The sequence below is a fragment of the Phyllobacterium myrsinacearum genome, from assembly GCF_014138285.1.
GTDB lineage: Bacteria > Pseudomonadota > Alphaproteobacteria > Rhizobiales > Rhizobiaceae > Phyllobacterium > Phyllobacterium myrsinacearum_A.
On sequence record NZ_JACGXN010000007.1, the window covers coordinates 57672 to 113393 of the forward strand.

60 protein-coding genes and 1 tRNA gene (2 of these 61 running past the window's edge) are annotated in these 55722 nt (G+C 57.1%); 34 read left to right on the top strand and 27 right to left on the bottom strand.

Features of this window, described 5'->3' with window-relative positions; genetic code table 11:
* From gatA to FHW16_RS19275, 8 genes are all read left to right on the top strand, one after another.
* On the top strand, window positions 1-581 hold the 3' portion of the coding sequence (gene gatA, locus FHW16_RS19240) for an Asp-tRNA(Asn)/Glu-tRNA(Gln) amidotransferase subunit GatA (RefSeq protein WP_182550908.1). It extends 901 nt beyond the left edge of the window; 581 of the gene's 1482 nt are visible here — the last part of the coding sequence; its start codon lies off the left edge, out of view; it ends in the stop codon at window positions 579-581.
* Window positions 572-1051, top strand: coding sequence for a GNAT family N-acetyltransferase (locus FHW16_RS19245; protein ID WP_182550909.1), 480 nt, complete (start codon window positions 572-574; stop codon window positions 1049-1051). Before gatA ends, FHW16_RS19245 begins: the two co-directional genes overlap by 10 nt.
* 9 nt (window positions 1052-1060) lie before the next feature.
* Window positions 1061-1855, top strand: a complete 795-nt coding sequence (locus FHW16_RS19250; protein WP_182550910.1) for a YdcF family protein — start codon at window positions 1061-1063, stop codon at window positions 1853-1855.
* Window positions 1855-3033, top strand: coding sequence for an NAD(P)/FAD-dependent oxidoreductase (locus tag FHW16_RS19255; RefSeq protein WP_182551102.1), 1179 nt, complete (start codon window positions 1855-1857; stop codon window positions 3031-3033). Before FHW16_RS19250 ends, FHW16_RS19255 begins: the two co-directional genes overlap by 1 nt.
* Window positions 3034-3305: 272 nt before the next feature.
* On the top strand, window positions 3306-4052 hold the full coding sequence (locus tag FHW16_RS19260; RefSeq protein WP_246711858.1) for a GNAT family N-acetyltransferase: 747 nt from the start codon (window positions 3306-3308) through the stop codon (window positions 4050-4052).
* Window positions 4053-4130: 78 nt separating this feature from the next.
* The gene (locus tag FHW16_RS19265; protein WP_182550911.1) at window positions 4131-4496 is read left to right on the top strand and encodes a GFA family protein; all 366 of its coding nucleotides are present in this window, start codon (window positions 4131-4133) and stop codon (window positions 4494-4496) included.
* A 103-nt stretch (window positions 4497-4599) separates the two neighbouring features.
* Complete coding sequence (locus FHW16_RS19270; RefSeq protein WP_182550912.1) at window positions 4600-4779, top strand: hypothetical protein; 180 nt, start codon at window positions 4600-4602, stop codon at window positions 4777-4779.
* A 639-nt stretch (window positions 4780-5418) separates the two neighbouring features.
* Complete coding sequence (locus FHW16_RS19275) at window positions 5419-5556, top strand: hypothetical protein (protein WP_182550913.1); 138 nt, start codon at window positions 5419-5421, stop codon at window positions 5554-5556.
* Window positions 5557-5586: 30 nt separating this feature from the next.
* Here FHW16_RS19275 and FHW16_RS19280 read toward each other — a convergent pair whose 3' ends face one another.
* Window positions 5587-7119 (bottom strand): acyl-CoA carboxylase subunit beta, encoded by a 1533-nt coding sequence (locus FHW16_RS19280; RefSeq protein WP_182550914.1) that lies wholly within the window; start codon window positions 7117-7119, stop codon window positions 5587-5589.
* A 194-nt stretch (window positions 7120-7313) separates the two neighbouring features.
* Between FHW16_RS19280 and FHW16_RS19285 the strand changes: the two genes are divergently transcribed.
* A complete protein-coding gene (locus tag FHW16_RS19285; protein WP_182550915.1) occupies window positions 7314-8396 on the top strand; it encodes a YjgN family protein in 1083 nt (360 codons plus the stop codon).
* A gap of 1 nt (window position 8397) precedes the next feature.
* A complete protein-coding gene (locus FHW16_RS19290) occupies window positions 8398-9459 on the top strand; it encodes a M48 family metallopeptidase (RefSeq protein ID WP_182550916.1) in 1062 nt (353 codons plus the stop codon).
* A gap of 253 nt (window positions 9460-9712) precedes the next feature.
* Here FHW16_RS19290 and FHW16_RS19295 read toward each other — a convergent pair whose 3' ends face one another.
* Both FHW16_RS19295 and FHW16_RS19300 read right to left on the bottom strand, forming a co-directional pair.
* On the bottom strand, window positions 9713-9877 hold the full coding sequence (locus tag FHW16_RS19295; protein ID WP_348643913.1) for a helix-turn-helix domain-containing protein: 165 nt from the start codon (window positions 9875-9877) through the stop codon (window positions 9713-9715).
* Between the two features lie 6 nt (window positions 9878-9883).
* Window positions 9884-10120 carry a helix-turn-helix domain-containing protein gene (locus FHW16_RS19300; protein ID WP_182550917.1) on the bottom strand — a complete coding sequence of 79 codons (237 nt, stop codon included), beginning with the start codon at window positions 10118-10120 and terminating at the stop codon, window positions 9884-9886.
* Between the two features lie 138 nt (window positions 10121-10258).
* Between FHW16_RS19300 and FHW16_RS19305 the strand changes: the two genes are divergently transcribed.
* Entirely contained in the window at window positions 10259-10462 is a 204-nt protein-coding gene (locus FHW16_RS19305; RefSeq protein WP_182550918.1) for a hypothetical protein, read from the top strand.
* Window positions 10463-10484: 22 nt separating this feature from the next.
* On the opposite strand, the gene FHW16_RS19310 is transcribed toward FHW16_RS19305, so the two are convergent.
* From FHW16_RS19310 to FHW16_RS19320, 3 genes are all read right to left on the bottom strand, one after another.
* Window positions 10485-10799 (bottom strand): BrnA antitoxin family protein, encoded by a 315-nt coding sequence (locus FHW16_RS19310; RefSeq protein ID WP_182550919.1) that lies wholly within the window; start codon window positions 10797-10799, stop codon window positions 10485-10487.
* The gene (locus tag FHW16_RS19315) at window positions 10799-11044 is read right to left on the bottom strand and encodes a BrnT family toxin (protein WP_182550920.1); all 246 of its coding nucleotides are present in this window, start codon (window positions 11042-11044) and stop codon (window positions 10799-10801) included. The genes FHW16_RS19310 and FHW16_RS19315 overlap by 1 nt, the downstream gene beginning before the upstream one ends.
* A 185-nt stretch (window positions 11045-11229) precedes the next feature.
* Window positions 11230-11670 (bottom strand): VOC family protein, encoded by a 441-nt coding sequence (locus FHW16_RS19320; protein ID WP_182550921.1) that lies wholly within the window; start codon window positions 11668-11670, stop codon window positions 11230-11232.
* A 332-nt stretch (window positions 11671-12002) separates the two neighbouring features.
* Here FHW16_RS19320 and FHW16_RS19325 point away from each other — a divergent pair, with 332 nt between their 5' ends.
* From FHW16_RS19325 to FHW16_RS19345, 5 genes are all read left to right on the top strand, one after another.
* Window positions 12003-12584 carry a cold-shock protein gene (locus tag FHW16_RS19325; RefSeq protein ID WP_182550922.1) on the top strand — a complete coding sequence of 194 codons (582 nt, stop codon included), beginning with the start codon at window positions 12003-12005 and terminating at the stop codon, window positions 12582-12584.
* Between the two features lie 43 nt (window positions 12585-12627).
* Window positions 12628-13107, top strand: a complete 480-nt coding sequence (locus FHW16_RS19330) for a DUF192 domain-containing protein (protein ID WP_210278203.1) — start codon at window positions 12628-12630, stop codon at window positions 13105-13107.
* A gap of 10 nt (window positions 13108-13117) precedes the next feature.
* Entirely contained in the window at window positions 13118-13873 is a 756-nt protein-coding gene (locus tag FHW16_RS19335) for an alpha/beta fold hydrolase (protein ID WP_182550923.1), read from the top strand.
* Between the two features lie 322 nt (window positions 13874-14195).
* On the top strand, window positions 14196-15020 hold the full coding sequence (cysE, locus tag FHW16_RS19340; RefSeq protein WP_182550924.1) for a serine O-acetyltransferase: 825 nt from the start codon (window positions 14196-14198) through the stop codon (window positions 15018-15020).
* Window positions 15021-15126: 106 nt separating this feature from the next.
* A complete protein-coding gene (locus FHW16_RS19345) occupies window positions 15127-15333 on the top strand; it encodes a DUF3126 family protein (RefSeq protein WP_182550925.1) in 207 nt (68 codons plus the stop codon).
* A gap of 43 nt (window positions 15334-15376) precedes the next feature.
* Here FHW16_RS19345 and FHW16_RS19350 read toward each other — a convergent pair whose 3' ends face one another.
* The gene (locus FHW16_RS19350; protein WP_182550926.1) at window positions 15377-16102 is read right to left on the bottom strand and encodes a hypothetical protein; all 726 of its coding nucleotides are present in this window, start codon (window positions 16100-16102) and stop codon (window positions 15377-15379) included.
* A 151-nt stretch (window positions 16103-16253) separates the two neighbouring features.
* Here FHW16_RS19350 and FHW16_RS19355 point away from each other — a divergent pair, with 151 nt between their 5' ends.
* Entirely contained in the window at window positions 16254-16781 is a 528-nt protein-coding gene (locus FHW16_RS19355; RefSeq protein WP_182550927.1) for a gamma carbonic anhydrase family protein, read from the top strand.
* Window positions 16782-16848: 67 nt separating this feature from the next.
* Here FHW16_RS19355 and FHW16_RS19360 read toward each other — a convergent pair whose 3' ends face one another.
* The 3 genes from FHW16_RS19360 to FHW16_RS19370 all read right to left on the bottom strand — a co-directional run bounded on the left by FHW16_RS19360 (window position 16849) and on the right by FHW16_RS19370 (window position 19097).
* Window positions 16849-17457, bottom strand: a complete 609-nt coding sequence (locus FHW16_RS19360) for a transglutaminase-like cysteine peptidase (protein ID WP_182550928.1) — start codon at window positions 17455-17457, stop codon at window positions 16849-16851.
* Between the two features lie 298 nt (window positions 17458-17755).
* Entirely contained in the window at window positions 17756-18364 is a 609-nt protein-coding gene (locus tag FHW16_RS19365; protein WP_182550929.1) for a PilZ domain-containing protein, read from the bottom strand.
* 103 nt (window positions 18365-18467) lie between these two features.
* Window positions 18468-19097, bottom strand: a complete 630-nt coding sequence (locus FHW16_RS19370; protein ID WP_182550930.1) for a PAS domain-containing protein — start codon at window positions 19095-19097, stop codon at window positions 18468-18470.
* A gap of 449 nt (window positions 19098-19546) precedes the next feature.
* On the opposite strand from FHW16_RS19370, the gene FHW16_RS19375 reads away from it, so the two are divergent.
* Both FHW16_RS19375 and FHW16_RS19380 read left to right on the top strand, forming a co-directional pair.
* Window positions 19547-20248: a rhomboid family intramembrane serine protease gene (locus FHW16_RS19375; protein WP_246711859.1), complete on the top strand. Its 702-nt coding sequence runs from the start codon at window positions 19547-19549 to the stop codon at window positions 20246-20248.
* Window positions 20249-20376: 128 nt separating this feature from the next.
* A complete protein-coding gene (locus FHW16_RS19380) occupies window positions 20377-20808 on the top strand; it encodes a CBS domain-containing protein (RefSeq protein WP_182550932.1) in 432 nt (143 codons plus the stop codon).
* 38 nt (window positions 20809-20846) lie between these two features.
* On the opposite strand, the gene FHW16_RS19385 is transcribed toward FHW16_RS19380, so the two are convergent.
* The 3 genes from FHW16_RS19385 to folE form a co-directional block, all read right to left on the bottom strand.
* Entirely contained in the window at window positions 20847-21821 is a 975-nt protein-coding gene (locus FHW16_RS19385; protein ID WP_182550933.1) for a patatin family protein, read from the bottom strand.
* Window positions 21822-21929: 108 nt separating this feature from the next.
* Window positions 21930-22349, bottom strand: coding sequence for a phosphoribosyl-AMP cyclohydrolase (hisI, locus tag FHW16_RS19390; protein ID WP_182550934.1), 420 nt, complete (start codon window positions 22347-22349; stop codon window positions 21930-21932).
* Between the two features lie 26 nt (window positions 22350-22375).
* Entirely contained in the window at window positions 22376-23002 is a 627-nt protein-coding gene (gene folE / locus FHW16_RS19395; RefSeq protein ID WP_182550935.1) for a GTP cyclohydrolase I FolE, read from the bottom strand.
* A 274-nt stretch (window positions 23003-23276) separates the two neighbouring features.
* On the opposite strand from folE, the gene FHW16_RS19400 reads away from it, so the two are divergent.
* The 4 genes from FHW16_RS19400 to FHW16_RS19415 all read left to right on the top strand — a co-directional run bounded on the left by FHW16_RS19400 (window position 23277) and on the right by FHW16_RS19415 (window position 27279).
* Window positions 23277-23723, top strand: coding sequence for an iron-sulfur cluster assembly scaffold protein (locus FHW16_RS19400; RefSeq protein ID WP_182550936.1), 447 nt, complete (start codon window positions 23277-23279; stop codon window positions 23721-23723).
* Between the two features lie 7 nt (window positions 23724-23730).
* Window positions 23731-24090: a membrane protein insertion efficiency factor YidD gene (gene yidD, locus FHW16_RS19405; RefSeq protein WP_182550937.1), complete on the top strand. Its 360-nt coding sequence runs from the start codon at window positions 23731-23733 to the stop codon at window positions 24088-24090.
* Window positions 24091-24368: 278 nt separating this feature from the next.
* Entirely contained in the window at window positions 24369-26351 is a 1983-nt protein-coding gene (gene thrS / locus FHW16_RS19410; RefSeq protein WP_182550938.1) for a threonine--tRNA ligase, read from the top strand.
* 106 nt (window positions 26352-26457) lie between these two features.
* Window positions 26458-27279 (top strand): 1-acyl-sn-glycerol-3-phosphate acyltransferase, encoded by an 822-nt coding sequence (locus FHW16_RS19415; protein WP_182550939.1) that lies wholly within the window; start codon window positions 26458-26460, stop codon window positions 27277-27279.
* Window positions 27280-27305: 26 nt separating this feature from the next.
* Here FHW16_RS19415 and FHW16_RS19420 read toward each other — a convergent pair whose 3' ends face one another.
* Complete coding sequence (locus tag FHW16_RS19420) at window positions 27306-28304, bottom strand: hypothetical protein (RefSeq protein WP_182551106.1); 999 nt, start codon at window positions 28302-28304, stop codon at window positions 27306-27308.
* A gap of 166 nt (window positions 28305-28470) precedes the next feature.
* On the opposite strand from FHW16_RS19420, the gene FHW16_RS19425 reads away from it, so the two are divergent.
* Window positions 28471-29052 (top strand): nitroreductase family protein, encoded by a 582-nt coding sequence (locus FHW16_RS19425; protein WP_182550940.1) that lies wholly within the window; start codon window positions 28471-28473, stop codon window positions 29050-29052.
* 6 nt (window positions 29053-29058) lie between these two features.
* Complete coding sequence (locus FHW16_RS19430) at window positions 29059-29664, top strand: flavin reductase family protein (RefSeq protein WP_182550941.1); 606 nt, start codon at window positions 29059-29061, stop codon at window positions 29662-29664.
* A 248-nt stretch (window positions 29665-29912) separates the two neighbouring features.
* On the opposite strand, the gene FHW16_RS19435 is transcribed toward FHW16_RS19430, so the two are convergent.
* Both FHW16_RS19435 and FHW16_RS19440 read right to left on the bottom strand, forming a co-directional pair.
* Window positions 29913-30782, bottom strand: a complete 870-nt coding sequence (locus FHW16_RS19435; protein ID WP_182550942.1) for an HpcH/HpaI aldolase/citrate lyase family protein — start codon at window positions 30780-30782, stop codon at window positions 29913-29915.
* A complete protein-coding gene (locus FHW16_RS19440) occupies window positions 30782-31237 on the bottom strand; it encodes a MaoC family dehydratase (protein ID WP_182550943.1) in 456 nt (151 codons plus the stop codon). The genes FHW16_RS19435 and FHW16_RS19440 overlap by 1 nt, the downstream gene beginning before the upstream one ends.
* 183 nt (window positions 31238-31420) lie before the next feature.
* Between FHW16_RS19440 and FHW16_RS19445 the strand changes: the two genes are divergently transcribed.
* The 5 genes from FHW16_RS19445 to lpdA all read left to right on the top strand — a co-directional run bounded on the left by FHW16_RS19445 (window position 31421) and on the right by lpdA (window position 37822).
* Window positions 31421-32569, top strand: a complete 1149-nt coding sequence (locus FHW16_RS19445) for a DUF2336 domain-containing protein (protein ID WP_182550944.1) — start codon at window positions 31421-31423, stop codon at window positions 32567-32569.
* A 290-nt stretch (window positions 32570-32859) separates the two neighbouring features.
* Window positions 32860-34107 (top strand): 3-methyl-2-oxobutanoate dehydrogenase (2-methylpropanoyl-transferring) subunit alpha, encoded by a 1248-nt coding sequence (locus FHW16_RS19450; protein ID WP_182550945.1) that lies wholly within the window; start codon window positions 32860-32862, stop codon window positions 34105-34107.
* 3 nt (window positions 34108-34110) lie between these two features.
* A complete protein-coding gene (locus FHW16_RS19455; RefSeq protein ID WP_182550946.1) occupies window positions 34111-35124 on the top strand; it encodes an alpha-ketoacid dehydrogenase subunit beta in 1014 nt (337 codons plus the stop codon).
* Window positions 35125-35133: 9 nt separating this feature from the next.
* Window positions 35134-36420, top strand: coding sequence for a dihydrolipoamide acetyltransferase family protein (locus tag FHW16_RS19460; RefSeq protein ID WP_182550947.1), 1287 nt, complete (start codon window positions 35134-35136; stop codon window positions 36418-36420).
* A 4-nt stretch (window positions 36421-36424) separates the two neighbouring features.
* Window positions 36425-37822: a dihydrolipoyl dehydrogenase gene (lpdA, locus tag FHW16_RS19465; RefSeq protein WP_182550948.1), complete on the top strand. Its 1398-nt coding sequence runs from the start codon at window positions 36425-36427 to the stop codon at window positions 37820-37822.
* Between the two features lie 734 nt (window positions 37823-38556).
* Here lpdA and parE read toward each other — a convergent pair.
* Window positions 38557-40662: a DNA topoisomerase IV subunit B gene (gene parE, locus FHW16_RS19470; RefSeq protein WP_182550949.1), complete on the bottom strand. Its 2106-nt coding sequence runs from the start codon at window positions 40660-40662 to the stop codon at window positions 38557-38559.
* Between the two features lie 131 nt (window positions 40663-40793).
* Entirely contained in the window at window positions 40794-41174 is a 381-nt protein-coding gene (locus FHW16_RS19475; RefSeq protein WP_182550950.1) for a helix-turn-helix domain-containing protein, read from the bottom strand.
* 373 nt (window positions 41175-41547) lie between these two features.
* Here FHW16_RS19475 and FHW16_RS19480 point away from each other — a divergent pair, with 373 nt between their 5' ends.
* Window positions 41548-42474, top strand: coding sequence for a DMT family transporter (locus FHW16_RS19480; RefSeq protein WP_182550951.1), 927 nt, complete (start codon window positions 41548-41550; stop codon window positions 42472-42474).
* A gap of 79 nt (window positions 42475-42553) precedes the next feature.
* Entirely contained in the window at window positions 42554-44566 is a 2013-nt protein-coding gene (locus FHW16_RS19485) for an acetyl-CoA carboxylase biotin carboxylase subunit (protein WP_182550952.1), read from the top strand.
* A gap of 137 nt (window positions 44567-44703) precedes the next feature.
* Here FHW16_RS19485 and lipB read toward each other — a convergent pair whose 3' ends face one another.
* Window positions 44704-45420, bottom strand: a complete 717-nt coding sequence (gene lipB / locus FHW16_RS19490) for a lipoyl(octanoyl) transferase LipB (RefSeq protein ID WP_182550953.1) — start codon at window positions 45418-45420, stop codon at window positions 44704-44706.
* 433 nt (window positions 45421-45853) lie between these two features.
* On the opposite strand from lipB, the gene FHW16_RS19495 reads away from it, so the two are divergent.
* Window positions 45854-45938, top strand: a tRNA-Leu gene (locus FHW16_RS19495).
* Window positions 45939-46163: 225 nt separating this feature from the next.
* Here FHW16_RS19495 and FHW16_RS19500 read toward each other — a convergent pair.
* The 3 genes from FHW16_RS19500 to FHW16_RS19510 all read right to left on the bottom strand — a co-directional run bounded on the left by FHW16_RS19500 (window position 46164) and on the right by FHW16_RS19510 (window position 48433).
* A complete protein-coding gene (locus tag FHW16_RS19500; protein WP_182550954.1) occupies window positions 46164-46910 on the bottom strand; it encodes an ABC transporter ATP-binding protein in 747 nt (248 codons plus the stop codon).
* A gap of 45 nt (window positions 46911-46955) precedes the next feature.
* Complete coding sequence (locus FHW16_RS19505) at window positions 46956-47774, bottom strand: ABC transporter permease (RefSeq protein WP_246711860.1); 819 nt, start codon at window positions 47772-47774, stop codon at window positions 46956-46958.
* A 194-nt stretch (window positions 47775-47968) separates the two neighbouring features.
* Window positions 47969-48433, bottom strand: a complete 465-nt coding sequence (locus FHW16_RS19510; RefSeq protein WP_182550955.1) for a GNAT family N-acetyltransferase — start codon at window positions 48431-48433, stop codon at window positions 47969-47971.
* 298 nt (window positions 48434-48731) lie between these two features.
* On the opposite strand from FHW16_RS19510, the gene FHW16_RS19515 reads away from it, so the two are divergent.
* Entirely contained in the window at window positions 48732-50777 is a 2046-nt protein-coding gene (locus tag FHW16_RS19515; protein WP_182550956.1) for an NADH:flavin oxidoreductase, read from the top strand.
* Window positions 50778-51092: 315 nt separating this feature from the next.
* Here the strand turns inward: FHW16_RS19515 and FHW16_RS19520 are convergent, their stop codons facing one another.
* The 5 genes from FHW16_RS19520 to FHW16_RS19540 form a co-directional block, all read right to left on the bottom strand.
* Complete coding sequence (locus FHW16_RS19520) at window positions 51093-52094, bottom strand: ABC transporter substrate-binding protein (protein ID WP_182550957.1); 1002 nt, start codon at window positions 52092-52094, stop codon at window positions 51093-51095.
* Window positions 52095-52287: 193 nt separating this feature from the next.
* Complete coding sequence (locus FHW16_RS19525; RefSeq protein ID WP_182550958.1) at window positions 52288-53670, bottom strand: FAD-binding oxidoreductase; 1383 nt, start codon at window positions 53668-53670, stop codon at window positions 52288-52290.
* A complete protein-coding gene (locus FHW16_RS19530; protein WP_182550959.1) occupies window positions 53667-54479 on the bottom strand; it encodes an ABC transporter permease in 813 nt (270 codons plus the stop codon). The genes FHW16_RS19525 and FHW16_RS19530 overlap by 4 nt, the downstream gene beginning before the upstream one ends.
* A gap of 3 nt (window positions 54480-54482) precedes the next feature.
* On the bottom strand, window positions 54483-55313 hold the full coding sequence (locus FHW16_RS19535; RefSeq protein ID WP_182550960.1) for an ABC transporter permease: 831 nt from the start codon (window positions 55311-55313) through the stop codon (window positions 54483-54485).
* A 71-nt stretch (window positions 55314-55384) separates the two neighbouring features.
* On the bottom strand, window positions 55385-55722 hold the final stretch of the coding sequence (locus tag FHW16_RS19540; RefSeq protein ID WP_182550961.1) for an ABC transporter substrate-binding protein. Its footprint extends 778 nt past the window's final position; only the last 338 of its 1116 coding nucleotides appear in the window; its start codon lies off the right edge, out of view — the gene reads right to left on this strand; it ends in the stop codon at window positions 55385-55387.

A 55722-nucleotide genomic window follows, 5' to 3' on the forward strand; every position in this document is an offset into this window, starting at 1 on the left:
ATATCTCCTTGCCGCACACGAAATACGCACTGCCAGCCTATTACATCGTGGCTCCGGCGGAGGCATCGTCGAACCTTGCCCGGTATGATGGCGTCCGTTACGGCCTGCGCGTTCCGGGCAAAGATATCGTTGATATGTATGAAAAGACCCGCGCCAGCGGCTTTGGTGATGAAGTGAAGCGCCGCATCATGATCGGCACCTATGTGCTGTCGGCCGGTTACTACGATGCTTATTATCTGCAGGCGCAGAAGGTTCGCACCCTCATCAAGAAGGATTTCGAGGATGTGTTCCACGCAGGCATCGACGCGATCCTGACCCCGGCAACACCATCCGCCGCTTTCGGTATTGCTGATCAGGACATGGCGGCCGATCCGGTCAAGATGTACCTGAATGACATCTTCACGGTCACCGTCAACATGGCGGGCTTGCCGGGTATTGCCGTTCCAGCCGGACTGGACAGCCGCGGTCTGCCGCTCGGCCTGCAGTTGATCGGCCGTCCGTTCGACGAGGAAACCCTGTTCCAGACCGCCTATGTCATCGAACAGGCCGCAGGCAAGTTCAACGCGCCGAAATGGTGGTAGTCAGACCCGCCACGCAAGCCGACATCGCGGCGCTGGCCGCGGTGGGGATGCGTGCATGGGCATCGAATATCTTCTCCTTTGAACCGGAGCTGCCCGGCATGCGTGCGCATGTCGAGCGTGCCTATCAGGCATTTGCCGAAGAGCATTTTGCCCGCGTGCTCGTGGCCGAGGTCGATGGCACGATCCTCGGCTGGGGCGCGCGTGACAAGGGTGACGACTACATCTCGGATATGTGGGTCGATCCGCTCTATCAGGGGCAGGGCATTGGTTTGCTCCTGCTCAAGGCCCTGAAAGCCGACATTGCGGCAGCGGGATATACAACAGCCCGCCTTGAATCGCACGCCCGTAACGCGGGTGCCGTGCGTTTGTACCAGCGTGAAGGGTTTGAGATCGTGCACCAGAGCCTCGAATGGTCAGAAAGCCTTGAGCGAAAGATCGAGAAGGTCAAAATGCTGGCGAATCTGGCGTAGGGACAGTCAATGTTTTTCTTTATTTCCAAGATCTTCTGGTTTGTTGCTCAACCATTGAATTTTTCCATCCTGCTGATAGCCATCGCGTTCTTTGCGATCTGGTTATCGTGGAAACGCATTGCCATGGCTGCATCTGCCAGCGCATTTCTCATCCTCGGTCTGGCGGCATGGAGTTCGCTCGGCGCGCTTCTCCTGCATCCGCTTGAAGACCGGTTCCAGCGACCGTCACCGGCACCTTCGCATGTGGATGGCATTATCGTCCTCGGCGGCGGCTTCGAAGGTGGAGTCAATCTTGTGCGCGGCGGCTATGAACTCAATGCCAGCGGTGATCGTTTTGTCGAAACGGCGGTACTTGCACGGCGTTATCCCGATGCAAAAATCGTGGTGACAGGCGGCGGTGGCACGCTGGTTCTGGAGGGCGAAGGCGATGCCGCCACGGCGCCGCGCCTGCTTACGGCGCTGGGCGTGTCCGCCGACCGGCTCGTTCTGGAGAATGAATCGCGCAATACCTACGAGAATGCCCAGTTCACGAAAAAACTGCTCGATGTCAAACCGGGCGAGACGTGGCTGCTCGTCACATCCGCGTTCCACATGCCCAGATCGGTTGGCTTGTTCCGCAAGGCAGGCTTCAATGTTGTGCCATGGCCCGCCGATTACCGCACGTCAGGCATTGAATATGCCGGGCCTGCACAGGACAATCCACTGGATTCCCTACAAAATCTCACCATTGTGGTGAAGGAGTGGGTGGGGCTGTTCGCCTATTGGGCCACCGGCCGTACCGATGAATTGTTACCAGCGCCATGATGAAACAGGTCGACGTTCTCATCATCGGCGCCGGCGCTGCGGGTATGATGTGTGCCGTGGAGGCGGGCAAGCGCGGCCGCTCGGTTCTTATCGTCGACCATGCCAGGGCACCCGGCGACAAGATCCGCATTTCTGGTGGCGGACGGTGCAATTTCACCAATTTGCACGCTGCACCGCAGAATTATATCAGCAGGAACCCGCATTTCTGTATTTCCGCGCTGCGCCGCTACACCCAGCGCAATTTCATCGCACTCGTTGATCGCTATGGCATCGCCTGGCACGAAAAGACGCTGGGCCAGCTGTTCTGCGACGGTTCGGCCAGGCAGATTATCGATCTCCTGGTGACGGAAATGAAGCAGGCCGGCGCCGAACTGCGCCTCCAGACAGTTGTCGAATCCATTGAAGCTTCGACGGACGGTTACGTCGTCTCGCTTTCCAGCGAGCGCGTGCGCTGTACCTCTCTGGTGGTGGCGTGTGGCGGCAAATCCATTCCCAAGATGGGTGCGACGGGTTTTGGCTATGACATCGCAAAACAGTTTGGTCTGGCGCTGACCGAAACCCGCCCGGCGCTGGTACCGCTGACCTTCGATGACAATACACTCGCACCGCTGCAGCCACTGTCCGGTATTTCAGTCGATGCGGTGGTCAGCCATGGTAAAACAAAATTTGCCGAAGCCATGCTGTTCACCCATCGTGGTCTGAGTGGTCCGTCGATCCTGCAGATATCATCCTACTGGCGCGAGGGCGACACGATCAGCGTCGCCATGCTGCCGGGAACCAAGGTGTTCGAAGCATTGCGCGCCGCCCGTGCGCGCAATGGACGTCAGGCCCTGCAGACAGCCCTTTCGGAGCTTTTGCCGAAGCGGCTGGCACAGTTGATTGCTGAGAACAGCGGAATCCAGAACCATCTTGCCGATGTTTCCGACAAGCAATTGCTCGCCGTCGAAAGAGCCATCAACGAATGGCAGGTGAAGCCCGCCGGGTCCGAAGGCTACCGGACGGCGGAAGTCACGCTCGGCGGGGTCGATACAGATGGTCTCGATCAGAAAACCATGGAAGCAAAATCCGTCAAAGGTCTCTATTTCATCGGAGAAGTTGTCGACGTGACCGGCTGGCTTGGCGGGTACAATTTTCAGTGGGCATGGTCCTCGGGTTGGGTTGCAGGACAGGCGGTCTGAGGTTGGCTGTTTGCTGGCAAACGTCCCACGGTGTCGTCGGATATTTGTTCGCATTCGCATTATGCGTGGTTCGACAGGCTCACCATGAGGGAGACGGAGGACTGCGGGGAGTCCAGTTCTGCAATCTCTGTGACTAGTGTTGCAGCCACCAATCTGCCTCATAGTGAGCTTGCCGAACCACGGAATCATGGTGAGCGAACCACGCTTGATGTCTTTGCAGGCTGCGAGGCAGTTTGAATTGATCATTTTCCATCAACCCGGGAGCATACAGTTTGAGTGATGATCTGAATTGGCATGTCGAGGAAGCCTGTTTCAATGCCTGGCCGTCGCCACGTGAGGTTCTGCATGGCGGTTGGCTGATGCGTTTTTCCGGCGGAAGCATCCGCCGCACCAACTCGGTCAATCCCCTGCGCGGACCACGCGCTGAGCCGGCGGGCGTTATCGAGGCAGCGGAAAAGCTCTACACGTCGCTGAGCCGAGATTCCATCTTCCGGGTGCCAACCATTGCCGCTGAAATGGAGGCTCTGCTGGTTGAGCGCGGTTATGACTTCGAGGGCGGCAGCACAGTGCTCCATTGCGATCTGCGTAGCCGTAAACCTGCCAAAAACGCAGCTGCCGAACTCTCCCGCGAGATGACGCCGGGATGGTCGCGCGAATGCAAACGGATCGCCGAATGGTCTGATGCGGATCATTCGGTCTTCACGGACATGGTTGCGTCGATTGTCGTGCCAAAAGCATTCACGTCGATCACCGTGGATGGCAAGATTGTCGCCAAGGCCTATGGTGCCATCAGCAATGGCCTGCTCGTGCTGGAATCTGTTGCCACTGATCCGGACTACCGCAAGCGCGGCTACGGCCAGCGGGCGGTGGGAACGCTGCTTGATTGGGCAAAGGAGGAGGGCGCCGTGGCAGCATGCCTGCAGGTCATTACTGACAATGTACCCGCCCGTGCTCTCTATGTCTCCCTTGGATTCACCCGGGAACTCCATAGCTACCATTATCGCAGGAAACCGTACTGAATGAAGCCTCCTGACATCAGGTTGTCAGGAGACGTCAGGTATGAATACTGACATTGCGATATCAAGAGGGGGGACACGATGGGTATCCTGGCAAGCTGCCACTGCGGCGCAATCAAGTTTGAAGTGAGTGGAGCTCCACCGTTGGCTACCGTCTGCACCTGCACTTTCTGTGCGAAGCGTGGTGCCATATGGGGCTATTACACACCCGATCAAGTCAAGCTGACGGTCAAGCCGGAAGCAGACGCAGTCTATGACCGCAACGGTTTCAACAAGCATCATCACTGCAATGTCTGCGGCTGCGGAACCTATTCCCGGATACCGTCCTGGACAGACTACAAGCCGGATTTCGACAACCCGCGGATTTCGGTCAATATCCGGCTCTTCGATGATTTCGACATTGCCGCGGTGCCTGTGGAAACCATAGACGGCAAGAATCTCTGGTAAAGCTGTTAATCGAATTGCGTGTCTCGGTGAATCCTGCTTCCTTGACTACAGCAATGGGTTTGTACAACCCGTTGTTGCAGTCAAACTGGGAGGTAAGACAGCCATGTGGATCAAGCTGACCGACGTTAACGGCGATCTCATCACACTCAACTTTGCACATGTTGTCTCGTTCAACCCTTACGGGACGGGAACACACATCGTAACCGTAACCGCCGGTTTGACGTTCTTCGTCAAGGAAACGATTGACGAGATACAGAAGAAGGTCGGCGTTCAGGGCGTCTGAGTCATCACATAACAATCCCGATTTATCATTGAGTTCTCCTGCGCCGGAACGGCCGCAGGACGGAGGGTTGCTGTGCTCTTTTCTGCTCGGGATGTTTGCAGGAATAGTGTGCGTGGTTCGCCCTTCGACAAGCTCAGGAAGCTCACCATGAGGGAGAGTGGTTCTAAGGCTAATGAAAGAGATGGTAGCTGTTAGGCTATTCAGAAACATTGGGGCGATTAATTCGCAGAACCTGACTCCCTGCAATCCTCACTCCCCCTCATGGTGAGCTTCCTGAGCTTGTCGAAGGGCGAACCACGAACCGCCTGATCCCCATTGCACGGTACATCCCGTTAACCATATCCAAGCCCAATTCTAGCAAACGGGTGGCTTTTACTGGTGTTTCAAAGTGTAATATTTGCGTGATATTTACGGGCGGGGAACCTTTTTGCGATTTGTTAGTTTTATTCAAACGAGAGTCAAAATCGGATACAAATAGTGATTTGTTAAATCGGTTGAATTTTCTTAATGTCACAATGCATCCGAAATACAGACGCATGCTGAAACAGGATTATTCTCTTATGAGAGTAGTTTTAACTAGAGGTGTGATCAATGCTAACAATAAATAAAGAAACAGCGTCGCCATCTGAAGCACGTGTTATGAAATTGCCCAAAGTTGCAGTGAAGTCGGGCGCAACAATTGCAAAGGCCGCCGCCAAGCTGGCAGAGCCATGCGACAAGCGCACCATTTCGCAGATACTTCGCGAATCCAGTGGCGGCTTCAGCTTCCGTCGCTAACGTCCAATAAATACGACCGCATATCCCGCCTTAAAGCGGGATATTGTCATGTTTCTTCCAGGGATTTTCGAGATCTTTGTTGCGCAGCATGCGCAGTGCCCGTGAGACCCGCTTGCGCGTGGAATGGGGCATGATCACTTCATCGATATAACCACGCTCGGCAGCGACGAACGGCGACAGGAAACGGTCTTCATACCGTTTCGTGTGGGCTGCGATCTTCTCCGCATCGCCGATATCCTTGCGATAGATGATTTCCACCGCACCCTTGGCTCCCATCACCGCGATCTGCGCCGACGGCCACGCATAGTTGATATCCCCGCGCAAATGTTTGGACGCCATCACGTCATAGGCGCCGCCATAGGCCTTGCGGGTGATGATGGTAATCTTCGGCACGGTCGCTTCCGCATAGGCGAACAGCAGCTTGGCGCCGTGTTTGATCAGGCCGCCATATTCCTGCGCCGTTCCGGGAAGGAAACCCGGGACATCGACAAATGTGACAATGGGAATGCTGAAACAATCGCAGAAGCGGACAAAGCGTGCTGCCTTCCGCGAGGCATCGCTGTCCAGAACCCCGGCAAGAACCATCGGCTGGTTGCCGACGATACCGACGGTGCGGCCCTCGACCCGGCCAAAGCCCACGACGATGTTCTTGGCAAAGTTCTCCTGAATCTCGAAAAAGTCCGCCTCATCGACGGTTTTGCGGATCAGTTCCTTGATGTCGTAGGGCTTGTTGGCATTGTCGGGTACCAGCCGGTCGAGCGAGTGGTCAGGCTCCTCCGTGCTCTGGAAACATTCGACTTCGGGGATTTCAGCCGTGTTTGAGGCCGGGAGAAAGTCAATCAGACGGCGCATCTGCAGCAATGCAGCCACGTCATTGTCATAGGCACCATCGGCAATCGATGACTTGGTTGTGTGGATCGACGCGCCGCCCAGCTGTTCCGCTGTTACCGTTTCGTTGGTCACAGTCTTCACCACATCCGGCCCGGTGACGAACATGTAGGATGTATCGCGCACCATGAAGATGAAATCGGTCATGGCGGGGGAATAGACGTCACCACCGGCACACGGCCCCATAATGACGGAGATCTGGGGGATGACACCCGACGCCAGCACATTGCGCTGGAAAATCTCCGCATAGCCGCCGAGCGCCGCCACGCCTTCCTGAATGCGCGCGCCGCCCGCGTCGTAAAGCCCGATGACGGGTGCGCGGTTGCGCAGGGCCATGTCCTGGATTTTCTGCACCTTTTCCGCATGCGCTTCGGACAGGGAGCCGCCGAACACGGTAAAATCCTTGGCGAAGACAAAAACCGTCCGGCCGTTGATCGTGCCCCAGCCGGTCACAACGCCATCACCGGCAAACTTGGTGTCTTCCATGCCGAAATCGGTGGAGCGGTGTTCGACGAACATATCGAATTCTTCAAAAGAGCCTTCGTCGAGGAAAATATCGATGCGTTCACGCGCGGTGAGCTTGCCGCGTTTGTGCTGCGCCTCGATCCGCGTCTTGCCGCCGCCCTCCCGCGCAATGGTTCTGCGGCGTTCCAGCTCGATCAGCACATCCTTCATGGCATCCTCCTCATTCCCGGGGCCCGAGGCACCGATAGTTCTGATATCAGGACAAACGGGCACGTGAAAGCGGTTTGTCTGAACTATCAAGAGCCCGTCCTTGCGAAATTTCAGCGGAATTATTGCTATCCCGCCTCAAGTCGGGCTAAGCCAGTTTCGGAAGTCCTGTTGGATACAACTGTTTCGGGGGAAACATGGAAGGCTCACCACAAGCTCATTTCGGCCGTCCGGCTGAATATACCGGACATCGTTTTTCTTTTTCCGGCAATGCGAAAGAATATTTCGGCATCTGGATCGTCAATGTACTGCTGACGATTGTCACCCTTGGTATTTATTCTGCGTGGGCCAAGGTGCGGCGCAACCGCTATTTCTATGGCAATACTGCATTGGCTGATGGCCGGTTTGATTATCATGCCCGGCCGAAGCAGATTCTGATCGGCCGTATCCTCGTTGTCGGTTACCTCATTGTTTACAATATCCTGCTCAACTTTGCGCCGATCGTTGGCCTGGTTCTGGCACTGCTTTTTCTTATCGCCATCCCGTGGCTGATTGCCCGCGGTCTGCGCTTCAGTGCCCGCGTGACCAGCTATCGCAATGTGCGCTTTGATTTCGTCGGCGGTTACTGGGGCGCGGTCAGGGCATTTTTCCTGAGCAGCATCGTTGCCGGTCTGTCGCTGGGTATTCTGGCACCCTTCGCCAGCCGCTGGACATTGCGTTATACGTTGGGAAATCTGCGTTATGGCGGCAAGGTGTTTTCGCCGGACCCGACGATCGGCTCGCTTTATCGTGTCTGGATCTTACCTGCCGTCCTCACGGTTGTGGGACTGGTTCTTTTCGGCATATTGATTGCCGGCGCATCCGCCGGACTGGAGACAATGAAGGAAGAAGCTTCAACGGGCGAAGTTGCATTCATCCTTGTCCTGTACCTCCTGTTCGTGCCGATTCTGCTGATTTATGCGGTCACGGGGCTGCTCTACTCCGCTGGCGTGCGCAATGCCGGTTTTAGCGCCACGACATTCGATGACAGGCACTATCTCTATTCAGATATGCCGCGATGGGGCTATGCCTGGGTGGTGATTTCCAACCTGGTTGTCACTGTTCTGACCCTTGGACTGATGCGGCCGTGGGCTGCCGTCAGACTGGCCCGCTATCACGCGGTCTACACAGCTATTGTGTTCGATGGTGATGTCGGTGAAATATTCTCCGATATCAAGGACAGCGGTTCGGCTGTCGGTTCGGAATTCATGGATATCGAGGGTATCGATTTTGGTTTCTGACATGGGGAATCTGACGACAGGCCTCTGGCACCGCGAGGGATCGAGCGCGGGGCGAGGGGCCAGTCTGATTTTCGCCGATGATGCCGTTTCGGTGGTTGCTGCGGATGGAACCGTTTTGTCCGCAGCGGCTTTTGACAAGATTGATATCAGTGATCGTGTCGGGTCGATTCCACGGCGCCTGACCTATCCCGACAGGACCAGTTTCGAAACGATGGACAACGACGCCATCGATGCGCTGGTTGCCTCGCAAAAGGGCAGCCGCGCGGGATGGGTGCACCGCGCGGAACGGGTTCACCCGCGGCTGCTGCTTTTTGTGCTTCTCACTTTTTTGTTCGCCTTTTCAATCTATCGCTACGCCGTGCCCGCTTTGGTGGAGGTGGCCGTTCTGGTAACGCCGCCCGTTGTGCCGAAGCTCATGTCGCAAGGTACGCTGCAGACCCTTGATACAACGACCTTCTCCCCCAGCACCTTGTCCGGCGCTGACAAAGCCAAGCTGCATGACGGCTTTGAGAAAGTGGCGGCCAAGTCCGAACGCGGGGCAGGCGGCTTCGACCTGCAATTCCGGTCGGGCGGATTGATCGGACCCAATGCGTTCGCGCTGCCTGATGGTACTGTCATCATCACGGACGAACTGGTGAAGCTTGCCGATGGCGATACGGAAATGCTTCTGGGTGTACTTGCCCATGAGATCGGCCATGTGGAACTGAAACACAGCCTGCGCCAGATTTACCGCGCTGCGGGTGTCACCGGGTTGATCATGCTGATCGGCGGCGATATCGGTGACAGCACGCACGATATTCTCGTGCAGGGCGGCGGATTGCTGGCTCTGTCCTATTCTCGCGCCTATGAAAACGCCGCTGACCGGCATAGCGTCGAATTGATGCAGAAGGCCGGTTATGATCCCGCTGCCATTGCACGCTTCTTCGCGCTGGTGGAGGACAAGATGAATGATCACAGCCCGACCAGCATGCTTGAAACCCATCCCGGCACACCCGAGCGGCGAACAGCCGTGCTCGACTATGCCCAGGAATTGAAGGTCAAGGCTGCCGCTCTGCCGAACTAGGTACCCCGCTGCATATCTATAGTACGTGGTTCGACAAGCTCACCATGAGGGAGAATGGTGCTGCAAAGCTAATCGGAACCATTGCAGAATACAGCTCTCTGCAATCCTCGCTCTCCCTCATGGTGAGCTTGTCGAACCACGCACAGTGGTTATGCAAGTAGTATTGTCGAAGGGGGAACCACGGACCAAGCATCACATGATGCCGGATAAAATTTCAGAACATCTCTTCGACAACCACATTGTTCTTGATCATTTAGCCGGTTGAATGGGCGTTGATCTGCGATCTGCCGGTTTCGAAATTGCGGACCGTGGACAGGCCCACCTTTGCAGCCTTTGCGAGGTCCTCTTGGGACATGTTGGTAAGAGCACGTGCGGCCCTGCACTGATCGGCAGTTATAGGGTTTTTCTCATGGGGTATTGACCGTCAGTCCTTCCGCAGCCGCACGCCAGGTTGCCCGTGGTTGAGAAACTCAATACCTGCATCTTCAAGGACACGCATGACCGCGTGTATCTTGTCGAGGCCGCTTGTGAGCATGGCGGGGCCCTTCTTCTCCATAGCGCTTATCGTATTGATGTTGAGGCCTGCGTTCTTTGCGAGGGTTGTCTGGTCCATATCCACAAGCGCGCGTGCCGCGCGAAGCTGGTTTCCCGTCGTCAGCAATGTATTCTCCCAATACTATTTTACTAGTAATAATTCATAGTTTGTTGTTGACTGAAATGCAGGTGCAAGCATAATTTATCACTACCAAATTATAGTGCCCAGTCTGTGAAGAGTCATCAATTCCATCGAGACTTCGTTATGTCCAGCCAATTGTCCCATCTCGTGAATGCCTCCAATCTCCTGACCGAGATCAAAAACCTTGTTGAAGTATTGTGCATGGCTGCGTCCGATATCAACGATGAGCGGCAGCAATGCGCGATTCAATGTATCTGCGATATTGCCGATGACCGGATTGCCACGATCAATGCTGTGTTGGACGCCGCGCGTAACGAACCGGCTTGATATCGCCAGCCTGTCGGGCCGACTATTTCACCTTGGCCTGTTTCAGGACCTCGTTGATGCGGCTTTGCCAGCCTTTCCCTGTCGCCTTGAATTTTGCCAGAACATCCGGGTCAAGCCGCAGCGTGACGGGCATCTTGGTGACCTCAAGATGCGGGCGGCCGCGCGCGGCAATCTCCTTGTCGATTTCACGGGCGATTTCAGGGAAAACCTCGCGAAACGGGCGCATCTGCCGCATTTCTTCATCGGTCAGCTCGGGATTGTCGACGGCATCCCAATCTTCCCTTGTATATCCGCGGCCCGGTTGGAACGCTTTCTGTATGTCGCGTTTGATAGCCATCAGACCAGCTTTCTTTCATCTTTCCGGGCGGGCCGCATTGATATGACCGAAAGTGCCTCCGTTCCGAGGGAGACGAAAATCACCACTATTGTTCCGTCAGCCAAGCGTCCGACAGCTTTCGAACGACCCTGATTGACCGGCATTGTAACCGCGTGGACGAAAAACTCGGAATACAAATCGGCAAAGTCGAGGCCATGTTTCTCGATATTGGCAAGCCGCTTCGGTTCATCCCAGACAATCCGCATTTAATGTACGTACAATAAATGCGTTGTGCAAGGTATTCGTAGTTGTACGGAGGGCGATGGGGGAGTTTGCCATCCCCCAATGACGAGCTTCCTGAGTTTGCCGAACGGCGAACCGATCACCCTCTCTCGGCAACCATCAGTCATCGCCACTCCCAACGAGCGGCGATGACTTCGGATCTATGGAACTACCAGCTGCCGGTGTTCGGCATCGAGAGCCAGGGCTCCTGCGGCGGCAGAGCCGGACCCTTCTGAATGAGTTCGATGGAGATGCCATCGGGCGAGCGGATAAAGGCCATGTTACCGTCGCGGGGCGGGCGGTTGATGATAACACCCCTATCCTGCAACTTCTGACAAGTCTCGTAGATGTTTTCGACGGCGTAGGCGAGGTGGCCGAAATTGCGTCCGCCCGTATATGTTTCCGGATCCCAGTTGAACGTCAGTTCAAGTTCCGGCGCCCGTTCGGCAACCGCACGGCCCTTGTCATCAGGCGCGGCAAGAAAGATCAGCGTAAAACGGCCCTTTTCGTTTTCCGTACGCCGAATTTCCTCAAGGCCGAATTTGTTGCAGTAAAAATCCAGCGATTCATCGACATCGCGGACACGGACCATTGTGTGAAGATAGCGCATCGTTTTCCCTTGGTGTGTTTGTCTGTGCGTAAAAGTGGCAGCAACCATCCGATTGCCGGGACAATCATGTGATTACCTCGGGCAATCATGCCGTTGCCTCAGGGCAATTATGCAGTTGCCCTAGGCTGAACACCTACAAGTTTTTGGTAACATTATTTTCATGACGCCACAAATTGACAGGCTTGCAACGGGTGGTTGAGCGAGCAATCATAAGATTTGCACCTGTTTTTCAACAAAAACAGTCAGATGATACTTGCCCTCATCCATCGGACAGGTGTTATTCTGAATCAAGAGAATCAGTGTTTGGTTTCAGGAGAGGAGGGGCTCGCTTCATGTCAGACAGACCAGTATCAGCCCAGCATTCCCCCGATGATGAACAATTAGCCGACGGCCTTGATCTGATCGAGGTATCGGGCGCCATCAAATGGTTCGATGTCGCCAAAGGATATGGCTTTGTTGTTCCTGACAACGCTGATCTGCCCGACATTCTTTTGCATGTGACCTGCCTGCGCCGCGATGGTTTCCAGACCGCGCTCGAAGGCTCCCGTGTCGTCTGCGAAGTCAAGCAGGGTGAGCGCGGCATGCAGTGCTTCCGCGTCGTTTCCATGGACAGCTCCACCGCCATTCACCCGACCGAACTACCGCCGGTGCGCACCCATGTCACCGTCACGCCCTCTAGCGGGCTCGAGCGCGTTCTGGTCAAATGGTTCAACCGGACCAAGGGCTTCGGTTTCCTGACCCGCGGTGAAGGTACTGAAGATATTTTCATCCATATGGAAACCCTGCGCCGCTTCGGCCTGACCGAGCTGCGTCCGGGGCAGGTCGTGCTGATCCGTTTCGGCAATGGCGACAAGGGCCTGATGGCCTCAGAGGTTCATCCCGATATCGGCACGCAACTGCCGGCATCCCATTAAAGCCGTTCCCATGAATGCGTTGATCAGATTATGCCGGTCTCTGATGATCGGCTTTTTTGCACTTGCATTGGCGACAGTCGCCGCGCATGCCGCCGATCAACAGCCTATGCATCTGCCCATCGATGCGACCCCGCTGGTCATCAACACCAGCAAGGGCGATGTTCCTTTCCAGGTTGAAGTGGCCGATACGGACGAGGAGCGGGAGCGAGGGCTGATGTTCCGCACCGATCTCAGGGACAACAGCGCGATGCTGTTTGTCTTCGAAGACAGCCGTCTGGTCACCATGTGGATGGAAAACACGCCATCGGCGCTCGATATGATCTTCCTCGATGAAAACGGCCGCGTATCGGCCATTCGCGAAAATGCCGTTCCGTTTTCCCGTGCGACAATTTCCTCCGGCGGTCCCGCGCGGTTTGTTATAGAAGTGAAGGCAGGCACGGCCCGGCGTCTGGGCGTTGCGGTCGGCGACAAGGTGCATCACCCCGCCATTGCGGCAGTCTGCGGCACGTGCACCAAAAAGTAGGTTCGGACTGATGAAGTTTTTTGAGAATGATGGATTGAAGCTCGCCTATATCGACGAAGGCGAAGGCGAACCGATCCTGCTGATCCACGGCTTTGCCTCATCGCATTTCTACAATTGGGTCCAGCCCGGCTGGGTACCGACCCTGACGGCAGCGGGCTACCGGACAATTGCCATCGACAATCGCGGCCATGGCCAGTCGGACAAGCCGCACGAGAGATCGCTCTATACGCCGACCCTGATGGCGGGTGATGCCGCCGCTTTGCTCAAGCACCTCGGTATCGCAAAAGCCCATGTGATGGGCTATTCCATGGGCGCGCGGATCACCGCTTTTCTGGCGCTGGAACATCCTGAACTGGTGCATGACGTGATTTTCGGCGGCCTTGGCATCGGCATGGTGGAAGGCGCCGGTGACTGGAATCCGATCGCCGAGGCATTGCTGGCGGAAGACGCCGAGACGGTGACGCATCCGCGCGGCAAAATGTTCCGCATGTTCGCCGACAAGACGAAGAGCGACAAGATCGCTCTCGCAGCCTGTGTCATCACGTCCAAGGAAGAAATCAGCGAAGCCAATATGGCGAGGATCACCCAGCCCGCACTGGTTGCGGTGGGAACGAGGGACGATATTGGCGGCAGCCCGCACCGGCTGGCTGCCCTGATGCCGCACGGCGAATCCATCGACATCCCGAACCGTGACCACATGCTGGCTGTCGGTGACAAGGTGTTCAAGGAAGCCGTCGTTGCATTCCTCAAAGCGCACCCGCTCTAAGACTATCCGCGTAAACTGCAGTGAGATGCGTGGTGCATGGTTCGACAAGCTCACCATGAGGGAGATGGTAGGTCATCATGAGGGATAGGGCTCACCATGAGGGAGAGCGAGGATCGCAGGCAGTTCTATTCTGTGAAAACGTTCAGACTGCAATATTTCCGATTGGCTTTGCCGCGCCAATGCTCCTCATGGTGAGCTTGTCGAACCACGCACTATAACCGCGACATTGTTTCAACCCGGTGAATTTGAGGTGTCAGAAAATCATTTTTGCCGTATGCTGGTGGTTAGAGCAAGAACATAGACTGATTGCCTGGAGTAGGACATGTCCGCAAGCAACCCGATGAAAATGACCGGATCGGTTAAGCAGATGGATCCGATCTGGCTGTCCATCCGGGCCGAAGCCGAAGAGACCATCCGTCAGGAACCGCTTCTTGCGACGTTCCTGTACACCACGATTCTCAACCACCAGTCGCTGGAGCAGGCGGTCATCCACCGCATTTCGCAGCGGCTCGATCATCCGGATGTTGAATCGGAACTGCTGCGCCAGACCTTTACGACGATGATGGAAGCGACACCGTCCTGGTCACAGATCCTGCGCGTCGACATTCAGGCTGTTTATGACCGCGATCCCGCCTGCACCCGGTTCATCGAGCCGATCCTCTATTTCAAGGGTTTCCAGGCGATCCAGACGCACCGGCTCGCACACTGGCTTTGGAACGAGGGTCGCAAAGACTTTGCCCTCTATCTGCAGAGCCGCTCGTCCTCCGTATTCCAGACCGACATTCATCCCGCCGTGCCCATGGGGCAGGGTGTGTTTTTTGATCATGCCACGGGCATCGTTGTCGGCATGACCGCGGTGATCGAGGATAATGTCTCGATCCTTCAGGGTGTCACGCTGGGCGGCACCGGCAAGGAAACCGGCGATCGCCATCCCAAAATTCGCCACGGCGTGCTCATCGGCGCCGGTGCCAATATTCTTGGCAATATCGAAATCGGCCATTGCTCGAAGGTTGCATCCGGTTCCGTGGTGCTCAAGCCTGTCCCGCAGAACGTCACCGTCGCCGGAGTTCCCGCCCGCGTCGTTGGCGAAACCGGCTGTGCCGAACCATCCCGTGCCATGGACCAGCTCATCACCAATTTCGACTGAAACCGAGCGGTTCAGTGAGTAAAACGAACACGCCGGCCCTTTACAGGGCCGGTTGCTGCATGCCACAAGCCCGCTTCCAGATTATCCATTCGACAGGAGAAACCGCGTGAAACCCGAAGAACTGAAAAAACTCGACAGCTACTTCAAGCGCACATTCGGAAACACGGAACTCACGGTGAAGGCCCGTCCCCGCAAGGACGATTCGGCCGAACTCTATCTTGGCGATGAATTTCTCGGCCTGATCTACAAGGATGAAGACGAGGGCGAGCTGTCCTACAACTTCTCCATGGCAATCCTCGACATGGATCTCTGACAGTAGATTGCTGTTGCAAGTGGAAGTGACGCCTTGTGAGGCGTTACTTCGGTGTTCTGAGATGGCCTTGTGCGAAGGTCCGGACCTTCTGGTCCAACTCCTCCCAGCGTGCGAGAAACTCGCGCGGAAAACGGTAGGTCAACTGCAAATCCTCACCGATGAAAATATCCCGCTGGCAGGATGCGAGATTGGTTCTCGATGTTTCTTCATCAAGGCAGCGCGCGACGAAGAAATCACGACCTTTGGTCTCAGGTGAAACAGCCAGCTGCTCGCTCACAAAACCGGTGTTTGCACGAAAATTCTGAATGGTGAGCCCGGATGGGCCTTTGATCCCGGGGCCATCGGTCAGTGTGCTGTAGATCGGCCCATAGCGGCCCGACATGTCGCGGGAGGTGGCGCGCGGTTCAAACGTCAGGAACAGCAGCGTTTTCGTCTGGCCAGCCCCGTTAAAGTCCTTGATGAAACCCGCCTGATAGCCCTGCATATCGGGCCAGTGCAGATAGAGATCGACCCTTTGGGCGATCCCGTCACGCCGCTGGGCTCTGAAGCGGATGGCATTGGCAGGCAAGGACAGGACATTGTTGCCAATGACGATCTCGTGCAGCGTTGTTTCTTCCGTGTGCCCGCCCAGTGATATCGTATGACCGAAGTAGCGGCCTGCAAATCCGAGTGCCGTAGTAATAATGGCCAAGGCCACGATCCCATAGAAAATGCGTTGCAGAAACGGACTGCCGGTTATCGATTCCACCCGCTGTGCAGACGTCTGCATCAATCTTCCGGTCCTGTTGCCCCGAGTCCATCAAGATATAACCGGAGAGTGCTGATTTATGGTTAATCACACGTGAAGGTTGTGCTCTGATTTGCATCGCCAAGCGGGAAGCGGCTCGCTAAGCTCCCGATACAGAATCTCAGGAGAAATCATGCCCATATTCACGCTCGATGGCCACGCGCCTGAATTTGAACACCGCCCGTCAAACTGGATCGCACCCGATGCAACCTTGATTGGCAAAGTTTTTATCGGCGAGAATGCCAGTATCTGGTTCGGATGCATTTTGCGCGGCGACAACGAGCTTATCCACATCAGCCGCAACACCAATGTGCAGGAGCACACGGTGATGCATACGGATATGGGCTATCCCCTGACGATTGGTGAAGGCTGCACCATTGGCCATCGTGCCATGCTGCATGGCTGCACCATAGGCGAGAATACGCTGATCGGCATCGGCGCCATTATTCTCAACGGTGCAAGGATCGGCAGAAATTCGCTGGTGGGTGCTGGAGCGCTGGTAACCGAACGCAAGGAATTTCCCGACAATTCCCTGATCGTCGGATCACCGGCGAAAGTGGTTCGAATACTGGATGACGCCGCCATTGCGCAATTGCGGCTTTCCGCTGCCCATTATGTCGAGAATGGCCAGCGCTACATGCGCGGGATGGAGATTGCCTGATCCTCGTTAAACGACAAAGCCAGCTCCGCTGCCGGAACTGGCTTCATATTAGGATCCGAGGAGCGGGTTACTGCCCGATACTGCCGACAAGCACCTGGCGGTCATCGGTGATAGAAACCCATGCACCTGTATTGTGCGTCGACTGGCGCTTCAAGTAGTCGTAGCTCGTTTCATTCCACGGCTTGATGCGTGGTTCGAGATTATCAAGGATATAGTCACCACGGTCCGTGCGTACCGTCAGGACGGCGTGGCCTTCGCCATTCAGCTGCCGGACAACGGTAATCAGCAGGGAACTGACCGGCAGACCGCGCTCGATCAGCATCTTGCGCTTGAGCAGGACATAATCCTCGCAGTCGCCGACCGTGGTTGGATAGGACCAGACTTCGGCCTTGCCCCAGATCTGCATATCGGTTTCCGGCTTTATATCCGTGTTCACCGTGGCGTTGACCTGCACCATCTGTGCCCAGACCTTCTGCGTCAGGGATACGGGCGTATCACTGATGCTTCTGATGCGGCATTCGTCCTGATAGGTCTGGCAGAAATCGTAATGACCGATCGGCTGCGATGTACGCCCGCCGGTCTGCATCACTGTTGCAGCGGTTACTGCTGGTCCAGCCTGTACAGCGATGCTCATGAACAGAAGGGCTGTGCCCGCTAGAATTATTCTTTTTATCATACCGTCGTCTCCCCGGTTGAGATGACAATGGCAGAGAGATGTTGATCGGTTGGTAATGTGACTCAGTAAATCTGACAAAATTGAGTAGTACAAAATAAACTATTGGACGTATGCAATGTATTATTGAATATTACCATTTTATTTAAAGTAAGTTTTCACTCAAATAAATGAAGTATGTTGCAGTTAAGGATTGGTTGTTCTCAGTAGAATGTTATTTATAATGAATTAATGCCATGCTGGCGGCAAGCGCGGCCAGAGAATGCATTTGGTAACCAATAAAAGAGATAGCGAGGACCTGTTAGTTCTGGAGCGCGATTTCGATCGTTTCACGGCTCTGGACCGCTGCAAACTCGATGGCGATCCCTTCCTCGAAGTGACGCACAACACGGCCGCGCATCGAACCGAGGATGACCTGGCTGTTCAGGGCAGGGCGCATGCGGATTTCGACGGCGGCGCCGGATATCGACAGATCAATGATGCGGCAGGGATATTCCCGGCCGTCGGACATGCCCAGCATGGAAATCGGATTGCTTGGCGCAATACGCTGGTGCCGGCGGTCTTCGGGCATATCCAGTTCGTGCTTGTTGGCCAGCCACGTCAGCTGCGCGGCAATCTTGTTCTTCTTGCGGTCCGATGCAATGAGTGCGAGCAGGAATCCGCCACTGACCAGCCGCTCCACATTGCCTTCGACCCGGCCGATGTGATCGATATACGCAATGACACGTTCGCCGGTGTTGGCTATGACATCCGTTGCGAAAAGGGCATCGCCCGGTGACATCTCATCGATCTGGCAGACATGCTCGGTTCGGTCTTCCAGCATGAAGCGGCCGTAGAGCTCCACTTTCACGCGATGAAACTTTCCCATGGCGCCGCCAGTCGCAGTTGAATCGTCACGGTTAAGGAGCATGAAATGTATCCGAAGGCTGAAAATGGATTTCGATCGATCCAGATTAGAACACAAGTCTTAACGGCGCCGTAACAGAAGCAGGAATTGATCAGAATTTGCTAACCTAATCGATAGTCTTTCCGCCATCGAAAACCATGAGGTGCCTGACCCGGCGGCTGCTGCCCGGTGCCAGCTGCGGGCCATTGGCGCCCGTCATCCTGTGCTCTTCCAGCGCAGGATTGCCGATGGAGGCAGCGCCTGGCTTCAGCGGGTCCACCATGGCAATTGAACGGAGGCTGTTTTCGATGATCGCATCGGACTCCAGCCAGAATGGTTTGCCTGCTGCGGTGATCATTCCGAGGAGATGCCGTTCGTTGACCTCATTGGCCAGCGGCAGCAGAATGAGATTGAAAAGCATTTTACGGCCGCGGCTGCTTTTGCCTTCATAGGTGGACTGGACAACGGTTTTGCTTGTCAGGCTGCTCGATACGATCCGCGCAATGACCGGCTTGTCCTTGGCCTGCCAGATCGAGGTGAATGTCTGGCCTTTCAATTCCCGCCCATAGATCGAGCAGATGCGCGTTCCCGCCAGCCGGAATCGTGCTTCGGACAATCCGCTGGCGCGCAGGATGAATGTGTCGGAAAGGCGCGAGCGGATGAGAGCAGGCGATATTTCCCGCCGTTCCGGCGCCGCCCGGGTTCCGCGCAGATCATTCCAATAGGCGAAGATCTCGCTCGTTGCATCATGCCGCATATGGTGCTTCCGGTTGGTGTTGCAGGTCTGTATGGTACGTGGTTCGACAAGCTCACCATGAGGGAGAGTGAGGATTGCAGGGAGTTAAATTCTGCAATGTTTCCGGTTGGCCTTGCAGCACCACTCTCCCTCATGGTGAGCTTGTCGAACCACGAACCACGTTCCATCCAACAGCAATGAATTTGCGAATGTCAGTCACATTGGCACCCGCAGCCGGGAAGCGCCATTGTTGAAGCACCTGCGTCCACCGCAAGGGTCAGTTAAGGTTAACAAATGGTAATGATTGAGCGGGTGCCTGCTCTGTGCGACAAGGCTGGCGAGTAGAGTTCTATGTTGACGTATCCAGCCTGAGGCCGTTCAAAACCATTGAACGGCCTTATTTTTGTTTGGAGAGTTTGCTGCTAAGCACAGCTTCCAATGAATCAGCTGCAGGAAGAATGACTGAGCCTATGAGCACTCCTGATCAACCACCGGCACGCGAACCGGTTTTCAACATTCCCGGCGTCATCCTTGCCATATTTGCGCTGTGCGGCGCTGTGTTTCTGGTTGAAACCTATGTGTTGACCGATGCGCAGGACAGCAACTTCGTGCTGGATTATGCCTTCATTCCCGCACGCTTTTCTCAGTTTGGCGGTTTCTATTCGCCGGCGGCATGGCTCACCACCATCACCTATTCCTTCATGCATGGCAGTTTCACCCATATTGCCGTGAACATGGTCTGGCTTGCCGCCTTCGGCTCGCCGCTTGCTGCCCGCATCGGGCCACTGCGCACGTCACTCTTCTGGGTTGTCACGGCGATTGCCGCCGTCATGATGCATTTTGCGATTTATCCGGCGAGCCCGATCCCTCTGGTCGGCGCTTCGGGTGCGATATCGGGCATGATGGGAGCCGCTGCGCGTTTCGGCTTCCGCCGTTCGACCCAGCGCAACTCGGCTGCGTTCACCGGGCCGATCCTGCCGATTGCCGTTGCCTTGCGGACGCGTACCGTTCTCGTCTTTGTCGCCGTCTGGTTCATCACCAACATTGCAACCGGTCTTTTTGCTGTCGTACCGGGTGAAGGCGCGGCAACAATTGCGTGGGAAGCCCATATCGGCGGCTTCCTCATCGGTTTTTTTGGCATTGCCCTGTTTGATCGCGATAACCGGCGCTGAGCTGTTGGTATAATTGCAAAGCTGTTGCTTTGGGTGCAACATACGCGCACCATGACGCATTGGTCGCAGGGATGAGGAGGATCCCCGCGATCAGGAATTCGTTGGGCTAATGTGCAAGGAGGACGTACATGACAGTCAAAATGATACTGGAACGCAAAGGCTACGACGTTTTTAGCGCCGCGCCCGAGACGACCCTTGCCGATGCGGTCGCTGCACTTGCAAAGCATAAGATCGGCGCGATTGTTATTGTCGATGACAAGAGAGCCATCAAGGGTATTCTGTCTGAACGCGACGTTGTTCGGGCCATTGCTGCCGATGGTGCCGACGCACTCTGGCGTCCGATCTCCGAAATTATGACCATCAAGGTGAACGTCTGTTCGGAAAAGCATACGGTCAATCAGGTCATGGAGATCATGACACGTGGCCGGTTCCGCCATCTGCCCGTCGAGAAGGATGGCCGTTTGTATGGTATCGTATCGATCGGCGACGTGGTGAAGCTTCGTATCGAGGAAGTCGAGCGCGAGTCCCAGGAAATTCGCAGCTATATCGCAACCGCCTGAAGCGGTTGCGCCGGGTCAGCAGTGTGAAACAACCGGGCCTAAAAGACGATCTTTTGCATGCGCTCAAGTTCGCCGAGCCGGGCCATGGTTTCCTCATAGCCGAGTTTGATCGCCTCGTCGGCACGATGAAACTCGGCAAGACCCACATGGCCGATTTTCGGCAGCAGAGCGATATCAGGCGGGTCGCCCGCCATGCGCGCACGGGAAATCCGGTCCTGGATGATGTTGAACGATTCCATCATCACACCTGTAATGCCCAGCCGCGTGGCCCGGGCTGCGCGGAAATGCGCGACTGCACCCTCGCTTTCAGCGTCGGGAGCGCTGGGCGCTCCTGCTGAATGCTTGATCACGGCAGCCCGTCCGAACTGATCGTAGTGCAGGTTAACCGCGACAACCAGCGGCTGCTCGTAGGAGCGGCAGACGGCGACCGGTACCGGATTGACCAGTGCGCCGTCCACCAGGATGCGGCCGTTGCATTCAACCGGCTCGAACACGCCGGGCAGGGCATAGGAAGCCCGCATGGCGGTGATGAGATTGCCGCGTGTCAGCCAGATTTCGTGGCCAGTGTTGATTTCCGTGCAGACGGCAATGAAGGGCTTCGGCAGATCTTCAATGGAAAGCTCCGACAGATGGTCGCGCAGGCGCTTGTCAAGTTTCATGCCGCCGAACAGGCCGCTGCCGCCGAAACGCAGATCGAGCAGGGAGAAAATACCGCGCTTGGTGAGGCTACGCGCGAATTCTTCCAGCTGGTCAAGTTTGCCGCCGAGATAGCAGCCGCCGACCAGCGCGCCGATGGATGTGCCCGCGATCATGGAAATCTCGATACCAGCTTCGTCGAGCGCCCGCAGGACGCCGATATGTGCCCAGCCGCGCGCTGCGCCGCCGCCGAGCGCCAGCGCAATGGGAGCCTTCTTTTCAACATGTGGGGACGGGGTCTTCACCGGTGTTTCAGGACCGTTTGTAACGCCAATCGGTTCTGCCGCACGTAACCGTCGCGATGCCCATTCGAGCATGGCTTGCACTCCTAACGTCGTATTCGCACATTATCCCCTCACTGTGGTATCGAAAGGATGAATATTGCGGAATTATGGCCGCTTAGCCAACCAACAAAAATGGGGACGTTACGCCTCAGGTATCATAAGCAACTGAGTTGTCCCGTTTTCAGTGGTGACCTGACGGTAGAAACATGATCTGCGTCCGGTGTGGCAGGTCGGGCCGTTTCCAGCCACGGTCACCTTCAGCCAAAGAGCATCCTGATCGCAATCGGTGCGCATTTCCACGACCGTTTGCAGATTTCCTGATGTTTCGCCCTTTTTCCAAAGCGATTGACGCGAGCGGGACCAGTAATGGGCAATGCCGGTTTCCAGCGTCAGGCGCAGTGCGTCCGCATTCATGTGCGCAACCATCAGGAGATGGCCATCCCGCGCGTCGGTGACGACGGTGGTCACAAGACCGGCGGCGTCGAAGCGCGGTGCGAACACCGCGCCTTCTTCATTTTCAAGTTTATTGTCGAGGGATGACGAAAAAGAACCGCTACGCATGAATGCCAATTCTGGAAAAGACGGGTCTAGCGACCCTTGAGAAGGGTCATGAAGCGAACCTGCTCGTTGACGTCACTCTTGAAAGCACCGGTGAAGGTCGTCGTCGTGGTCGTCGAGCCGGAGACGCGGATACCGCGCATCGCCATGCACATATGCTCAGCCTCGATCATGACGGCAACGCCGCGTGGGCGCAATGAACCCTGGATCGCATTGGCGATCTGTGCCGTCATGCTCTCCTGTGTCTGCAGGCGGTGCGCATAGATATGAACCACGCGGGCGATCTTGGACAGACCAACCACCTTCTCGCCATCGGGCAGATAGGCAACATGCGCCTTGCCGATGATCGGAACCATGTGATGCTCGCAATGCGAGAAGAACGGAATGTCCTTGATGAACACGATGTCGTCATATCCGGCGACTTCTTCAAACGTGCGCCCCAGGACTTCCTCAGGGTTTTCGTCATAACCCGAGAACAGTTCCTTATAGGCCTTGACCACACGCTGAGGTGTGTCCAGCAATCCTTCGCGGTCTGGATTGTCACCGGCCCAAAGCAAAAGCGTACGCACCGCTGCTTCCGCTTCTTCCTGTGTCGGACGTCGTAGATTGTTCTGATTGACAGTCGTTGACTGCAAACTTTTAATTACCGCATCCATCGCGATCTCCCGTAGTCGCCCTCATAGGAGCGACGAGTTAAACGGCAATACACGATAATCGTTCCGAAACGAATACGCGGTGTATTGAAGCCGGTTTGGCCCTGAGGCTTTCACCCGGGCGATCACAAGTATCATTGACGCAGAATTTACGCCATGGCGCTTTGTGCTTGCCCGCTCACATACTATATAGAGAGTGAATTCAGGATTCATAGAGCCAAAGCGCCAGACACTTGTCCGATTGCGCTTCGTCTCGGTTCAGGTACGGAAGTCCGTTATGATCAACGACGTCTACAATACGCGTATTCTGGAATTTGCCGGGAATATTCAACGCCTTGGCCGTCTGGATAATCCGGATGCGACCGCGAAGGCTCATTCGAAGTTATGCGGCTCGACGGTTGTCGTCGATCTCAAGGTGAAGGACGGCGTGGTGACGGATTTCGCCCACGACGTCAAAGCCTGCGCGCTCGGGCAGGCGTCCTCGTCGATCATGGCGCGGCATGTGATCGGGGCCACCAGTCAGGAATTGCGCGCGGCTCGTGATGCCATGTTCAAGATGCTCAAGGAAAACGGAGCGCCGCCGGAAGGCCGCTTTGAAGAGCTGAAGTTTCTTGAACCCGTGCGCGACTACAAGGCCCGCCACAACTCCACGATGCTGACATTCGAAGCGGTGGTGGATTGCCTCGATCAGATCGAGAAGAAAAACGCCGAAGCTGCCGCCTGAACCGCCGATGTGCGATCACCCGGCCGATAATCAATTACCCCGGAGAAAACGCTATTCCCGCAACTGGAGCGGGCCGTGGCGCAAGACGCCGGGGCGGCTGTTCGGAACGGGCTTCGTCCGGCTGTACCAGCTAACCCTTTCCGGTTTCATCGGCAATTCCTGCCGGCATCTGCCGACCTGTTCCGAGTACGCTTATGAATCCATCGCCCGTTATGGCCTGTGGACCGGCGGGTGGATGGGCCTGTTCCGGTTTGTCCGCTGTGGGCCGGGCGGCACCCATGGTCACGACCCTGTGCCGACCAGCCTGGATCAGCGTTTTGTCTGGTACATGCCATGGCGGTATTGGGGGGTGAGCAAACCACGGTAAATCACGTTTCTTGGCATGGGGAAGAGGCTGCAGCTTCCACACGAGTCCGTGGTTCGACTTGTCGAACGGACTCACGGTGAGCTTCCTGAGCCCGCCGAAGGGTGAACCACGCACAACCGATATGCCACGAGCCAAACACTTGCAGCGGTCAAAATCTGCTTTTCATCGGCCCCCACTTTACGCCGGGCAAAACTGCGCATAAAAGTCCGCTCGCCGGAGCCGTTCCGGTCATGAAACACCACCCGCGATTGTTGGCGGGACTGGATAGGAGCAATCTGATGTCACAGACAGTTTCCAAAACTGTATCCATGCAATTCCCCGATGGCTCGAAGCGCGAATACGATGCTGCCATTTCAGGCGCGGAACTTGCGGAATCAATCTCGAAATCCCTTGCCAAGAAGGCCGTCGCCTATGCGGTCGATGGCATCGTGCGTGATCTCTCGGACCCGCTGCAGGATTCCGGCAAGATTGAAATCCTGACCCGCGACGATCCGCGTGCGCTTGAGCTGATCCGGCACGATTGTGCCCACGTTCTGGCTGAAGCCGTGCAGGAGCTGTTTCCGGGCACCCAGGTCACCATCGGTCCGGTGATCGAGAACGGTTTCTATTACGATTTTGCCAAGAACGAGCCTTTCACGCCCGATGACCTGCCTGTCATCGAGAAGAAAATGCGCGAGATCATCGCCCGCAACAAGCCGTTCACCAAGGAAATCTGGTCACGCGAAAAGGCCCGCAAGGTTTTTGCCGACAAGGGCGAGACCTACAAGGTCGAACTGGTCGATGCCATTCCCGAAAACCAGGACCTGAAGATCTATGCGCAGGGCGACTGGTACGATCTGTGCCGCGGACCGCACATGGCTTCGACAGGGCAGGTCGGCAATGCCTTCAAGCTGATGAAGGTGGCCGGTGCCTACTGGCGCGGCGACAGCAACAATCCGATGCTCAGCCGCATCTACGGCACGGCCTTTGCGACCGATGGCGAGCTGCAATCCTACCTGCATGTGCTGGAAGAGGCGGAAAAGCGCGATCACCGCAAGCTCGGCCGTGAAATGGACCTGTTCCATTTCCAGGAAGAAGGCCCCGGTGTGGTTTTCTGGCACGCAAAAGGCTGGCGCATGTTCCAGACACTGGTGAGCTACATGCGCCGCCGTCTCGAAGGCGTCTATCAGGAAGTCAACGCGCCGCAAGTGCTCGACAAGTCCCTGTGGGAGACGTCGGGTCACTGGGGCTGGTATCGCGACAACATGTTCAAGGTGACGGTCGCCGGTGATGAAACCGACGACGAGCGCGTCTTCGCGCTCAAGCCAATGAACTGTCCGGGCCATGTGCAGATCTTCAAGCATGGGTTGAAGTCCTACCGTGATCTACCTGTTCGGCTTGCAGAATTCGGCAATGTGCACCGCTATGAACCATCGGGGGCACTGCATGGCCTGATGCGGGTTCGCGGCTTCACGCAGGACGACGCGCATGTGTTCTGCACCGATGAACAGATGGCGGCCGAATGCCTGCGCATCAATGACCTGATCCTGTCTGTCTACAAGGATTTCGGCTTTGATGAGATCACCATCAAGCTTTCGACGCGTCCGGAAAAGCGTGTTGGTTCCGATGCGTTGTGGGATCGTGCCGAAGAAGTCATGATGGGCGTTCTCGAGCAGATCCAGCAGCAGTCGAACGACATCAAGACCGGTATCCTGCCGGGCGAGGGTGCTTTCTACGGCCCCAAGTTCGAATATACCCTGAAAGATGCCATCGGCCGCGAATGGCAATGCGGTACGACCCAGGTCGACTTCAATCTTCCGGAACGGTTCGGTGCCTTCTACATCGACTCGACCTCGGAGAAGAAGCAGCCTGTCATGATCCATCGCGCCATCTGCGGCTCGATGGAGCGGTTCCTTGGCATTCTGATCGAAAATTTTGCCGGTCATCTGCCTCTTTGGTTTGCGCCGGTACAGGTTGTGGTTGCAACCATTACGACCGAGGCCGACGAGTACGGCAAACAGGTCGCCAAGGAACTGAAAGCCGCGGGTCTTCAGGTCATCACCGATTTCCGCAACGAGAAGATCAACTACAAGGTGCGCGAACATTCCTTGCAGAAAGTACCGGTCATTCTCGTCTGCGGCATGCGTGAGGCGGAAGAACGGACAGTCAATATGCGCCGCCTTGGTTCACAGAACCAGGTTTCGCTCAGCCTTGATGATGCGCTCAGGCAGCTTCGCGAGGAAGCCACGCCGCCGGATCTGCGGCGCGCGGCCGCGGAATAATCCCGCATTGCTTTGTGACAGCGTGGTGACTTTCATCACGCTGTCATGAAGTTGCGCAAATAATCAGCCGCTTAATGAGTTTACGACCTATTGCCGGGATGCGAACGTGCAGTTCAGAGAACTCTCCTATGCCAACGATACCCAGTCACGCGTGACGCAATGGCTGATCCGGTCCATTGAAGGTCTGTCCGGCCGCGACCACTATGTCCGGCTGTACAATGCCTGGCGCACGGACATCGTTCCGGCGGGAATCGATGTGTTCTGCCGCATGATGGATCTGATCAACATCCGGCTCGATGTTGAGGATCAGTGGCCACCGCAGCACTTGCCGGATACGCCGCTGGTAATCGTTGCCAATCATCCCTTCGGCATCGGCGATGGTATTGCCGCGCTGGCACTGGCGGAACAGCTGGGCCGGCCGTTCCGCGTTCTCATCAACAATGATCTGATGAAGGTGCCTGAGATCTGGCCCTATGCGCTGCCGGTCTGTTTTGACGAGACCAAGGAAGCCGTCGCCATGAACATGGCCACCCGCCATGAAGCGGTGCGTCTGCTGAAAGAGGGCGTGACCATCGTTGTCTTTCCGGCGGGCGGAGTTGCCACGGCGCCCAAAGGCTTTGGCCGCGCGGAGGATCTTCCATGGAAGATTTTTCCGGCCAAACTCGTGCAGCAGGCCAAGGCGTCGGTCATTCCGGTTTATTTCGGCGGGCAGAACGGCCGGTTTTTCCATCTCGCCAGCAAGTTTTCAATGACGCTGCGCATTTCATTGCTCATCCGCGAGTTTCGCAAGCTGTCCGGCAAGGCCATCAATGTGCGCATCGGCCGGACAATGGACTGGTCGGAACTTGCTCCGCTGGTCGACCGCAAGAATCTTCTGGATTATATGTATGGCGCTGTGTTTTCGCTCGCTCCGCTCAAATCCCGCTGAGTGCCAGTCCAGCGGCCTGCTGGGTGTCAATCCAGCGGTTCATCACCGCCAGCAGGCTGATTGGGGGTGGATGCTGCGCTTGCGCCATCGGTTGCCACCACTTCGACATCCTGATTGCGCCCGGCAACGACCTTGAAATCGCGCTGGTAAATCTTGTCTTTGTTCTTGGCGATGATGATGTATTCACCTTCTGCCAGGACGATGGATGCGAAGGCGCCGACACTTTCCCGCACGATATCGCCTGATGTCGTCAGCACCGACCAGGCCGTGTCGGCAAGGGCCTCACCGCCGGTTTCACGCACCAGCTTCATCGTCAGCTGCGCTGCGCGATGTTCCACATTGGCTTCGGTGATCTTGCCCGCTTCAACACGGATATCGGCGCGGATGACGGCATTGGCCGTGCCGTAATTGGAAACGATCTGGTAGGTCCCGGCATTGAGCCGCACGACGCTTTCCGGCTTCACATCAGGGATAATGAGTGCACGCTCGCCGGTTGAATCCTCATGGTCTTCATAGATCGAGAAGCGTAACTGATCCTGCGGGATGCGCCCGCCGCCGGAGAGGACGGCATTGAGTTTGACACCGCCCGCATCGAGTATCATCGTTTCGTTGCGTTTGGCGCGGGTCATGGTGATCCGCTTCGTCGCTCCCGCCCGGCCGAACGCCACGTGCACGAGGTAGCTGCCGGGTTCCAGATTGAACGCGGTGGTGCCGCCCTTCGAGGTTGCCAGCAGCCGCAGCTTTCCGTCCGCATCGGGCTCGGGTGAGAACACGCGCCAGACAAGACCGCGCCCGATGTTCTCGCCGTTTTCCGCAAGCTTTGCCGACATAACCAGTTCTGCCTCATTGGCGAGGGGTTTGTTGGCAGGTGCTTTCGGATTGGCATATTCGTTGATGCTGGGAATCGCCGGCATTTTCAGCTCGGGCGTTCCCATGTCGGGGGTGAGCGTCTGCGCCCATGCTCCTGTGGCAAACAGGCTGGCGCCCAGCGCAACAAGCAATTGCCTGTGTTTGCCGGAACCCATGACCGCCTGCTGATCGAAGAATATGCCCATTCGCTGTTTTGATCCGAAGCCGGTGGCAATTTCAAGGCTTTTTCGCACGATCGTGACTTTACACAGGCAATGAAACCACGACATTGTCCGCCCATTCGAAAAACAGGACCTGGTACCGCATTCCATGGATCATTCTATGCCTTCGCCCATCATCGAGTTTTTATCGCAGCGCAGTTCAACACCCATCTCCGCCATTGGTCTTCCCGGTCCAAGCGATGCGGACATTGAAACCATGATCCGCATCGCCTCGCGCGTGCCAGATCACGGCCGGCTGACGCCCTGGCGCTTTGTGCTGTACCGGGGAGACGCGCGCGTCGAGGTCGGCAAATATCTGGCTGATCTGGCCGAAGAGCGGGAAGGGCCATTGACCGAACAGCGGCGCGAGCAGGAGCTGAAGCGCTTTGCCCGCGCCCCGCTGGTCATTGGCGTCATCTTCTCCAAGGTTGAGCATCACATCCCGGAATGGGAACAGTTCCTGTCATCAGGTGCGGCGGCGATGAATCTCGTTCACGCAGCCAATGGCCTTGGTTATGCCACCAACTGGATCAGCAACTGGTATTCATCCGACGAGAAGGGCCGTGCCTTGCTCGGCCTGGCACCACATGAGCGGGTGGCCGGTTTTGTCCATATCGGCAGCTGCGACACGAAGGTGCCGGAGCGCCCGCGTCCCGAGGTGAAGGACATCCTGTCGGACTATTCCGGGCCGTGGAAGGGCTGAGCGACCATGTTTTACAAGTTCGATGATGGTCACGGCCTGCCGCATGATCCGTTGAAGGCGATCGTTGCACCGCGTCCGATAGGTTGGATTTCGAGCCGCTCGGCAGCGGGGGAAGTCAATCTGGCGCCATACTCCTTCTTCAACATGATCAGCACAAAACCCTGCCTGATCATGTTTTCCTCGGAAGGGCGCAAGGACAGCGTCAGCTTCATCGAGGAAACGCGGGAATTTGCCGCCAATCTCGTCAGCGCCAACCTGTCGGTGGCCATGAACAGGACATCGGTGAATGCGCCGCGCGGCGTCAGCGAGTTCGAGTATGCAGGTCTCCATGCGGCCGATTGCAACATGATCGGTGCTCCGCGCGTCGCCGAAGCCTTTGCGACGCTGGAGTGTGTTGTCACCGACATCCGCCATCCCACCGATCGCCATGGCAACCCGGTGCAGGCGCTCATGGTGACAGGTGAAGTTGTCGGCGTTCATATTGATGAGAGCATCCTGACCAACGGCCTTGTCGATATGAGCAAGGCCCAGCCGGTATCGCGGCTTGGCTATATGGACTTTGCAACAGTGTCGGAAACTTTTCAGATGTTCCGGCCGAAATGGGAAGGGTGAGGTAGGGGGCAACTTTGCATAGTGTAATTGCAAATTACACCCCCCTCTGTCCTGTCGCACTACCGGGGCGAGCCACGGGTCTCGCCCGCCTTCGGCCCCCCGCAAGGGGGGAGATCACATCGACATCAGAGATTTCGCGCTATTTTCAACATCTCAAATTGTGCGAGGGCTGCTGTGAAGGCTGATCTCCCCCCTTGCGGGGGAGATGCCCGACAGGGCAGAGGGGGGTGTTTGCACCTCTGACAGACTTAAACAGCACCAACCCGTGCAATCAATCGCTCCGCCCGGCGCAGATGCGGACGGTCGAACATCAGCCCGTCAATGCCGATGACTCCCGCCGAGGGATCATCGGCAAACGCCTGAATGATCTTCTGTGCCTGCGCAATTGCTTCGGCTGATGGCGTGAACACCCTGTTGATGACAGGGACCTGCGCCGGATGAATGGCGAGTTTCGCGGTGAAGCCGTCGCGTTCCGCCTCGGCGCACTCGCGCGCAAGACCGTCATCGTCCTTGTAGTTGATGTAAACCGTATCGATGGCAGCGACATCGGCGGCCGAAGCGCCGAGAATGGTCAGTGCGCGCGCCAGCCGGAAAACATCGGTGTAACGGCCATTGTCATCCCGCACAGCGCGCGCGCCAATGACCGCCGACAGGTCTTCGGCACCCCAGCTGAGACCGAACAGCCGTGACGTTGCATCGGGATAGCTTGCCGCCGATAGCGTGCCCAAAGCGGTTTCCGTGATGATGGCAAGTATCTGCGTCGCGCCTTCCGTTGCGCCAGCCCGGGCCTCGTGCACGTTCAGCTTGGCCGAAAGGCGCGTCACATCCTTGCCGCTGTTGGATTTCGGCAGCAGGATTCCATGGGGTAGCGATGGCATCACCGCGTCCAGATCGGCATCAGCGAGGCCGCTGGTCAGATCATTGATGCGCACGAACAGCCGCGGCGAATTTTGATTGCGATTCGATTTGAGGAAATCGGCGGCGATCGTCCGCGCAGCCGCCTTGCGCTCGGCACTCACCGAATCCTCCAGATCGATCAGCAGCACATCGGCTCCGCTGGTTAGACCCTTTTCGAGTTTCTTTTCCGAATCGCCCGGTACAAACAGAAGTGAACGCATCAGGCTGCACTCTTCGATTTCATCATCGCCTGGCGTGTGCATTTGGCCACGAGAACGCCGTTCTGGTTGTAGGCGCGGTGCTCGAACTCGACAATGCCACGATCCGGCTTGGATTTGGACGGCCGCGTTGACATGACAGTGGTTTCCACCCGCACTGTATCCCCGTGAAACAGCGGTGAGGGAAAGGTTACGTCGGTCATGCCCAGATTGGCGATTGTCGTGCCGATGGTGGTGTCATTGACGGAAATACCGATCATCAGTCCGAGTGTGAACAGCGAATTGACCAGCGGCTTGCCCCATTCGGTCTTGCCGGCAAAGTCAAAGTCGATGTGCAGCGGCTGCGTGTTGAGCGTCATGACCGAGAACAGCATGTTGTCGCTTTCGGTGACGGTCTTGCGCAGGCTGTGATTGAAGACGTGCCCGACTTCGAATTCTTCCAGATACAGTCCGGCCATGTGCTGGCGTCTCCTCAATGCGCGTTTTTGCGGGAGATTAGGGCTGCTTTGGCGGCTTCGCAACATGGCAGCATAAACTTCTCCAGTGCGGCCGTAACAACATGGTTAATCGATATGGTGAACTGATCGTAAACCTTTTGTTGTTAGCCTGACTTATAATAAAAGCTTGGGGTCTAACAAATCATGACAATACAGCATTATCTGGCGATGGTCGGACATGCTTCGGCGGCACAACGTTGCCATGCCGCGGGTGCTCTGGCTCACATCTATCTCGAGACTGGCCGTGCCTTTGAAGACCGCTGTGCGGCGGAAGCCGCGCTGACACTGCTGCTGGATGATCCGTCGCCAAAAGTGCGCCTTGCCCTGGCAGAAGCCTTTTCCACCAGCGCGCATGCACCGGTGCACATCGTTGCCAGCCTGTCACGCGACCAGATCGAGATAGCAACCTATATGCTCGCCCGGTCGACCGTGCTGACCGACATTGATCTGATCGACTGCGTTGCCGCAGGATGCGGCGAGACCCAGAAAGTCGTTGCGGGCAGGGCAAGGGTTTCATTCGCTGTCAGTGCCGCCCTGATCGAGATTGCCGAGCCTATCGCAATCCAGGCGTTGCTCGCCAACAGCCGGGCCCAGATTGCCGATATCAGTTTTCGCCGCCTTATCGAACGCTTTGGCCATATGCCTGATGTTCGTTCGCTTCTGGCTGACGATGACCGCCTGCCTGCCGATTGCCGTCACGCGCTGGCGATCAAGGTAGCCGAGGCGCTCTGCCGGATGGATATCGTCATGGCGCTCATGGGCGAACGCCGGGCGAAACGCATCACCAGCGAGGCTTGTGTCAAGGCATCGATAAGTCTGGTGGCCGCGACGCCTCCGGTTCAATATCCGGCGCTGATCGAGCATCTGCAGTTGCGCGGCGATCTGACGACGGCTTTTGTCATCCGCATCGTAGCTTCAGGCAAGATCGATTTTTTCGGCGCCGTACTGGTTTCGCTTTCCGGGCAGAATCTGTCGCGTGTCCGTAATCTCCTGATAGACGGCCGTGATGCCGCGCTGGCTGCGCTGTTCAATGCGGCGGGTTTGCCAGATAGTACGCATCAGCCTTTGCGTATTGCCCTGCATGCGTGGCGTGACGTTGCCAATGGCAAACTGGCTATCGGGCCACAGGAAGTCACGCGCCGTATGATGGAGCATCTCGTGCCGGAAAATCACGGGCTTTCCACCGACCTTGCCGCCGCGAATGACGATATGCAGTCCCTGTTGCGCAAGATCTATCTGGAGGCGATTCGAGAGAATGCGCGGGATCATGCGCTGGCGATGGCAGCCGCCTGATCGGCGTTTTCGGCCATGGGCACGCATTTGATTACAAAATTCCATCGTCCGGCGAATGAATGAATACGCGGCTCGCGTATTCTGTGATGCAAAATTGCTTTTTTGCGCTCTGGTGAACGGGCGGAAATGCTCTGTCCATGCGAAACTCTTATGAATTTCAAAGAGTTGCAGCCGAATGCTATGGTTTTTGACCATTGCCGGAAGATCAGGCTGAATAATAAGACAGTATTACTGACCTAATATTTCATGGTAGAGTGCATGAAAAGTCGCGTGACTGGGAGGTCTGCTGAATGCCTGATAATTCCTCTGGTGAATTTGGTCCACTAAGTCTGCATGTGCCGGAACCGGCCGTGCGCCCCGGCGGTGAGCCGGATTTTTCCAATGTGAACATTCCTGAAGCGGGTTCTGTGCGCCGTCCGCCCGTTGATGCCAATCCGGAAGAAATCCGCGATCTGGCGTTTTCGATCATTCGCGTTCTGAACCGCGATGGCGAAGCGGTTGGCCCATGGGCTGGCGAACTGACGGACGAGCAACTGGTCGAAGGCCTGCGCCACATGATGACGCTGCGCACATTCGATGCGCGCATGCAGATTGCCCAGCGGCAGGGCAAGACATCATTCTACATGCAACATCTGGGCGAAGAAGCCGTCAGTTGCGCATTCCGCAAGGCGCTGTCTCCCGGCGACATGAATTTCCCTACCTATCGTCAGGCGGGTCTGCTCATCGCGGACGACTACCCGATGGTCGAAATGATGTGCCAGATCTATTCCAACGAGAAAGACCCGCTCAAGGGCCGCCAGCTTCCCATCATGTATTCGTCGAAAGAGCACGGGTTCTTCTCGATCTCGGGCAATCTGGCGACGCAGTATATTCAGGCTGTCGGCTGGGCCATGGCATCGGCCATCAAGAACGACACGAAGATTGCAGCCGGCTGGATCGGCGATGGCTCGACGGCGGAATCGGATTTCCACGCAGCGCTGGTTTTTGCTTCCACCTACAAGGCGCCGGTTGTTCTGAACATCGTCAACAACCAGTGGGCGATTTCTACCTTCCAGGGCATTGCCCGAGGCGGCGCCGGCACATTCGCAGCGCGCGGCCTCGGTTTCGGCATGCCCGCCCTGCGGGTTGATGGCAATGATTATCTCGCTGTCTTCGCCGTGGCCAAATGGGCCATCGAGCGGGCGCGGCGCAATCTCGGGCCGACCGTTGTCGAGTATGTCACCTATCGCGCCGGTGCGCATTCCACATCGGACGATCCTTCCGCTTACCGGCCGAAGACCGAATCCGACGCCTGGCCGCTCGGTGATCCCGTCATGCGTCTGAAGAACCATCTGATCGGACGCGGTGTCTGGTCCGAAGAACGCCACACCCAGGCCGAGGCGGAAATCCTCGACACGGTGATCACTGCGCAGAAGGAAGCCGAAAGCTTCGGCACATTGCATGCGGGCGGCAAGCCGTCAGCGCGCGACATGTTCGAGGGTGTCTACGAGGAAATGCCGCCGCATCTGCGTCGTCAGCGTCAGCAGGCGGGAGTGTGATCGATGCCGCGTAAAACAATGATTGAAGCCATCCGCGATGCGATGGACACGATGATGGAACGCGATGACAATGTGGTCGTGTTCGGTGAAGACGTTGGATTCTTTGGTGGCGTTTTCCGCTGTACCCATGGTTTGCAGGCCAAATACGGCAAGACCCGCTGTTTCGATGCCCCGATCAGCGAAGGCGGTATCGTCGGTGCCGCCATCGGCATGGCGGCTTACGGCCTCAAGCCCTGTGTCGAGATCCAGTTCGCCGATTATGTCTATCCTGCCTATGACCAGATTGTTTCGGAAGCGGCGCGCCTGCGCTACCGTTCCAATGGCGGCTTTACCTGCCCGATTGTCATCCGCATGCCGGCAGGCGGCGGTATTTTCGGCGGTCAGACCCACAGTCAGAGCCCGGAAGCATTGTTCACACACGTATCCGGTCTGAAGGTCGTCGTGCCGTCCAATCCGCATGACGCCAAGGGCCTGCTGATTGCATCTCTGGAAGATCCGGATCCGGTGATCTTCCTTGAACCAAAGCGGCTCTATAATGGTCCGTTCGACGGTCATCATGACCGTCCGGTGACGCCGTGGTCGAAGCACGAACTGGGTGAAGTGCCTGATGGGCATTATACAGTGCCGCTGGGCAAAGCCATCAAGCGTCGCGAAGGTAAGCAGCTGACCGTGCTTGCCTATGGCACTATGGTTTATGTGGCCGAGGCCGCCGCCGAGGAAAACGGCATCGATGCGGAGATCATCGATCTGCGTACGCTGCTGCCGCTCGATCTCGAAACGATCGTCGAGTCTGTCACCAAGACGGGCCGCTGCGTCATCGTGCACGAGGCAACGTTGACATCGGGTTTCGGTGCTGAACTGGCGGCACTGGTCCAGCAGCATTGTTTCTACAATCTCGAAGCGCCGGTGGCGCGGGTGACGGGCTGGGACACGCCCTATCCGCATGCGCAGGAGTGGGACTATTTCCCCGGTCCCGCGCGCGTTGGCCGTGCATTGCTTGAAACGCTGGAAGGGTAGGAGCAGACGATGGGTGAATTTGTCATCAAGCTGCCGGATGTGGGTGAAGGCGTTGCAGAAGCCGAACTCGTCGAATGGCATGTGAAGGTCGGTGATCTCGTGCGCGAGGATATGATCCTTGCCGCCGTCATGACCGACAAGGCGACCGTTGAAATTCCGTCCCCGGTGGACGGTGAAATCCTGTGGCTGGGCGGCGAGATCGGGCAGGTGATTGCCATCGGCTCGCCGATCATCCGCCTGAAGGTCGAAGGCGAGGGCCACGCTCCCGCCGCGGAACCGGCCAAGCCCGTCAAGGCTGAAGAACCAAAGCCTCAGCCCGCGAGGGCAGAGCCAAAGCCGGAGATCAAGGCTGAAAAGCCTGCCGCCCCGGTTGTTCATGCGCCTGTATCCGCGCCACTTACATCAGGTGCGCCGCGTGCCGAAGGGGACAGGGCTCTGGCCTCACCGGCAGTCCGTCTCCGGGCACGTGACGCTGGGATCGACCTGCGTCAGGTAACCGGTACCGGTCCGGCCGGACGCATTACCCATGAAGATCTCGACACCTTCTTTGCCCGTGGTTCGCAAAAGCCCGTGGTCTCGGGACTTGCGCCCGATACATCGGTGAAGGAGATCAAGGTGGTGGGCCTGCGCCGCAAGATTGCGGAGAAGATGGCGATTGCCAAATCGCACATCCCGCACATCACCTATGTCGAGGAGATCGACGTCACATCGCTGGAAGAACTGCGCGCCTTGTTGAATAACAAGAAGCGCGCCGACCAGCCGAAGCTGACGCTGCTGCCGTTCCTGATGCGCGCCATGGTGAAAGCCATCGCCGAACAGCCGCAGCTGAACGCTCTATACGACGATGATGCCAATATCATTCATCAGCATGGCGGCGTGCATATCGGCATCGCTGCGCAAACGCCCTCCGGCCTCGTGGTTCCCGTCGTCAAACATGCGGAAGCCCGCGATCTCTGGGGCTGTGCCGCCGAAGTCAATCTTCTGGCGGATGCAGCAAAGACCGGCACGGCAACGCGCGAGCAACTGACGGGTTCGACCATCACCATCACCTCGCTGGGCAGCATGGGCGGTATCGTCACTACCCCTGTCATCAATTATCCGGAAGTCGCCATCATCGGCGTAAACAAGATGATGACCCGGCCGATGTGGGACGGCGCGGCGTTTATTCCGCGCAAGATGATGAACCTGTCCTCAAGCTTCGATCACCGCGTGATCGATGGCTGGGACGCCGCAGTCTTTATTCAGCGGATCAAGACGCTGCTCGAAACGCCAGCGCTGATATTCGTGGAGGGTTGATCCGATGAAAGATATTTCCTGCAAGCTGCTGGTCATCGGCGCTGGCCCTGGCGGCTATGTCTGCGCCATCCGCGCCGGACAGCTCAATGTCGATACGGTGATTGTCGAAGCGGCGAAGGTCGGCGGCACATGCCTGCTCGTCGGCTGCATTCCCTCGAAGGCGCTCATCCATGCGGCCGATGAATTCGCCAAGGTGGCGCATTTTGCCGTCGGACAGACGCCGCTCGGCATCTCGGTTGCCGAACCCGCGATTGATTTTTCCAAGACAATCGCCTGGAAGGACGGGATCGTCAGCCGTCTCAATAATGGCGTTGCCGGCCTGCTCAAGAAGGCCAATGTCAAGATCGTCACCGGACGCGCCAGTTTTCGCGATGGCAAGACCATCGAGGTGGAAACCTTGACCGGCCAGCAGATCATCCGCGCTGAAAACGTCGTCATCGCCACCGGTTCGGCTCCGGTCGAAGTGCCGTCACTGCCATTCGGCGGCAATGTCATTTCGTCGACGGAAGCGCTTTCGCTGCCGGAAATCCCTGAGAAGCTCGTCGTGGTCGGCGGTGGCTATATCGGGCTCGAACTCGGTACGGCCTTTGCCAAGCTGGGTTCCAAGGTCACGGTTGTCGAAGCGCAGTCGAAAGTTCTGCCGCAATATGATGCGGAGCTGACCCGTCCCGTGGTCAAGCATCTGAACGAGCTCGGCATTACTGTCCTGACCGGCGCGAAAGCCAAGGGTGTCAGCAGCAAGGGCGACGCTTTGCTGATCGAAACGGCCGATGGCAAGGACGAGCGCATCGCTGCCGACAAGATTCTGGTCACGGTCGGGCGCAAGCCTGTCACCTCAGGCTGGGGGCTCGAAGAGATCGATATCGATATGGATGGCCGCTTTGTTCGCATTGACGACAAGTGCCGCACCTCCATGCGCGGCGTCTATGCCATCGGCGATGTGACCGGCGAACCGATGCTGGCACACCGCGCCATGGCGCAGGGCGAGATGGTGGCGGAAATCGTTGCGGGTGAAAACCGCAGCTGGGACAAGCGGGCCATTGCCGCCGTCTGCTTCACCGATCCGGAAATCGTCACGGTGGGCTTGTCGCCGGATGAGGCCAAGCAGGCTGGTCATGAGATCAAGATCGGGCTGTTTCCCTTTGCCGCCAATGGCCGCGCCATGACCAAGGAAGGCGAGGAGGGCTTTGTCCGGGTGGTGGCGGCGGCCAGCAATCACCTGATCCTCGGCATTCAGGCCGTTGGCCATGGTGTTTCCGAACTGTCGGCCTCTTTCGCGCTCGCCGTGGAAATGGGTGCGCGCCTGGAAGATATCGCCGGTACGATCCATGCCCATCCGACACAGGGCGAGGGCTTTCAGGAAGCCGCGCTCAAGGCGCTGGGTCACGCGCTGCATATCTAGAACAGGTTTGTTCCCGCATCAGGAGGGCGCCGGAAACGGCGCCTTTTTTGTTTAAGTCGATGCGAAGCAGTGTTTTCCCGTTGCCACGCCCGCTTTTGCGTCTGGCTGTTGAAAGAGAGAATGACGGGCGGTCCTTGGAACGCGGGTCTGGGGTAGTCTGGTATGCGATGCTTGCGATCCAAGGACCACCCGCCCCGGCGATTTGTGTCTTCGCCTGTTCTGCCCTTTCACCAGTCCCTTTCGGGTCTCTATGAAGCTGTGGCAGAGGGGCGAAACCTCCTCGTCCCATGGGTTTTCTCCCCACAGGCCAAAGCGCCGATCCTTTCCCGACTTTCGAAAGTTTCCGGAAGCATTCCCGCCGGAAAGGACACGATGAGAATAAGCGAGGATGAGAACTGTTGGATAAGTTGGTGTGATTTTCTTACGAAGGGCAAAACTGAGGACTGGTTCACCCCCCTCTGCCCTGTCGGGCATCTCCCCCGCAAGGGGGGAGATCAGCCTTCACAACTGTTTCAGATAATCTTCAACAGCTGAAAGTTGAGCGAGATGGTCGATGACAATGTGATCTCCCCCCTTGCGGGGGAGATGCCCGACAGGGCAGAGGGGGGTGAGAACATGGGTAAACTCTGCACAACAAGCGTGCGTGGTTCTGCAACCCGCCGAAAATGATCTGCCCTAAAACAAAATGGCGATGCAAAGCACCGCCATTTGAAAACATTTTCCATGAATAAAGATCAGATATCCAGTTCTTCCACAAACGCCGCGCGGTCCTGAATGAAGCGGAAGCGCGCTTCCGGCTTGGTGCCCATCAGGTCGTCCACCGCAATTCTGGTTTCCTCGATCCATTCCTCGTCGATCTGAACGCGCAGAAGTGTGCGCTTCCTGCGATCCATCGTCGTTTCCTTAAGCTGGTCGGCGCGCATTTCGCCGAGGCCCTTGAACCGTCCGATTTCGATCTTGCCCTTGCCGGTGAACAGCGTGCGCATCAGTTCATCCTTATGCGCATCATCACGGGCATAGGCGACCTTGCCACCCTGGGCGATACGATAAAGCGGCGGGACACCGAGGAACAGATGACCGTTGCGGATCAGTTCCGGCATTTCCTGATAGAAGAATGTGATAAGCAGCGAGGCGATGTGCGCACCGTCGACGTCAGCGTCGGTCATGATGATAACGCGGTCATAGCGCAGATCTTCATCGCGGTATTTTGACCGGGTACCGCAGCCGAGCGCCTGGATCAGATCGCCGATCTGCTGGTTGGCCGTCATCTTTTCACGTCCGGCACTGACCACATTGAGGATCTTGCCGCGCAGGGGCAGAACCGCCTGCGTGGCACGATCACGCGCCTGCTTGGCCGAACCGCCAGCGGAATCACCCTCGACGATGAAGATCTCGGCGCCGAGCGCGCCGGTCTGGCTGCAATCGGCAAGCTTGCCCGGCAGGCGCAGCTTGCGCACCGCCGACTTGCGGTTGACTTCCTTTTCCTGACGGCGCTTGACGCGTTCGTCGGCGCGCTCCACCACCCAGTCGAGTAGCTTCGATGCTTCCTGAGGCGAGGCGGCAAGCCAATGATCGAACGGATCGCGGATGGCATTCTCGACAATGCGCTGTGCCTCGACCGTGGCAAGCTTGTCCTTGGTCTGGCCGACGAATTCCGGCTCGCGGATGAACACCGAAAGCATGGCCGCTGACGAGATCATCACATCATCGGTGGTGATAATCGACGCGCGCTTGTTGCCGGTCAGTTCCGCATAGGCTTTCAGCCCGCGGGTGAGGGCAATACGCAGGCCCGCTTCGTGGGTGCCGCCTTCCCCTGTTGGAATGGTGTTGCAGTACGAATTGACAAAGCCGTCGCCGCCATACCACGCAACCGCCCATTCCAGAGCGCCGTGACCGCCTGTTTTTTCCGTCTTGCCCGCGAACATCTCGCGCGTGACTTGAAAATCCTTGCCAAGCGAGGCAGCAAGATAATCCTTCAGCCCGCCGGGGAAGTGAAAAACCGCCTTGTCAGGCGTCGGATCCTTCGGATCAAGCAGGGACGGCGCGCAGTTCCAGCGGATTTCAACGCCACCGAAGAGATAGGCCTTTGACCGGGTCATCTTGAAAAGACGGGCCGGATCGAACTTGGCACCCTGACCGAAAATCTCGGGATCCGGGTGGAAGGTCACACGTGTGCCGCGACGGTTGTGCACCTCGCCGACATCCTCGATCGGTCCGAGCGGATGACCACGGGAGAACCGCTGCCGGTAAAGACGGCGATTGCGGGCAACCTCCACCTCCACATGATCGGAAAGGGCATTCACCACGGAAATACCGACGCCGTGCAGACCGCCGGAGGTTTCATAAACGTCGGAATCAAACTTGCCGCCCGCATGCAGGGTGGTCATGATGACTTCGAGCGCGGACTTGCCCAGCTGCTTCGGGTCCGGATGCGGATCGACTGGAATACCGCGGCCATTATCCGTGACTGAGAGATAGCCGTTTTCATCCAGTTCGATATCGATGAAGTTGGCGTGGCCGGCAACAGCCTCGTCCATGGAGTTGTCGATGACTTCGGCGAAGAGGTGGTGCATGGCACGCTCGTCCGTACCGCCGATATACATGCCCGGACGACGGCGAACGGGCTCAAGACCGTCGAGAACCTGAATCTGAGCGGCATTGTAACCGCCGTTGCTGTCAGGAGCTGCCCGTGCCTGTGCCTTCGCTGCGGGGATCGGCGCGATTTTCACAGGCGGTGCCACCGGGGTGACAGCCGCTTCAGCGCGCGGTTGATCGACGGCTGCCTGGCGTTCCTGGGCTGTTTTGACTACCGCTGAAAAGAGGTCGTTGTTGTCATCCATATCGTATTTTGGCCAATGCTACAGGGGCTGCGAATCACCAGCAATCTTTACATGCTTCGCATGGAAACGCGATGGGAGTTCGTGATCTGTTCCGGGGTTCATCACAGAACTATGCGTTGAAACGCCAAGTTTCAAGCGGCTTTGAGGTTAAGGACCGCCTTTTCAAGCTCTCCGATCCGCTCGCCGAGCGCCTGATGCAGCACCTTAAGATTGGCAATCTGGCTTTTGAGCTCCTGATTGCCTTCAACGGTCTCGCTCTCATCAGGCGATTGCCCGACACCATGCATCAGCCATGTCGGTGTAACGCCAAGAAATCCCGCCAGCATGAACAATCTGTTGGCACGGGGTTCCGAGCGGTCGGATTCCCACGCTGCGAGAGTTTCCATCCTGACACCGATGCGCCCGGCCAGTTCTTTCACTGTCATGGATTTGGCATCGCGGGCGCGTGACAGGCGGCCGCCAAGCGTGTCCGCATCGGGTATGTCAGTCATGATGTTGCCGGGGAAATTCATCAGATTCTCCATTTTTTTCTTGTTTTTGAGATTGCAAGCTGTGGTTCGTGGTTCGACAAGCTCACCATGAGGGAGAGTGGAGCTGATAGGCTAATTGGAAACATTGCGGTATGAGCAATCTTACAGAATGTAACTCCCTGCAATCCTCACTGTCCCTCATGGTGAGCTTGTCGAACCACGAACCATATTCCTGCCGTCTCAACCGGAATTTTGATCAAATTCAGCGGTTGGGTCCGACCGTTTGCACCATTTGCGGGCAGAAAAGTCAAATCTGCGGCCATTTCGCTTTGGTTTTGCGTTCTGCGGACGATTGCATTTTTCCACAGAGCCGATATGCCAGAAGGCCTCATCCGAGCCGCAGAAAGGTGCCCCTATGGAAAACACAACCTCACCGCAAATGAGGGGCGTTGGAACGATGGCCGGTGCCATGTTTATCCTGCCGATGATGGATGCGATTGCCAAATGGCTGTCGACGGTAGACAGCCTGCCACCGGCGACGGTGACCCTGTCGCGCTTCGTGGTCCAGACAATCCTGACCTTGCTGATCATCGCGGCGCTGACCGGCGTGCGTTCGCTGAAGCCACACAATCTCTGGGGCAATCTGTTTCGCGGTTTTCTGATGGGGATCGGCAGCCTGTGTTTTTTCGCTGCGGTCAAATATATGCCGCTTGCCGACGCGATGGCGGTGTTTTTCGTCGAACCTTTGATGCTGACGCTTCTCTCTGCTGTGGTGCTCAAGGAAACCGTGGGCTGGCGCAGGCGCATTGCGGTTGCCATTGGCTTCATCGGCACGCTCATCGTTATCCAGCCGAGCTGGGAGCTTTTCGGCTGGGTCTCGCTGCTGCCGCTCGGCACCGCCGCGCTGTTTGCGGTCTATCTCGTTCTCAATCGCCGCTTCGGCGCCCACGATACACCACTCGTCATGCAGCTTTACGCGGGTATCGGCGGCACCGTCACAGTTATGGCCGCTCTCGTTCTCGGCGCTGTCTTCGGCGTCAGCGATATGACGCTTGGCTCTCCCGCGACCGGCATGTCATGGTTCCTGCTGTTTGCCATCGGCGCGATTGCCACGGGCGGTCATCTGCTTGTGGTACAGGCCTCGCGGCTTGCGCCCGCATCGCTTCTGGCACCATTCCAGTATCTGGAGATCGTCATGGCCGTCATCATCGGTCTGTTCGTGTTTCAGGAGTTTCCGACGGCGTCCAAATGGGTGGGCATTGCCATCATCATTGCGTCCGGCGCCTACGTGGTCTGGCGCGAGGGGAAAAAGCACAAAGCACCGGAGCCTGCTTTCAATTAAAGCGTCGACAATACCAGTTGAGCAAATCAGCCATTGGCAATAGAACCAGAGGCGTATTTCGTGCGGGAGGTCCATAAACGTGTTCAAGAAAATCCTGATTGCCAACCGTGGGGAAATTGCCTGCCGCGTGATTAAGTCGGCAAGGAAAATGGGTATTGCCACGGTCGCGGTCTATTCCGATGCGGATCGCGATGCGGTCCACGTAGAAATGGCCGATGAGGCGGTGCATATCGGTCCGGCGGCAGCCTCCGAGAGCTATCTCGTCGCTGACAAGATCATCGCCGCCTGCAAGGCAACCGGCGCTGAAGCCGTTCACCCCGGCTATGGCTTCCTGTCCGAACGCGCATCCTTCTGCGAGGCACTGGAAAAGCAAGGCATCATCTTCATCGGACCGAAACCCAGGGCGATCATCGCCATGGGCGACAAGATCGAATCGAAGAAATTCGCCAATGCCGCCAAGGTGAACACCGTACCGGGCTTTCTCGACATCATCACCGACGCTGCACACGCGGAAAAGATCGCCGGTGAAATCGGTTATCCCGTAATGATCAAGGCTTCCGCCGGCGGCGGCGGCAAGGGAATGCGCATTGCCTGGGATCAAAGCGAGGTGCGCGACGGTTTCGAACGCGCCACGTCGGAAGCCCGCAACTCTTTCGGCGATGACCGGGTTTTCATCGAAAAATTCGTGGTTGAACCGCGCCATATCGAAATTCAGGTGCTCGGCGACAGTTTTGGCAACTGCATCTATCTGGGTGAGCGCGAGTGCTCCGTGCAGCGCCGCAACCAGAAGGTTGTTGAGGAAGCACCGTCACCGTTTCTTGATGAGGCCACCCGCAAGGCGATGGGCGAACAGGCCGTGGCGCTGGCCAAGGCCGTGGACTATCAAAGTGCCGGTACGGTCGAGTTCATCGTCGACAAGCACCGCAACTTCTATTTCCTTGAGATGAACACCCGGCTGCAGGTGGAACATCCGGTGACTGAACTGATCACCGGCATCGATCTGGTCGAGCAGATGATCCGTGTGGCGGCGGGCGAAAAACTCAAGCTGAAGCAATCGGATATCAAGCTGAATGGCTGGGCCATCGAAAGCCGTCTCTACGCCGAAGATCCCTACCGCAATTTTCTGCCGTCGATCGGCCGCCTGACCCGCTATCGGCCGCCGAGCGAAGGTCCGGTCGGCAAGGCCATCATCCGCAACGATACCGGCGTGACCGAGGGCTCGGAAATTTCCATGTTCTACGATCCCATGGTGGCAAAGCTCTGCACCTGGGCGCCGACCCGGCTTGAGGCCATCGACGCCATGGCCGATGCGCTTGATACCTTTGTGGTTGACGGTATCGAACACAATATTCCGTTCCTGGCCGCGCTGATGCAGCATCCGCGCTGGCGGGAAGGGCGCCTCTCGACCGGCTTCATCGCTGAAGAGTTTCCCGATGGCTTCCAGCCTGTCACGCCAACCGCCGGGGACAGGGATGTGCTGGCCTGCATTGCCCTTGCCGTGGAACTTGTGCGCAAGGGACGGCTGGATGGCCTCAGTGACCGTCTGCGGCCGCATACGGGCAAGATCCGCTCCGAATGGGAGGTGCGGATCAATGACGACTACGTGCCTGTGAGCATTCATCAGAGCATCGCCAAGCCCCCCGTCAAGATTGAGCTTTCGCTGCATGGCGGCGATGACATTACCATCCGCAGCGATTGGCGGCCCGGTGATGCGGTCTGGGATGGCTACATCGACGACCGTTCGGTGAAGGCGCAACTGCGTCCTGTACTGAACGGCGTGCGCATCGACTGGAAAGGCATGTCGGTCATCGGTCATGCCATGCAGACCCATGTGGCCGCACTGGAGAAGCTGATGCCGGTGAAGCTGCCGCCGGACACATCCAAGATGCTGCTGTGCCCGATGCCCGGCTTGATCGTCTCGATTAACGTGATGGAAGGTCAGGAAGTGAAGGCAGGCGAAACACTGGCCATCGTCGAGGCGATGAAGATGGAAAACGTCCTGCGCGCCGACCGCGATCTCACCGTATCGGCTATCAATGCGAAGCAGGGCGATAGTCTCGCGGTGGATGCGGTGATCATGGAATTTGCCTAGAAAACCAATCATGCAGCGTTTCCTTCTCCGTCATCCTCGGGTCAAGCCCGAGGATGACGGAGAAGGAAGAATTTAATGGCTGGAGCGAGCTCGGAAAGACAAATTTCCGGCCTTTTCAACAACAGACAGCGGAACTGTTAGCGCTCAACAGCGCCGAACACATCCTCGAATGTTTCCCTTAAGGCCCGGTCGAGATCGTCCATCCCGACGGGAAGGCCGAGATCGACAAGGCTGGTCACCCCGTGGCCGCGCACGCCGCAGGGCACGATACCGTCGAAATGGGCGAGCTCCGGTTCCACATTGATCGAGATGCCGTGAAAGCTCACCCATTTGCGCAGGCGGATGCCGATGGCGGCGATCTTGTCTTCCGCCGGCGAACCATCCGGCAGAGCAGGGCGTTCCGGCCGTGTCACCCAGACACCGACGCGGTCCTCGCGCCGTTCGCCGCGCACATTGAACGAGGCAAGCGTGGCAATGATCCACTGCTCCAGCGCTGTCACAAATGCACGGATGTCCTCGCGCCGCTGTTTCAGGTCAAGCATGACATAGGCCACGCGCTGGCCGGGGCCGTGATAGGTATATTCGCCGCCGCGGCCCGTGGCATAAACGGGAAAGCGGTCAGCGGCCAAAAGGTCACCGTCCTTGGCACTGGTGCCGGCCGTGTAGAGTGGCGGGTGTTCGACCAGCCAGACGAGCTCCCTGGCGGTTCCCGCGCGAATCGCCGCCACGCGGTCTTCCATGAAGGTGAGGGCGGTTTCGTAGTCCGTCAGTCCGTCACTGATCAGCCATTCGACCGCAGCTGTTTCCCCCGTGGGAAAAAACGCGGAGACAATATCGTCACGGTTGCTTTTCATGATCGGAAACCAAACTCTCGAATTTCGCTTCATCCGCATCGGGCAGAGCAGACACGACGCTTGAAACTCGTCAAACAGCCGATTCACCTGCAATGCGGAAGGTGAGCCGCATATGGACTTTTTCTTAGAAGATTTCCAGTCTGGAGACCGGATTCTGACATTTGCAACCCTGTGGCGCCCATCACTCAGGTAAACGTCAGAATCAAAGGGTCGCCGGCAAGCTGATGATTCCAGTGGAATTTTGAATTTTATCGTCGCGTGCCCCGCGTGATGTTCAATGAGATGCGACTGTTAAATTCACTCCATTGGCAGGTGCGACATAAGTTTCCCGGGTCTTTGTGAAAAACATTCGGGTTTATTACCGTCAGGGCTTGTTTAGCTGAATTTCATTTGCTACATGCCGCGAGCCGACACGTTCGGCTTCTACCACAGTGCGGTCGTGGCGGAATTGGTAGACGCGCAGCGTTGAGGTCGCTGTGTCGAAAGACGTGGAAGTTCGAGTCTTCTCGACCGCACCAAAATCTCTCACCAAGTGATTGATTTGAAACAAAAATGGCAGCCTTTGGCTGCCTTTTTTGTTTTTGTGGTAATTTGTCTGCTCTGTGCAATACGACACCAGCAATTGTTATCGACTATCTGGAAAATCGAAATTCATAGGTGTTTTTTCGACCACGGGTGTCTTGCGGGTCCAGTGTATACGGATAGTGCTTTGAGGAAACCCTGATTTCGCCAGATTGCCGATCCTATTGATGACCGAAATAGGCGTTTGCGACAGTCTCCGCATCTGAATCCATTCTAATCTTACCATGTTCGAGCCAGACAATGCGGGTGCAGTTTTTCACCAGAAGTGCTTTCGAATGGCTGGCTATTATCAGGATTTTGGTCTTGTTGACGAGTTCGTGCAGACGCTCGTTGGCCTTGTTCTGAAAGCTTTCATCGCCAGCTGCCAGCCATTCATCCATGATCAGGATCTCGGGTTGAATGACCGTTGAAATCGAGAATGCCAGACGCAATTGCATACCGGTGGAATAGGTTCGGACAGGCATATCAAGGAAGTTGCCAAGTTCGGAAAACTCTTCGATCTCTGCCTGTTTTGCCGCCATCTCGCGCTTGCTGAAACCAAGCAGCGCACCGCGAATGCCGATGTTCTCACGGCCCGTCGCTTCGGAATCAATACCCAGCGAAATATTGATCAGCGACGTGCATTTGCCATTGATCGCAATACGTCCGCCGGAAGGATAGTAAACGCCGCTCATCACCCGCAGCAGTGTGGTCTTGCCTGAGCCGTTATGACCGATCAATCCAAGCCGCTCTCCGTCGTTCAGCGTCAGATTGATGGAATCGAGGCCACGAATAACCACATGGCCTTCGGAGTTTGAACCAATCGTGCCGCCTGTCGCCAGACTCATGACCTGGTTTTTGAGGGATCTGCTTTTCGCATTGTAGATTGGAAAGTCTACAGTTACGTCTTCGAGAATCATTGAAGTCATGTTTGCCTTCGCAATTGAATAGAGTGGCATCCGGGCCGCGGAGCCCTACAGCCAGTAGGTGATGCGTGAACGGTAGCGATTCAGGAACAGCAACGCGATGATCCATCCAACAATTGCCATACCGATGACGACATACCAGTTCAGGGCGGTACCCATTCCTCCCAGCAGCGGCTCCCGGATGACGCTGATCAGATGATAGAACGGATTGAAGTCGAGTATCAGGGTAGATTTGTCCGCCGGCAACTGGTGTGGCTGCCACATGATTGGCGTCAGATACATGCCGACCTGCATAACGTTTTGGATTATTTGCGTCAGATCGCGGTATCGCGTGCAGATCACCGACAATATCACCATCATCCATAAGAAATTAAGCGACACGAGAACGAAGGCAGGAATAACCAGCAGGGCGGTCCACCCGATGAATTTCCCAAAGATCAGCAGCACGATAGGGAAAATGACGATGTTGTGGAAAAGAATGATTGAGTTTCGCCACCAGGTGCGCAGCACATAGGTAAAGAATGGTAGCGGCAGTTGCAACATGGTTTCAGTGTTCGATATGAAACTAACGCAACCTTCATTAATCAGCTGAGAAAAATAGCCCCACATGATGAGGCCTACGCAAAGGAAGGGAAGAAATTCAGACATGGGCGAGCGGAAGATAGTACCAAATATCAATCCCATGGCTCCGATTAAAACACCCATGTTGATGGTGAGCCAAAAGGCGCCGACACTCGAACGACGGTAACGTTGTGCCACATCCTGCCAACCCAGCAGCGCCGCAAGTCGGAAATTACCGACCGCGCTGGCAATGTCTTCCCATGCGGTAATTTTCCGCGAACTCTCCATCGTCATGTCGGCGTGCATCTTTCTGCGGCTTCTGTAAATGTGGTAATAAGCCTTGTTGAACAGGTGCCAGCGCGATTTTAAAAGACATTATGCTTTTTAACCCTTAGGGCACTCATACTACGCGAAGATGATTTCGCGAAAAACTAGGCTTTAGTCTATAGTTCCTTTTGATCTAGCGGAAACTCTTGGTCGAAAGATGGCAGACCAAACCGCTAGTTCAACGGCTTCACCAGAAAGAGGCAGGGATGTCCCTCAGCCCACAAGGTGGGGAAAATTTCAGCCTTGAGGAAACCGTTCCTGTCGTAGAACGCCCGGGTATTGTCGAGATGCGGTTCATCCTTGCCGCGGGGCGCGAGCGTCTTGATCGTGAGCAGGGAACATCCCGTCCGGCGCGCGTGCGCCTCGGCTGCTTTGAGCAGAGAACTGCCGATTCCCCGGCCATGGCATTCCCTGCGCGTGGCAATGACAAAGATTTCGGCCGCTGCGGGCGGGTGATACTTGAGAGCGACGAACCCGCTACAGCTGCCCTGATCCATATCAGCCAGAACAGGCATATCGGCTACGAGATTGGAACAGGCGGTAATCCCCGCCGGTTCTTCGAACCATTCCGGCAGGCCGCTCATGATTTCCGTGCAAAGGGCACTCTTTTCATCAGGGCAGGTGATTTCGCTGATCATCGGGAAGATCCATCCACTGTTGTTACATCCATGAGAAACGATGGCATGAAGTATTTTCATCCATTTTCTAGACGCACGGCCATCGGCTGGATTTAGGGAATTTTTTTCCGATCTAGCGGTTGCGAGTTCTCGTTCTGATTTCACGGGCAATTTATAGGGAGCACAACTGGACAGGTTGGCGGGATGCGCACCAGGAAATTCAGAGAGCGGCGAATCCACACCACTTTAGGTCGCGTGGGAGAAACCCGTCCACTGTTCGCCGTTGTAGGATCACGAAAAACAACGGGAACCGACGATATTGCCATCACATGACGATCCGCTCCTGGAGCCCTATCAGCTTAAACATCTGCGATTGAAAAATCGCCTGATGTCGACCAGCCACGAACCGGCCTATTCGGAAGACGGGATGCCGAAAACCCGTTACCGGCTCTATCATGCGGAGAAGGCGAAAGGCGGCATCGCGCTGACGATGACGGCGGGCTCGGCGGTTGTCTCGCGCGAGTCGCCCCCGGCATTCGGCAATCTTCATGCCTACAAGGACGAGATCGTGCCCTGGCTGCGCGAACTTGCCGACGATTGTCATGAACACGGCGCCGCCGTGATGATCCAGCTGACGCATCTGGGCCGCCGCACCAGCTGGAACAAGGCGGACTGGCTGCCCGTGGTTTCCGCATCGCCTGTGCGCGAGCCCGCCCATCGGGCGTTTCCGAAAGAGGCCGAAGACTGGGATATCGAGCGGATCATTGCCGATTATGCATCGGCGGCCCAGCGCATGCAGGCGGCAGGGCTCGACGGTATCGAGTTCGAAGCCTATGGCCATCTGATGGATGGGTTCTGGTCGCCCGCCACCAACCGGCGCGACGATGAATATGGCGGCTCGCTCGACAATCGCCTGCGCTTCACATGGGCGGTGATTGACGCCGTGCGCCAGTCCGTCGGACCCGACTTTATCGTTGGTATCCGCATGGTGGCCGACGAGGACTGGGAACAGGGCCTGTCGCGGCAGGAAGGTGTGGAGATTGCCCGGCGCATTGCCGCCTCGGGCAAATTCGATTTTCTCAATATCATTCGCGGTCATATCGATACGGATGCGGCGCTCAACGAGGTCATTCCGATACAGGGCATGCGGTCGTCACCGCATCTCGATTTTGCCGGGGATGTCAGGCAGGAGACAAAATTCCCCGTCTTCCATGCGGCGCGCATCGCCGATGTGGCTACCGCTCGCCACGCCATTGCCGAGGGCAAGCTCGATATGGTGGGCATGACCCGCGCCCATATTGCCGATCCGCATATCGTACGGAAAATCGAGGCGGGCGAGGAGCACCGCATTCGCCCCTGCGTCGGCGCGACCTATTGCCTTGATCGCATCTATGAGGGCGGTGAAGCACTGTGCATCCACAATGCGGCAACCGGTCGTGAGGGCACCATCCCGCACGCCATTGCCAAGGCTGCAAACAGCCGGAATGTCGTTGTTGTGGGAGCAGGGCCTGCCGGGCTTGAGGTTGCACGGGTCGCGGCGGAAGGCGGGCACAACGTTACCGTGCTGGAGGCTTCGGACCATGCAGGCGGGCAGGTGCGTCTTGCCGCGCAGAATCCGCGCCGCAAGGAGATGATCGGCATTGTCGACTGGCGCCTTGGGGAACTGGATCGGCTTGGCGTTTCCCTGCGCTACAACGTCTGGGCAGAATCCGGCGATGTCCTCGGACTTTCCCCCGATGTGGTGGTGATCGCCACCGGCGGGTTGCCGCAAAATCCGCCATTGACGGCAGGCGATGAGTTGGTCACGTCGAGCTGGGATATTCTGGCGGGTGCGGTCAAGCCGGGCGAGTCCGTCCTGCTCTATGACGACAATGGCGGCCATCAGGGCATGAGCGCAGCGGAGATGATCGCGCGCGCAGGGTCAAAGCTCGAAGTTGTCAGCCCCGAGCGGTTTTTCGCGCCCGAAATGGGTGGCATGAATCATGTGCCGTATATGCGGGCGTTTCAGCAGCACGGCGTGCGGGTAACCATCAATACACGGTTGATGAGTGTTCGCCGCAACGGCAACCAGCTTGTCGCGACACTGGGCTCTGATTTCGATCCTGACTATCGCGAGGAGCGGGTCGTGGATCAGGTGGTCGTGGAACACGGTACCTTGCCGATCGACGATCTCTACCGCGAGTTGAAACCCCTGTCGCGCAATGGCGGGGCGGTGGATTATGACCGGCTGGTCAATGGCGGTGCCATTTTCCCGCAACGGTTGGCGGAGGGGCAGTTTGATCTGCTGCGGATCGGCGATGCGGTGCATGCCCGCAATATCCACGCCGCCATTTATGATGGTCTGCGTTATGCGATCCGGTTTTGAGGGGGTCTCTTAAAGCAGAGAGTTGCACCCGCCGGGTTCGTGGTTCGTGGTTCGACAAGCTCACCATGAGGGAGATTGGTGCTGCAAGGCTAATCGGAAACATTGCAGTGAGAGCAAGCTGCCAGAATATAGCTCCCTGCAATCCTCGCTCTCCCTCATGGTGAGCTTGTCGAACCACGCATGATGTTCGTGCAGCACGATTAAAATCGACCACCCCAGAGGGTTTTGTGCCAATCGACAGAAAAGTAGTTCTGAATGGTATCGCTGATATCTCCCCCAATGAGGGGGAGATAGTCTGTGCCATCAATCAAAAGCTTATTTCAGCGAAGCCTTCACTTTCGTCGCCACGTCGGCGCTGACCCATTTGGTCCAGATGTCCTCGTGGTTCTTGAGGAAGTACTTTGCGCCATCTTCACCGGTCGCCTGATTGTCAGTCATCCAGGCGAGAAGCTCGTTGACCGTCTTGTTGGACCATGAGCGGGCCTTCAGATAGTCCATGATGGGCCCGGATTTTTCGCTGAACTTCTTGGTGACGACCGTATCCACTTCGGCGAGTTCCCAGGCGTTCTTTTTCGGATCCGCGCAATCGGCAACGGTGTTGCAGCGCTTCCATTCCGCTGCATCGAAAGGCACGCCGTGGTCGAGCTTGACCATCTGGTACTTGCCGAGGAGAGCCGTCGGTTCCCAATAGTAACCAACCCAACCCTGCTTGCGTTCATAGGCTTTGGCGAGTGAACCATCGAGGCCAGCGGCAGAACCGGTATCAACCAGGGTAAAACCCTTCTTCTCCGCATCATAGGCCTTGAAGAACTGGGTCGTGGCAAGGGTGCCGCCCCAGCCGGGAGGGCCGTTGAAAACAGCACCCTTGGTGGAGTCTTCGGGCGCAGGGAACAGTTCCGGATGCTTCAACGCGTCGTCGATGGTCTTGATGTCAGGGTGCGCATCCGCCAGATATTTCGGAATCCACCAGCCCTGAACGCCGCCGTCGGACAGGGATTTGCCGGTATAGACGAGCTTGCCATCCGCCACGGCCTTGTCGAGAATATCACGCATGAAATCGATCCAGCCTTCGGGAGCGATGTCAGGCTGGCCTTTTTCGGTCATCGAGGTGAGTGTCGGGATCGTGTCGCCCTGCACGATATCGGCATTGCAGCCATAACCCTCGTTGAGAATGATCTTGTCAAGATTGGCGAGAACCTCCGCCGACTGCCAGTTCATGCTGGCAATAGTCACGTCGCCGCATTCGGCCGCCGATGCAGCACCGGCTGCACCCATCAGGGCAAAGGCCATGACGCTGCTCATCAGTAATGTCTTCATGTGAGAACCCCTTTTGTTGGTTTTATGATGCTTGTGGTGGAGATGGTCATCCGCAGATGCACCGGACGCAAGGACTGCACCCGGCCTGCACAAAGCCGATGGAAAAAAGGCTGGACCATGCCTGAAACGATAACCCTGCATGGGGTACCCGAGAAGCCGGAACGCGTCACATGCTTTGTTCTTAGCGACATGGCTAACTAACAACCTTGCCCGGGTTCATGATGTTGTTGGGATCGATTGTTCGCTTGATGGTCCGCATCAGCGCAAGCTTGACCGGATCGACCAATGCATGCAGTTCCGGCATTTTTTCAAGACCGATACCATGCTCGGCGGAGAAGGAACCACCCATCTGCCGGATATTGGCATAGACGACGGCTTTCACCGCATCTTTATCAGGATTGCCGTTCTCCCCCGCCACGCAGATATGCAGATTGCCGTCGCCCAGATGGCCGAAGGCAAAGCCCCTGACATCGGCGCCAAGCGACGCGACGCCTCCGTCGAATTGCCTGATATAGGCATCCAGATGCTGCAGCGGCACCGAGATATCGAACCAGTAGCCATTCGGATAGGCGCGGGTGATGACGTTGCTGTCCTCCCTGATGTTCCAGATATCGTTCCGTTCCTTGCCGCTCTGGGCAATGATGGCATCAAGAACCAGTTCGTTTTCGATGGCAGCGCCAAGCGCATTTTCCAACGCCGATTGCGCGCCTTGCTGGTCCAACCCTTCCGTTTCGACAATGAGATAGATCGGTGCCTCTGTGAATGCGGCGAGCGATGCGGGGCCGAGGGCTTCGACGGCCACCCTGAAGTAGCGTTCGCCCATGATTTCGGTGCGCAGCAGACGCAGCGAGCGATCGTGTCGGAGTGCCTGGAACAGCGACACCGCCGCTATGGCGGACGGACAGGCAACAAGGGCTGTCGCGGTAAACGTATCGGCCGGCGTCAGTCTGATGACGGCACGGGTGACAATGCCAAGCGTGCCTTCCGCACCGATGAAAAGCTGCTTCAGGTCGTAGCCTTCGTTGCTCTTGGTTACCTCGGCGAGATCGCTCATGATGGACCCGTCGGGCAGGACCACTTCGAGCCCGAGCACGCGCTGGCGCATGACCCCGAGCCGGAATGCCTCCATGCCGCCCGCATTGGTGGAAATCATGCCGCCGATGGTGGCGCTGCCGCGCGAGGGGATGTCGATACCGGTGGTCAGGTTCACCTTCGCAGCTTCTTCCTGCAGGGCTTGCAGGGTGACACCGCATTCGACGATGGCGGTTTCTGCCGCCGCTTCCACGGATTCGATCCGGTTGAGCGCGGCCAGCGAGAGAATGATCTCATCCTTGCGCGAGACAGCGCCACCGGCAAGGCCGGTGCGCCCGCCATGCGGGACAATGGCGATCCGGTTGTCATTGCAGAGTTTGACGATGGCGGATACCTGTTCAACATTCTTGGGGAGGACCATCAGCCCCGCATCGAGATTGTGCGGATCGGAGCCTGGATGAATGGCCCGCAGTGCCTCGCTCGTCTTGATCCCCGCTGGGCCGGTGATTGTTTCAAGCGCCGTTACAAGATGGTCTGCAATCATTTTGTCTCCGATGTCCCGCGCCGTTCGATAAAAATCCTCAGGGCGAGGATGACTGCGGTGACGATGATCAGAAGCACGGAAATGGCTGCGATGGCAGGATCAATATTGTCGCGCAGGCCCATCCACATCAGGCGCGGCAGGGTGATGGCGTTGACGCTAGTGATGAACAGGGTGACGCCGATTTCTTCCCATGACAGCACGAAGGACAGAAGCGCCGCCGTGGCGATGCCGAACTTGATGTTGGGAATGATGATGCGGAAGGCACGGGTGGTGAGATTGGCACCAAGGCCACGGGCGGCAAGATCGATGCGCCGGTCCACCTGAAACAGCGCGACAAGGATGAGAACTACGGCGAAGGGGGTGATCATCACAGCATGGGCCAGCGCCACGCCGATCCACGTGTCATAGCCGATATAGCTGTTGAAGGCGGAAAGCGTCGTCATGAGGAAATACAAGGTCATGGCCGACACAACAGGCGGTACGATCAGCGGCAGCAGCACGAAGCCGATGAGCAGCGCTGAAAAGCGCGGCTGGAACATCCAGATGCCGAGGCCGAACAGGGTGGCCAGTACCGTTGCGATGGCGCTGGAAAGAATGCCGATGCGCAGGCTGAGCAGCACGCTCTGGCCCCATGCCGGATTGTCGATGAGAGCCTGATAATGCCGCAGCGACAGGGTGCCTGTCGGCATGGACAGAAACCGCTGCGGCGTGAAGGAGACGGGCACAACGGCCAAAAGCGGCATCAGCAGGAACAGCGCCACGGCGGTGGCAATGATCAGAAGGACAGGGCCGGGGCGGGATGATTGCATGGCTCAGCCCACCAGATGCGCAGGTTTGATGAAGCGCCGCATGAGTGCGAGCAGGATGCCGATGAACAGCACCAGCACCACGCTGATCGCCGCACCCAGCCCCCAGTCCGGGCTCTGGAATATGCGGAGATACACCAGTTCCGCCACCATGACGCTGCGGCCGCCGCCGAGAATGGCCGGGGTGACGAAGAAACCGAGGGCGAAGACGAAGACGATCAAAGCGGCACCAATCAGGCCGCCATAGGTCAGCGGCACGAAGACACTCCAGAAGATGCGGCTGCGCGATGCGCCCATGCCGCGCGCCGCCAGAAGCACGCGCTCGTCGATGGCGCGCATGGCTGAAGCAATGGGAAAGACGGCGAAGGGAATGAGAAAATGCGTCATGCCGACGATGACGCCGAACTCGTTGCGGGCAAGCGCCAGCGGTTCGCTGATGATACCGGCCGCCTGCAGCCAGGTGTTGATAAGACCACGATTGGAAAGAAGCGCCAACCAGCCGAAGGCGCGCGTCAGCACGGAAATCCAGAAGGGCACGAGAATGCAGAATTCCGCCAGCATGCGCTGGGTCGATGTTCCACGCACCCAGACATAGGCGATGGCATAGGCCATAACAAGCACGGCGGCCGTCACGATAAGGCAGATGCGCAGGGTGCGGATGAAGACGGATTGGACAAGCGGATCGGTGAGCACGGCGCGATATTGCCCAAGACCCGGTTCGGGCATTGTGACGCTCCATCTGACGACGCCGAGAAATGGCACCACATAGGCAAGCCCGAGAAACAGCAGCAGCGGCGCAAGCAGCAGGATTGTTCGTGATGTCGCCGATTTTCCCATTCAAAATCCCTGTTGCATGTCAAAATCCGGCCGGTGATCTCCCCCGCAAGGGAAAGATCACCAAGCCATGCTCAAGCCGAGATAACTTTCGTGTACTCATCGAAAGCCGCAGCATAATGCTCCGCATACCATTCCATGTTCAGCGGGATCTGCTTGGTCATATTGGCCGGATCGACGCAGTTGACGCGCTTTTTGTCCGCCGGAATGAGCGCATCGGTGGCCGGATTGGCCGGACCCTGTCCAAGCAGCTCGAACATCTGCAGCTGGCGTTCCGGCGTCTGTGCGCTGGCGATGAACTTCATCGCATTGTCCTTGCCGCCGGGATTGTTCTTCATCACCGATAATGCGCCGGGCGAAATCAGACCCTGATCCCAGACGAACTTGATATTGCCGCCGGAATCCTGTTCGA

Excerpts from the sequence above, each read along its gene's own strand:
- FHW16_RS19245 (WP_182550909.1), top strand. The coding sequence starts at position 572 with ATGGTGGTAGTCAGACCCGCCACGCAAGCCGACATCGCGGCGCTGGCC.
- FHW16_RS19250 (WP_182550910.1), top strand. The coding sequence starts at position 1,061 with ATGTTTTTCTTTATTTCCAAGATCTTCTGGTTTGTTGCTCAACCATTG.
- FHW16_RS19255 (WP_182551102.1), top strand. The coding sequence starts at position 1,855 with ATGAAACAGGTCGACGTTCTCATCATCGGCGCCGGCGCTGCGGGTATG.
- FHW16_RS19265 (WP_182550911.1), top strand. The coding sequence starts at position 4,131 with ATGGGTATCCTGGCAAGCTGCCACTGCGGCGCAATCAAGTTTGAAGTG.
- FHW16_RS19270 (WP_182550912.1), top strand. The coding sequence starts at position 4,600 with ATGTGGATCAAGCTGACCGACGTTAACGGCGATCTCATCACACTCAAC.
- FHW16_RS19275 (WP_182550913.1), top strand. The coding sequence starts at position 5,419 with ATGAAATTGCCCAAAGTTGCAGTGAAGTCGGGCGCAACAATTGCAAAG.
- FHW16_RS19280 (WP_182550914.1), bottom strand. The coding sequence starts at position 7,119 with ATGAAGGATGTGCTGATCGAGCTGGAACGCCGCAGAACCATTGCGCGG.
- FHW16_RS19285 (WP_182550915.1), top strand. The coding sequence starts at position 7,314 with ATGGAAGGCTCACCACAAGCTCATTTCGGCCGTCCGGCTGAATATACC.
- FHW16_RS19290 (WP_182550916.1), top strand. The coding sequence starts at position 8,398 with ATGGGGAATCTGACGACAGGCCTCTGGCACCGCGAGGGATCGAGCGCG.
- FHW16_RS19305 (WP_182550918.1), top strand. The coding sequence starts at position 10,259 with ATGTCCAGCCAATTGTCCCATCTCGTGAATGCCTCCAATCTCCTGACC.
- FHW16_RS19310 (WP_182550919.1), bottom strand. The coding sequence starts at position 10,799 with ATGGCTATCAAACGCGACATACAGAAAGCGTTCCAACCGGGCCGCGGA.
- FHW16_RS19315 (WP_182550920.1), bottom strand. The coding sequence starts at position 11,044 with ATGCGGATTGTCTGGGATGAACCGAAGCGGCTTGCCAATATCGAGAAA.
- FHW16_RS19320 (WP_182550921.1), bottom strand. The coding sequence starts at position 11,670 with ATGCGCTATCTTCACACAATGGTCCGTGTCCGCGATGTCGATGAATCG.
- FHW16_RS19325 (WP_182550922.1), top strand. The coding sequence starts at position 12,003 with ATGTCAGACAGACCAGTATCAGCCCAGCATTCCCCCGATGATGAACAA.
- FHW16_RS19330 (WP_210278203.1), top strand. The coding sequence starts at position 12,628 with ATGATCGGCTTTTTTGCACTTGCATTGGCGACAGTCGCCGCGCATGCC.
- FHW16_RS19335 (WP_182550923.1), top strand. The coding sequence starts at position 13,118 with ATGAAGTTTTTTGAGAATGATGGATTGAAGCTCGCCTATATCGACGAA.
- cysE (WP_182550924.1), top strand. The coding sequence starts at position 14,196 with ATGTCCGCAAGCAACCCGATGAAAATGACCGGATCGGTTAAGCAGATG.
- FHW16_RS19350 (WP_182550926.1), bottom strand. The coding sequence starts at position 16,102 with ATGCAGACGTCTGCACAGCGGGTGGAATCGATAACCGGCAGTCCGTTT.
- FHW16_RS19355 (WP_182550927.1), top strand. The coding sequence starts at position 16,254 with ATGCCCATATTCACGCTCGATGGCCACGCGCCTGAATTTGAACACCGC.
- FHW16_RS19360 (WP_182550928.1), bottom strand. The coding sequence starts at position 17,457 with ATGATAAAAAGAATAATTCTAGCGGGCACAGCCCTTCTGTTCATGAGC.
- FHW16_RS19365 (WP_182550929.1), bottom strand. The coding sequence starts at position 18,364 with ATGCTCCTTAACCGTGACGATTCAACTGCGACTGGCGGCGCCATGGGA.
- FHW16_RS19370 (WP_182550930.1), bottom strand. The coding sequence starts at position 19,097 with ATGCGGCATGATGCAACGAGCGAGATCTTCGCCTATTGGAATGATCTG.
- FHW16_RS19375 (WP_246711859.1), top strand. The coding sequence starts at position 19,547 with ATGAGCACTCCTGATCAACCACCGGCACGCGAACCGGTTTTCAACATT.
- FHW16_RS19380 (WP_182550932.1), top strand. The coding sequence starts at position 20,377 with ATGACAGTCAAAATGATACTGGAACGCAAAGGCTACGACGTTTTTAGC.
- FHW16_RS19385 (WP_182550933.1), bottom strand. The coding sequence starts at position 21,821 with ATGCTCGAATGGGCATCGCGACGGTTACGTGCGGCAGAACCGATTGGC.
- hisI (WP_182550934.1), bottom strand. The coding sequence starts at position 22,349 with ATGCGTAGCGGTTCTTTTTCGTCATCCCTCGACAATAAACTTGAAAAT.
- folE (WP_182550935.1), bottom strand. The coding sequence starts at position 23,002 with ATGGATGCGGTAATTAAAAGTTTGCAGTCAACGACTGTCAATCAGAAC.
- FHW16_RS19400 (WP_182550936.1), top strand. The coding sequence starts at position 23,277 with ATGATCAACGACGTCTACAATACGCGTATTCTGGAATTTGCCGGGAAT.
- yidD (WP_182550937.1), top strand. The coding sequence starts at position 23,731 with ATGTGCGATCACCCGGCCGATAATCAATTACCCCGGAGAAAACGCTAT.
- thrS (WP_182550938.1), top strand. The coding sequence starts at position 24,369 with ATGTCACAGACAGTTTCCAAAACTGTATCCATGCAATTCCCCGATGGC.
- FHW16_RS19420 (WP_182551106.1), bottom strand. The coding sequence starts at position 28,304 with ATGGGTTCCGGCAAACACAGGCAATTGCTTGTTGCGCTGGGCGCCAGC.
- FHW16_RS19425 (WP_182550940.1), top strand. The coding sequence starts at position 28,471 with ATGCCTTCGCCCATCATCGAGTTTTTATCGCAGCGCAGTTCAACACCC.
- FHW16_RS19430 (WP_182550941.1), top strand. The coding sequence starts at position 29,059 with ATGTTTTACAAGTTCGATGATGGTCACGGCCTGCCGCATGATCCGTTG.
- FHW16_RS19435 (WP_182550942.1), bottom strand. The coding sequence starts at position 30,782 with ATGCGTTCACTTCTGTTTGTACCGGGCGATTCGGAAAAGAAACTCGAA.
- FHW16_RS19440 (WP_182550943.1), bottom strand. The coding sequence starts at position 31,237 with ATGGCCGGACTGTATCTGGAAGAATTCGAAGTCGGGCACGTCTTCAAT.
- FHW16_RS19445 (WP_182550944.1), top strand. The coding sequence starts at position 31,421 with ATGACAATACAGCATTATCTGGCGATGGTCGGACATGCTTCGGCGGCA.
- FHW16_RS19450 (WP_182550945.1), top strand. The coding sequence starts at position 32,860 with ATGCCTGATAATTCCTCTGGTGAATTTGGTCCACTAAGTCTGCATGTG.
- FHW16_RS19455 (WP_182550946.1), top strand. The coding sequence starts at position 34,111 with ATGCCGCGTAAAACAATGATTGAAGCCATCCGCGATGCGATGGACACG.
- FHW16_RS19460 (WP_182550947.1), top strand. The coding sequence starts at position 35,134 with ATGGGTGAATTTGTCATCAAGCTGCCGGATGTGGGTGAAGGCGTTGCA.
- lpdA (WP_182550948.1), top strand. The coding sequence starts at position 36,425 with ATGAAAGATATTTCCTGCAAGCTGCTGGTCATCGGCGCTGGCCCTGGC.
- parE (WP_182550949.1), bottom strand. The coding sequence starts at position 40,662 with ATGGATGACAACAACGACCTCTTTTCAGCGGTAGTCAAAACAGCCCAG.
- FHW16_RS19475 (WP_182550950.1), bottom strand. The coding sequence starts at position 41,174 with ATGAATTTCCCCGGCAACATCATGACTGACATACCCGATGCGGACACG.
- FHW16_RS19480 (WP_182550951.1), top strand. The coding sequence starts at position 41,548 with ATGGAAAACACAACCTCACCGCAAATGAGGGGCGTTGGAACGATGGCC.
- lipB (WP_182550953.1), bottom strand. The coding sequence starts at position 45,420 with ATGAAAAGCAACCGTGACGATATTGTCTCCGCGTTTTTTCCCACGGGG.
- FHW16_RS19500 (WP_182550954.1), bottom strand. The coding sequence starts at position 46,910 with ATGACTTCAATGATTCTCGAAGACGTAACTGTAGACTTTCCAATCTAC.
- FHW16_RS19505 (WP_246711860.1), bottom strand. The coding sequence starts at position 47,774 with ATGCACGCCGACATGACGATGGAGAGTTCGCGGAAAATTACCGCATGG.
- FHW16_RS19510 (WP_182550955.1), bottom strand. The coding sequence starts at position 48,433 with ATGATCAGCGAAATCACCTGCCCTGATGAAAAGAGTGCCCTTTGCACG.
- FHW16_RS19520 (WP_182550957.1), bottom strand. The coding sequence starts at position 52,094 with ATGAAGACATTACTGATGAGCAGCGTCATGGCCTTTGCCCTGATGGGT.
- FHW16_RS19525 (WP_182550958.1), bottom strand. The coding sequence starts at position 53,670 with ATGATTGCAGACCATCTTGTAACGGCGCTTGAAACAATCACCGGCCCA.
- FHW16_RS19530 (WP_182550959.1), bottom strand. The coding sequence starts at position 54,479 with ATGCAATCATCCCGCCCCGGCCCTGTCCTTCTGATCATTGCCACCGCC.
- FHW16_RS19535 (WP_182550960.1), bottom strand. The coding sequence starts at position 55,313 with ATGGGAAAATCGGCGACATCACGAACAATCCTGCTGCTTGCGCCGCTG.